The sequence below is a fragment of the Paenalicyclobacillus ferrooxydans genome, assembly GCF_001399675.1.
GTDB lineage: Bacteria > Bacillota > Bacilli > Alicyclobacillales > Alicyclobacillaceae > Alicyclobacillus_B > Alicyclobacillus_B ferrooxydans.
Genome location: NZ_LJCO01000085.1, coordinates 56082 through 110690, shown reverse-complemented (window position 1 = coordinate 110690; position 54609 = coordinate 56082). Strand labels below are relative to the sequence as shown.

64 protein-coding genes, 2 tRNA genes, 1 pseudogene and 2 riboswitches (1 of these 69 cut by a window edge) are annotated in these 54609 nt (G+C 50.9%); of the genes and pseudogenes, 9 read left to right on the top strand and 58 right to left on the bottom strand.

The window, feature by feature from the left end:
* Positions 1 to 111: 111 nt before the first annotated feature.
* From AN477_RS25735 to AN477_RS20105, 6 genes and pseudogenes are all read right to left on the bottom strand, one after another.
* A complete protein-coding gene (locus tag AN477_RS25735; protein WP_054970978.1) occupies positions 112 to 966 on the bottom strand; it encodes a C40 family peptidase in 855 nt (284 codons plus the stop codon).
* A 235-nt stretch (positions 967 to 1201) separates the two neighbouring features.
* Positions 1202 to 2650, bottom strand: a complete 1449-nt coding sequence (locus AN477_RS20120; RefSeq protein ID WP_054970977.1) for a SulP family inorganic anion transporter — start codon at positions 2648 to 2650, stop codon at positions 1202 to 1204.
* Between the two features lie 204 nt (positions 2651 to 2854).
* Positions 2855 to 3013, bottom strand: a pseudogene (locus tag AN477_RS23995) (NUDIX hydrolase); the annotation flags it as partial.
* A gap of 267 nt (positions 3014 to 3280) precedes the next feature.
* Positions 3281 to 4219: an ABC transporter substrate-binding protein gene (locus tag AN477_RS20115; protein ID WP_245631906.1), complete on the bottom strand. Its 939-nt coding sequence runs from the start codon at positions 4217 to 4219 to the stop codon at positions 3281 to 3283.
* Positions 4220 to 4325: 106 nt separating this feature from the next.
* Complete coding sequence (locus tag AN477_RS20110; RefSeq protein ID WP_054970976.1) at positions 4326 to 4961, bottom strand: ABC transporter permease; 636 nt, start codon at positions 4959 to 4961, stop codon at positions 4326 to 4328.
* Positions 4936 to 6090, bottom strand: coding sequence for an ABC transporter ATP-binding protein (locus AN477_RS20105; protein WP_054970975.1), 1155 nt, complete (start codon positions 6088 to 6090; stop codon positions 4936 to 4938). Before AN477_RS20105 ends, AN477_RS20110 begins: the two co-directional genes overlap by 26 nt.
* Positions 6091 to 6127: 37 nt before the next feature.
* Between AN477_RS20105 and AN477_RS20100 the strand changes: the two genes are divergently transcribed.
* On the top strand, positions 6128 to 6397 hold the full coding sequence (locus AN477_RS20100; protein WP_054970974.1) for a hypothetical protein: 270 nt from the start codon (positions 6128 to 6130) through the stop codon (positions 6395 to 6397).
* A gap of 13 nt (positions 6398 to 6410) precedes the next feature.
* Positions 6411 to 6598: riboswitch (cyclic di-AMP (ydaO/yuaA leader) on the bottom strand.
* A 170-nt stretch (positions 6599 to 6768) separates the two neighbouring features.
* On the opposite strand, the gene AN477_RS20095 is transcribed toward AN477_RS20100, so the two are convergent.
* On the bottom strand, positions 6769 to 7731 hold the full coding sequence (locus AN477_RS20095) for an NAD(P)H-dependent flavin oxidoreductase (protein WP_054970973.1): 963 nt from the start codon (positions 7729 to 7731) through the stop codon (positions 6769 to 6771).
* 303 nt (positions 7732 to 8034) lie between these two features.
* On the opposite strand from AN477_RS20095, the gene AN477_RS20090 reads away from it, so the two are divergent.
* Together AN477_RS20090 and AN477_RS20085 are read left to right on the top strand one after the other, a co-directional pair.
* Positions 8035 to 8250, top strand: coding sequence for a hypothetical protein (locus AN477_RS20090; protein WP_054970972.1), 216 nt, complete (start codon positions 8035 to 8037; stop codon positions 8248 to 8250).
* Positions 8251 to 8454: 204 nt separating this feature from the next.
* Positions 8455 to 8577: riboswitch (cyclic di-AMP (ydaO/yuaA leader) on the top strand.
* A 5-nt stretch (positions 8578 to 8582) separates the two neighbouring features.
* Positions 8583 to 9479, top strand: coding sequence for a LysM peptidoglycan-binding domain-containing protein (locus AN477_RS20085; protein ID WP_054970971.1), 897 nt, complete (start codon positions 8583 to 8585; stop codon positions 9477 to 9479).
* 50 nt (positions 9480 to 9529) lie between these two features.
* On the opposite strand, the gene ybaK is transcribed toward AN477_RS20085, so the two are convergent.
* Both ybaK and AN477_RS20075 read right to left on the bottom strand, forming a co-directional pair.
* Positions 9530 to 10006 (bottom strand): Cys-tRNA(Pro) deacylase, encoded by a 477-nt coding sequence (gene ybaK / locus AN477_RS20080; protein WP_054970970.1) that lies wholly within the window; start codon positions 10004 to 10006, stop codon positions 9530 to 9532.
* A gap of 184 nt (positions 10007 to 10190) precedes the next feature.
* Positions 10191 to 10913, bottom strand: coding sequence for a hypothetical protein (locus tag AN477_RS20075; protein ID WP_054970969.1), 723 nt, complete (start codon positions 10911 to 10913; stop codon positions 10191 to 10193).
* Between the two features lie 246 nt (positions 10914 to 11159).
* Between AN477_RS20075 and AN477_RS20070 the strand changes: the two genes are divergently transcribed.
* The 3 genes from AN477_RS20070 (at position 11160) to AN477_RS20060 (ending at position 13570) form a co-directional block, all read left to right on the top strand.
* Positions 11160 to 11414: a hypothetical protein gene (locus AN477_RS20070; RefSeq protein WP_157062086.1), complete on the top strand. Its 255-nt coding sequence runs from the start codon at positions 11160 to 11162 to the stop codon at positions 11412 to 11414.
* A gap of 256 nt (positions 11415 to 11670) precedes the next feature.
* Entirely contained in the window at positions 11671 to 12060 is a 390-nt protein-coding gene (locus AN477_RS20065) for an ATP-binding protein (protein ID WP_054970967.1), read from the top strand.
* Positions 12029 to 13570 carry an ATP-binding protein gene (locus AN477_RS20060; RefSeq protein ID WP_054970983.1) on the top strand — a complete coding sequence of 514 codons (1542 nt, stop codon included), beginning with the start codon at positions 12029 to 12031 and terminating at the stop codon, positions 13568 to 13570. Before AN477_RS20065 ends, AN477_RS20060 begins: the two co-directional genes overlap by 32 nt.
* A 133-nt stretch (positions 13571 to 13703) precedes the next feature.
* Here the strand turns inward: AN477_RS20060 and AN477_RS20055 are convergent, their stop codons facing one another.
* Both AN477_RS20055 and AN477_RS20050 read right to left on the bottom strand, forming a co-directional pair.
* Positions 13704 to 15236, bottom strand: coding sequence for a malate:quinone oxidoreductase (locus AN477_RS20055; RefSeq protein ID WP_281176392.1), 1533 nt, complete (start codon positions 15234 to 15236; stop codon positions 13704 to 13706).
* Between the two features lie 478 nt (positions 15237 to 15714).
* Complete coding sequence (locus AN477_RS20050; protein ID WP_054970965.1) at positions 15715 to 17460, bottom strand: Rieske (2Fe-2S) protein; 1746 nt, start codon at positions 17458 to 17460, stop codon at positions 15715 to 15717.
* A gap of 401 nt (positions 17461 to 17861) precedes the next feature.
* On the opposite strand from AN477_RS20050, the gene AN477_RS20045 reads away from it, so the two are divergent.
* Complete coding sequence (locus AN477_RS20045) at positions 17862 to 19196, top strand: citrate (Si)-synthase (RefSeq protein ID WP_054970964.1); 1335 nt, start codon at positions 17862 to 17864, stop codon at positions 19194 to 19196.
* A gap of 346 nt (positions 19197 to 19542) precedes the next feature.
* On the opposite strand, the gene AN477_RS20040 is transcribed toward AN477_RS20045, so the two are convergent.
* The 22 genes from AN477_RS20040 to AN477_RS19945 all read right to left on the bottom strand — a co-directional run bounded on the left by AN477_RS20040 (position 19543) and on the right by AN477_RS19945 (position 35912).
* Positions 19543 to 20112, bottom strand: a complete 570-nt coding sequence (locus AN477_RS20040; RefSeq protein WP_054970963.1) for a manganese catalase family protein — start codon at positions 20110 to 20112, stop codon at positions 19543 to 19545.
* A 101-nt stretch (positions 20113 to 20213) separates the two neighbouring features.
* Positions 20214 to 20480, bottom strand: a complete 267-nt coding sequence (locus AN477_RS20035; RefSeq protein ID WP_054970962.1) for a spore coat protein CotJB — start codon at positions 20478 to 20480, stop codon at positions 20214 to 20216.
* Complete coding sequence (locus AN477_RS20030; protein WP_054970961.1) at positions 20477 to 20695, bottom strand: spore coat associated protein CotJA; 219 nt, start codon at positions 20693 to 20695, stop codon at positions 20477 to 20479. Before AN477_RS20030 ends, AN477_RS20035 begins: the two co-directional genes overlap by 4 nt.
* 296 nt (positions 20696 to 20991) lie before the next feature.
* Positions 20992 to 21507, bottom strand: a complete 516-nt coding sequence (locus tag AN477_RS20025; RefSeq protein WP_054970960.1) for a divergent PAP2 family protein — start codon at positions 21505 to 21507, stop codon at positions 20992 to 20994.
* 21 nt (positions 21508 to 21528) lie between these two features.
* The gene (locus AN477_RS20020) at positions 21529 to 22749 is read right to left on the bottom strand and encodes an MFS transporter (protein WP_054970959.1); all 1221 of its coding nucleotides are present in this window, start codon (positions 22747 to 22749) and stop codon (positions 21529 to 21531) included.
* 55 nt (positions 22750 to 22804) lie between these two features.
* Positions 22805 to 23605, bottom strand: coding sequence for a TrmH family RNA methyltransferase (locus AN477_RS20015; protein WP_169787930.1), 801 nt, complete (start codon positions 23603 to 23605; stop codon positions 22805 to 22807).
* An 85-nt stretch (positions 23606 to 23690) separates the two neighbouring features.
* Positions 23691 to 24050, bottom strand: coding sequence for a 50S ribosomal protein L20 (rplT, locus tag AN477_RS20010; protein ID WP_054970958.1), 360 nt, complete (start codon positions 24048 to 24050; stop codon positions 23691 to 23693).
* 117 nt (positions 24051 to 24167) lie between these two features.
* Entirely contained in the window at positions 24168 to 24368 is a 201-nt protein-coding gene (gene rpmI / locus AN477_RS20005) for a 50S ribosomal protein L35 (RefSeq protein WP_054970957.1), read from the bottom strand.
* Positions 24369 to 24498: 130 nt separating this feature from the next.
* Positions 24499 to 25020: a translation initiation factor IF-3 gene (gene infC / locus AN477_RS20000; protein WP_083486508.1), complete on the bottom strand. Its 522-nt coding sequence runs from the start codon at positions 25018 to 25020 to the stop codon at positions 24499 to 24501.
* A gap of 6 nt (positions 25021 to 25026) precedes the next feature.
* The gene (locus AN477_RS24795) at positions 25027 to 25218 is read right to left on the bottom strand and encodes a hypothetical protein (RefSeq protein WP_157062084.1); all 192 of its coding nucleotides are present in this window, start codon (positions 25216 to 25218) and stop codon (positions 25027 to 25029) included.
* 142 nt (positions 25219 to 25360) lie between these two features.
* The gene (thrS, locus tag AN477_RS19995; RefSeq protein ID WP_054970955.1) at positions 25361 to 27304 is read right to left on the bottom strand and encodes a threonine--tRNA ligase; all 1944 of its coding nucleotides are present in this window, start codon (positions 27302 to 27304) and stop codon (positions 25361 to 25363) included.
* Between the two features lie 407 nt (positions 27305 to 27711).
* Positions 27712 to 28611 (bottom strand): sporulation protein YtxC, encoded by a 900-nt coding sequence (ytxC, locus tag AN477_RS19990; RefSeq protein WP_054970954.1) that lies wholly within the window; start codon positions 28609 to 28611, stop codon positions 27712 to 27714.
* A gap of 202 nt (positions 28612 to 28813) precedes the next feature.
* Positions 28814 to 28888 (bottom strand) — tRNA-Val (locus tag AN477_RS19985).
* 223 nt (positions 28889 to 29111) lie between these two features.
* Positions 29112 to 29549: an acyl-CoA thioesterase gene (locus AN477_RS19980; protein WP_054970953.1), complete on the bottom strand. Its 438-nt coding sequence runs from the start codon at positions 29547 to 29549 to the stop codon at positions 29112 to 29114.
* A gap of 3 nt (positions 29550 to 29552) precedes the next feature.
* Entirely contained in the window at positions 29553 to 29714 is a 162-nt protein-coding gene (locus AN477_RS23990) for a CcmD family protein (protein WP_083486506.1), read from the bottom strand.
* A gap of 5 nt (positions 29715 to 29719) precedes the next feature.
* A complete protein-coding gene (gene ccsA / locus AN477_RS19975) occupies positions 29720 to 30433 on the bottom strand; it encodes a cytochrome c biogenesis protein CcsA (RefSeq protein WP_054970952.1) in 714 nt (237 codons plus the stop codon).
* Positions 30434 to 30436: 3 nt separating this feature from the next.
* A complete protein-coding gene (locus AN477_RS19970; RefSeq protein WP_054970951.1) occupies positions 30437 to 31114 on the bottom strand; it encodes a heme exporter protein CcmB in 678 nt (225 codons plus the stop codon).
* Positions 31108 to 31731 carry a heme ABC exporter ATP-binding protein CcmA gene (ccmA, locus tag AN477_RS19965; protein WP_054970950.1) on the bottom strand — a complete coding sequence of 208 codons (624 nt, stop codon included), beginning with the start codon at positions 31729 to 31731 and terminating at the stop codon, positions 31108 to 31110. The genes AN477_RS19970 and ccmA overlap by 7 nt, the downstream gene beginning before the upstream one ends.
* A gap of 4 nt (positions 31732 to 31735) precedes the next feature.
* A complete protein-coding gene (locus AN477_RS19960) occupies positions 31736 to 32623 on the bottom strand; it encodes a hypothetical protein (RefSeq protein ID WP_054970949.1) in 888 nt (295 codons plus the stop codon).
* Positions 32620 to 34830: a cytochrome c-type biogenesis CcmF C-terminal domain-containing protein gene (locus tag AN477_RS19955; protein WP_054970948.1), complete on the bottom strand. Its 2211-nt coding sequence runs from the start codon at positions 34828 to 34830 to the stop codon at positions 32620 to 32622. The genes AN477_RS19960 and AN477_RS19955 overlap by 4 nt, the downstream gene beginning before the upstream one ends.
* A gap of 52 nt (positions 34831 to 34882) precedes the next feature.
* The gene (locus AN477_RS19950) at positions 34883 to 35299 is read right to left on the bottom strand and encodes a cytochrome c maturation protein CcmE (protein WP_054970947.1); all 417 of its coding nucleotides are present in this window, start codon (positions 35297 to 35299) and stop codon (positions 34883 to 34885) included.
* 106 nt (positions 35300 to 35405) lie between these two features.
* Complete coding sequence (locus tag AN477_RS19945) at positions 35406 to 35912, bottom strand: cytochrome c-type biogenesis protein (protein WP_054970946.1); 507 nt, start codon at positions 35910 to 35912, stop codon at positions 35406 to 35408.
* A gap of 264 nt (positions 35913 to 36176) precedes the next feature.
* Between AN477_RS19945 and AN477_RS19940 the strand changes: the two genes are divergently transcribed.
* Positions 36177 to 36265: transfer RNA gene (locus tag AN477_RS19940), tRNA-Leu, on the top strand.
* 95 nt (positions 36266 to 36360) lie between these two features.
* Here AN477_RS19940 and AN477_RS19935 read toward each other — a convergent pair.
* Together AN477_RS19935 and AN477_RS19930 are read right to left on the bottom strand one after the other, a co-directional pair.
* Positions 36361 to 36612, bottom strand: coding sequence for a hypothetical protein (locus AN477_RS19935; RefSeq protein ID WP_054970945.1), 252 nt, complete (start codon positions 36610 to 36612; stop codon positions 36361 to 36363).
* A gap of 2 nt (positions 36613 to 36614) precedes the next feature.
* Entirely contained in the window at positions 36615 to 37079 is a 465-nt protein-coding gene (locus AN477_RS19930) for a hypothetical protein (RefSeq protein ID WP_054970944.1), read from the bottom strand.
* 185 nt (positions 37080 to 37264) lie between these two features.
* On the opposite strand from AN477_RS19930, the gene AN477_RS19925 reads away from it, so the two are divergent.
* On the top strand, positions 37265 to 37477 hold the full coding sequence (locus AN477_RS19925; protein ID WP_054970943.1) for a helix-turn-helix transcriptional regulator: 213 nt from the start codon (positions 37265 to 37267) through the stop codon (positions 37475 to 37477).
* Between the two features lie 29 nt (positions 37478 to 37506).
* Here the strand turns inward: AN477_RS19925 and AN477_RS19920 are convergent, their stop codons facing one another.
* The 23 genes from AN477_RS19920 to AN477_RS19810 all read right to left on the bottom strand — a co-directional run.
* The gene (locus AN477_RS19920; protein WP_054970942.1) at positions 37507 to 38064 is read right to left on the bottom strand and encodes a hypothetical protein; all 558 of its coding nucleotides are present in this window, start codon (positions 38062 to 38064) and stop codon (positions 37507 to 37509) included.
* A gap of 23 nt (positions 38065 to 38087) precedes the next feature.
* Entirely contained in the window at positions 38088 to 39380 is a 1293-nt protein-coding gene (locus tag AN477_RS19915; protein WP_054970941.1) for a glycoside hydrolase domain-containing protein, read from the bottom strand.
* A gap of 5 nt (positions 39381 to 39385) precedes the next feature.
* Positions 39386 to 39643, bottom strand: a complete 258-nt coding sequence (locus tag AN477_RS19910; RefSeq protein ID WP_054970940.1) for a hypothetical protein — start codon at positions 39641 to 39643, stop codon at positions 39386 to 39388.
* Entirely contained in the window at positions 39640 to 40134 is a 495-nt protein-coding gene (locus tag AN477_RS19905; RefSeq protein WP_054970939.1) for a phospholipase D-like domain-containing protein, read from the bottom strand. The genes AN477_RS19910 and AN477_RS19905 overlap by 4 nt, the downstream gene beginning before the upstream one ends.
* A complete protein-coding gene (locus tag AN477_RS19900; RefSeq protein WP_054970938.1) occupies positions 40112 to 40552 on the bottom strand; it encodes a hypothetical protein in 441 nt (146 codons plus the stop codon). The genes AN477_RS19905 and AN477_RS19900 overlap by 23 nt, the downstream gene beginning before the upstream one ends.
* A gap of 4 nt (positions 40553 to 40556) precedes the next feature.
* Positions 40557 to 40853, bottom strand: a complete 297-nt coding sequence (locus tag AN477_RS19895; RefSeq protein WP_054970937.1) for a hypothetical protein — start codon at positions 40851 to 40853, stop codon at positions 40557 to 40559.
* Positions 40854 to 40865: 12 nt separating this feature from the next.
* Positions 40866 to 41348 (bottom strand): C40 family peptidase, encoded by a 483-nt coding sequence (locus tag AN477_RS19890; protein WP_054970936.1) that lies wholly within the window; start codon positions 41346 to 41348, stop codon positions 40866 to 40868.
* Positions 41349 to 41423: 75 nt separating this feature from the next.
* Complete coding sequence (locus AN477_RS19885; protein ID WP_054970935.1) at positions 41424 to 42281, bottom strand: fibronectin type III domain-containing protein; 858 nt, start codon at positions 42279 to 42281, stop codon at positions 41424 to 41426.
* On the bottom strand, positions 42282 to 43295 hold the full coding sequence (locus tag AN477_RS19880; protein WP_054970934.1) for a hypothetical protein: 1014 nt from the start codon (positions 43293 to 43295) through the stop codon (positions 42282 to 42284). It lies immediately after the preceding gene.
* A 15-nt stretch (positions 43296 to 43310) separates the two neighbouring features.
* Entirely contained in the window at positions 43311 to 43850 is a 540-nt protein-coding gene (locus AN477_RS19875) for a hypothetical protein (RefSeq protein WP_054970933.1), read from the bottom strand.
* Positions 43851 to 44128: 278 nt separating this feature from the next.
* On the bottom strand, positions 44129 to 45706 hold the full coding sequence (locus AN477_RS19870) for a hypothetical protein (protein WP_054970932.1): 1578 nt from the start codon (positions 45704 to 45706) through the stop codon (positions 44129 to 44131).
* A 4-nt stretch (positions 45707 to 45710) separates the two neighbouring features.
* Positions 45711 to 48314 (bottom strand): hypothetical protein, encoded by a 2604-nt coding sequence (locus tag AN477_RS19865; protein ID WP_054970931.1) that lies wholly within the window; start codon positions 48312 to 48314, stop codon positions 45711 to 45713.
* A 196-nt stretch (positions 48315 to 48510) separates the two neighbouring features.
* A complete protein-coding gene (locus AN477_RS19860; protein ID WP_054970930.1) occupies positions 48511 to 48909 on the bottom strand; it encodes a hypothetical protein in 399 nt (132 codons plus the stop codon).
* Positions 48910 to 48945: 36 nt separating this feature from the next.
* Positions 48946 to 49470: a hypothetical protein gene (locus AN477_RS19855; RefSeq protein WP_054970929.1), complete on the bottom strand. Its 525-nt coding sequence runs from the start codon at positions 49468 to 49470 to the stop codon at positions 48946 to 48948.
* A 12-nt stretch (positions 49471 to 49482) separates the two neighbouring features.
* Positions 49483 to 49950, bottom strand: coding sequence for a hypothetical protein (locus tag AN477_RS19850; protein ID WP_054970928.1), 468 nt, complete (start codon positions 49948 to 49950; stop codon positions 49483 to 49485).
* Positions 49951 to 49956: 6 nt separating this feature from the next.
* Entirely contained in the window at positions 49957 to 50454 is a 498-nt protein-coding gene (locus AN477_RS19845; RefSeq protein ID WP_054970927.1) for a phage virion morphogenesis protein, read from the bottom strand.
* The gene (locus AN477_RS19840; protein ID WP_054970926.1) at positions 50454 to 50903 is read right to left on the bottom strand and encodes a hypothetical protein; all 450 of its coding nucleotides are present in this window, start codon (positions 50901 to 50903) and stop codon (positions 50454 to 50456) included. The genes AN477_RS19845 and AN477_RS19840 overlap by 1 nt, the downstream gene beginning before the upstream one ends.
* Positions 50900 to 51091, bottom strand: a complete 192-nt coding sequence (locus AN477_RS19835) for a hypothetical protein (protein WP_054970925.1) — start codon at positions 51089 to 51091, stop codon at positions 50900 to 50902. The genes AN477_RS19840 and AN477_RS19835 overlap by 4 nt, the downstream gene beginning before the upstream one ends.
* A gap of 11 nt (positions 51092 to 51102) precedes the next feature.
* Positions 51103 to 51288, bottom strand: coding sequence for a DUF7210 family protein (locus AN477_RS19830; protein ID WP_054970924.1), 186 nt, complete (start codon positions 51286 to 51288; stop codon positions 51103 to 51105).
* A gap of 65 nt (positions 51289 to 51353) precedes the next feature.
* Positions 51354 to 52307, bottom strand: a complete 954-nt coding sequence (locus AN477_RS19825; RefSeq protein ID WP_054970923.1) for a hypothetical protein — start codon at positions 52305 to 52307, stop codon at positions 51354 to 51356.
* A 31-nt stretch (positions 52308 to 52338) separates the two neighbouring features.
* Positions 52339 to 52914, bottom strand: coding sequence for a DUF2190 family protein (locus tag AN477_RS19820; RefSeq protein ID WP_054970922.1), 576 nt, complete (start codon positions 52912 to 52914; stop codon positions 52339 to 52341).
* Complete coding sequence (locus AN477_RS19815; RefSeq protein WP_054970921.1) at positions 52915 to 54444, bottom strand: phage protease; 1530 nt, start codon at positions 54442 to 54444, stop codon at positions 52915 to 52917.
* A 64-nt stretch (positions 54445 to 54508) separates the two neighbouring features.
* Positions 54509 to 54609, bottom strand: the end of a protein-coding gene (locus tag AN477_RS19810) for a phage portal protein family protein (RefSeq protein ID WP_054970920.1). The gene runs 2239 nt beyond the window's last position; 101 of the gene's 2340 nt are visible here — the last part of the coding sequence; the start codon falls outside the window, past its right edge; the stop codon is at positions 54509 to 54511.

Sequence of the window (54609 nt, the reverse complement as noted above, 5' to 3'; positions counted from 1 at the left end):
CCCACATGCCCTCAAACGCCTAGAGTTTAGCCTAATTAACCGTTCCTTCTTAATCCTACTTGAACAGGACAATGAAATCCTGCGAATGAGCGAGCATTCGTGAGAAAAACCTTATTCCACGAGGGAGCTCCCAGGGCCGAGACTTAGGTAGCCCACCTTGCCGAGTCCTCCACCGCAGTTAATGAAACGGTTGTTTCCGACGTAAATCCCTACATGGCGACCTTTTTCAAAGATCACGAGGTCTCCAGGACTTCGGTTCGAAAAGGACACCGGATCGCCCACGCGTCGATACTGTCCACGGCTTGAAGTCGTAAAGTGGTAGCCCAGCGCGTGATGATAGACGTATTCTGTAAAGTTACTACAGTCAAAACCGTACTGTCCCCGGTCTTCATTGTGACCCCAAATGTACTTGGTCCCGATCTTGCTTCTGGCGACCGCAAGGACGGCATCCACCTTCGCCTGATGACTGGCACCAAGCCCAGCTCTGGCACGAATCGTATGGTCAATCCGAACCCCTCGCGGCGGCAGATGAATCCCTGCCATGGCTGGGAGCGCGTCGTCTTGTTCTTGTGACAGTGCAGGCGAAACAAGCTCGTCCGGCACATTCACAATATGCGATTCATGAGTCTTGTCGTTGATGAGGAGAACATGTGTAATCTTTTCGTCGGGATACGCCGAAGTTGCGAAGTTGACAATGCCATCCATGCTCGACGCATCAAGGATATCTTCGCCGTCTTGCTGTCCGTCAACAGGGACGGTGTGGATGACAACCTGGTTCTCGTCACGTTGATAATCTGTGAGGACAACTCTCGTCAGATTCGCGGATACCTTCTGGCGGGTGAGCGGCACCTCTGCTGCGGCTTGATTGTTCGTTTTTTGTGTTTGAGCTTGGCAACCGCTCATCGTGCAAAGCATCATCGAACAAAGTCCGACAATCGTGGCTTTTTTGAGAGTGCGAAACGGCATCATGTTACCACCTTCGTGACGTTTTCAATCAACAAAGGTGATGCTTTCCAATCTACCCGTCGTCTATCCCTCGAGGCGGCAACTTGATAAATCACCTTGATATGACCAACGAAATGGAGCGTATATTCGTCTCCGAATTCACGCTCCATTTGCAGGTGATTACCGATAGTGTCACCCAACGTAGATGCTGTTGCCCATGGTAATCACTCGTTGACTGATTCAATTCGTTATTTATTTACGCAGATTTCATTTTTCCCGATTTATGCATCAGCTGTGTACTTTCTTCATTGAGTCCAACTAAGCGGACTGACTTATCCAACTTATCATATCTATCCAGTACTCTTTGGATGCCTATAACGGAGGCGTGGTCCCAGAGGTGAGTATGACTAAAGTCGATGATAACTTCATACGGATCATTCTCGATGTCAAACAAGTCAACAAAATGGGTCACTGTTGCAAAAAACATCTGGCCTTTAATCGAATATGTCTTTACTCCGGACGAACTAGTAACTGTAGTTGCGTGAATCCGCGCCATTTTCCATCCGATAAAGACAGCATTGAAAACCACGCCGACGAAAACACCAATTGCAAGGTCGTTCGTGGCAACTACGGTAGTGACCGTAGCGACCATCACGAGTGATTCAAAAATCGGCACCCGCCACAGATCACGCAGCGACTTCCACTCGAATGTGTAATAGGAAACCATGAACATAACGCCAACCAAGGCAGCTACAGGGATTTGGCTTACAATCGGACGCAACGCAACAATGAGTGTGATAAGTAAAGCTCCAGAAACAAACGTTGAGAGACGCTTGCGGCCTCCATATTCGATATTGAGCGCAGACTGACCAATCATCGCACATCCCGCCATAGCCCCAAAGAATCCCGTGAAAATATTCGCAATACCTTGACCGCGAATTTCCTTGTCTTTATTACTCTTGGAGTGTGTCATATCATCAATTACCGTCGCCGTCATCAGTGTTTCCAGGCTGCCAACCAGAGCGATTGGCACAGCGTATGGCAAGACAATGGTTAGGGTGCGAAAGTCGAGTGGCACAGTCGGCACATGAAAGTAGGGCAAATGCGCTTGAAGGTGTCCAATGTCGCCTACTGTTTGTAATGGCAGCTTAAACAGCATACTCGCCGTCGTCATGACTACAATCGCGATCAAGGAAGCTGGCACTGCCTTCGTGATAAACGGCAATCCCCAGACCAAAAGCACCGTTACACCGCAAACGATATATGCTGTTGTTCCTTGACCCATGACATGGGGCAGCTGTGCCATAAAAATGAGAATCGCCAGCGCATTGACAAACCCGATGACGACACTGCGAGATACGAAGGTAATAAAGCGACTAATTCTTAAAGCGCTCATGGCCAGCTGTATCAATCCGGCTAAGATGCCAGTTGCAAACAAGTATTGATCGCCATGGTTTTTAACGAGCAGAACCATCAGTAACGCAGTTGAACCCGTAGCCCCTGAAATCATTCCGACGCGGCCGCCAAACATGGAGACGACAACGGCGATAATGAACGCTCCGTACAATCCAATCATAGGATTCACACCGGCAATCATGGAAAAGGCAATCGCTTCGGGTATCAGCGCGAAAGCAACGGCTGCACCAGCTAAGATGTCCTTTCGAACATTGCTGAACCACTCTTCTTTTAAGTTTTGAAAATACACTCAATACCTCCACACGTGAAATTTTGTGGACGCTCAAGTCTCATGAGCGTCACGACCACTCGCTCGTTTCGAGGGTCATAACCCGTTCAATAGCAGCATTTTGCAGTATAGAGTGCATCTTTCGATGCGTCAAGACCCGCAAATCGACGTAAACGCCATCATGGAAGATGTAAAGTTGCGCTTGGTCAAAGTTCAGTTGACACTCTTGATCTCTCGACACAAAGCGTCCATCAAATTTTCACCGACTTCAACCTGTCCGCCTGGAAACACCCATCCACCGTCTCGGGTTTTAACCAATAAAACATTGCCTTCACCGTCTTCTACGATTCCTCCTACGGCGACGATATGCGTTGGAAATACCATTCGAGCTCCCCCTCGTTACTCGGATTTCGTAATCGTATGCCAATGTACAGAACATTTCCTGTCCTCTCGTCATCATCTCTCAATCGTGTGAAACGTCAATACATCATTCGGCATACAGTGCGTGAGAGTTATGTTGTCTACAACGGCTGCAACCAAAAACACCAGGCTCCAGCAGATTATGCGCTGCTGGCCTGGTGTTCGTTTCAAACCCCGGTGTTCGTTTCAACGTCAAGCCTTCAAAGATTATTCAACAGTCCGGATGTCCGATTATGAAAGAAGTCCCTGTTGAGTCAGCCATTGTTTAGCAACTTGAGCTGGCGTCATTTTCTGCTGGTCCACCTCTTCGTTTAACTTCTGCATCTCAGCATCATCAATTTTACCAGCCAGTTTGTTCAAGATTCCCTTTAACTCTGGATGGGCTTTGAGAGTACTGTCCTGAATGATTGGCGCTGCGTAGTACGGTGGAAACAGGTGTTTGTTGTCCTTCAACACGACCAGATTGTACTCGGGAATCTGAGGATCCGTTGAAAATCCATCAATTACATCCACCTTGTTACTAATCAGTGCTTCGTACTTAAGTCCAATTTCCATCGGCTTAACCGCTTTAAAATGTGTCCCGTATAACTTATTCATCGCAGGCAGAGCATCGTTTCGAGTGACAAAGTCCTGCTCCGTTCCAAGCACCAAATTGCCAGACTGCTTCGCCAACTGTGAGATGTCTGTGATGCCAAGTTTATTGGCCTCAGACTTCTGCATCACCATCGCATAGGTGTCGTTGAACCCGATTGGTTTAAGCCAGGTAATGTGGTATTTGGACTGAAACTGTGCCTTAACTTCGTTGTAGGCCTTGTTAGGGTCCGTTGTCACCGGATCCTTCAGGATGTTGACCAATCCTGTGCCGGTATATTCGACGTAGACGTCTACATCCTTACTCTTCATAGCCTCCCAAGCCACGTTGCTGTCGAGGTTATCCTTCATCTTTACAGTCAGTTTTGGGTCATCATGTTGAATCAGCTGTTTCAGGATGTTCGACATAATCAGCTGTTCAGTAAAGTTCTTACCGCCGATCACGATGGTATTATTCGCTGAACCTGCAGACCCACAGCCCGCAACCCCTGCGGTGAGGGCCACAGCAGTGACTGCTGTAACACCAACCCGCGTTGCTCTCTTCGAAAACAGTTTTTTCGTAAATTGTCCAACATTCAACCTAGGTTTCCCCCTTTTATATCTTTAAAGCGTTATATCTATACAGCGTTATATCTTTACAGCGCACAACTGCGAAGCGGTACTGCTCTGCTTCAACTGTCAACACCTATCTCAGGCCGCGCGGTGTCAGGGATTTATCAATCCAACCTAACAACGCATCAAAAATGATCGCCAGTAAAGCCGCAGGAATCGCGCCAACGAGAATCAGTGGCGTGTCAATCATATCAACGCCCCGCATAATGAGATCTCCGAGGCCCCCCGCACCAATAAAGGTGGCCAGCGTAGCGACACCAATGGTCAAAACAGTCGCGGTTCGAATTCCCGCCATAATGACATTTCGTGCGAGTGGCAGCTCCACTTTGAGGAGAATCTGCGAACGTGTCATGCCCATGCCGCGCCCCGCCTCAATGAGGGATTGATCCACATCCATGATGCCTGTGTAGGTGTTCCGAACGACTGGCAAGAGTGCATACAAGGTAAGTGCAATCAAGGCCGGAAGTGATCCAATACCAAAGATCGGGATCATGAACCCGAGCAGTGCGAGACTCGGAATCGTCTGAATGACAGACACAATCGCGAGAATAATGGTTGCCGCTGTCTTGTTACGGGTAATGTAAACGCCAATCGGGATGGAAATCACACAGGCAACCACGACAGATACAAGGCTCAGGAAAATATGCTGCTCAAGTGCCGTGAGCAAGTTTCCCCAGTTGCTGTTAAATGCTTGCCACAGTGCTGCCATCGTCTGATTCCTCCCCTGTTAATGGCGTAATGACATTGAGAACGCTGGCACGCGTCACGACACCAATCAGCTTCTCTGACCGGTCGACGACTGGAAGAAAGCCCTTTGCATTGGTCTGCAAAATGGTGAGAACTTCTTCCACGTTGGAGTCGGGCATAACAGTTGGTGCATCCCGACGCATCGCCATTTCTGCCGTCGCTGATTCATTTTGATAGTGTTCATAGACTTCTTCTGCACCCACTACTCCCAGATAGCGGCCTTCCCTATCGGTGACAATCAGGCTGTTTACATGACGTCGCCGCATGTGTTGTACACATTCAGCAATGCCGCGTCCCGGCCTGACCGTGACCGCCTCCGTCATCACTTCCTCTACATGACGGAATGCGTTGAATTGCATAAAACGTTTCTCACCCACAAACTCTCGAACAAAATCGTCTTTCGGATGGCGAAGAATTTGCTCTGGGACATCGTGTTGCACAACGTGTCCGTTCTGCATCAGGACGATTTGGTCCGCAATTTTGAGGGCTTCATCCATATCATGTGTGACAAAAACAATCGTTTTCTTCAGTTGCTCCTGGAGTTTGATCAGTTCATCTTGTAATTGCTCTCTGCTGATGGGGTCAAGTGCGCTGAATGGCTCATCCATCAGAATGATATCCGGGTCTGCTGCGAGCGCTCGAGCTACGCCGATACGCTGTTGTTGACCACCACTCAGTTGTTTCGGGTAACGTTTACCGTACATCCTCGGGTCGAGATCCACCAATTCCATCAGCTCGTCTGCACGTTTCATGTACTGCTCCTTGTTCACCCGAAGCAGTTTCGGGACGAGCGAAATGTTTTCCTCGATCGTCATGTGTGGAAAGAGGCCGATTTGCTGGATCACGTATCCAATTTTGCGGCGAAGTTCTACCGGATCGACCGCTTTCGTGTCGTTTCCAGAAACAAATATCGAGCCGCTTGAAGGCTCTATTAGACGATTAATCATTTTCAGCGAGGTTGTCTTTCCACATCCGGAAGGACCAATCAAAGTCACGAGTTGTCCACGCTGAATGGACAGATTTAACTGCTTGACGACACGGGTATCCCCGTACACCTTGTCTACATTACGAAATTCAATTGCTGTAGTCATAAACACTCCTCTCACAAATCTCCAGGGGCGTTGCATAATGCCTTGCATCAGATGTGCGTTTGCGTTGAATGTCCAAGTGAAGCGACTCTATGAGCGGAAATCACCGAGGATCGCTGAGAATCGTCTCGTATTTGCTGTGCTGCGTGCTGGGACGCACAATCACGTACGCTCGACTGTCATTCCTGCTTCACGCAAGTCGTTCGGTCTCAACTCCCTTCAGTTTGAAAAGCGGCATTGTTCTTCAGTTTTGGTTGTGCTGCTGGATCAGCAGCATCCTGGCATAGCCAGAAACGGGGAAAACAGGTAAGAGGAAAACAGAGCAATCCTCCAGTATTCGCCTACGAGGTTAGCTGTCGGGTTCGTCGACACAGCTGAGGGACGTGCTCGTTTCTGAGCTCATCTCTTCAGTGTCGCCTATGGCAACCTGCTGGCGCAGGTCGACAATTCACCCCAATTCGTGGTTCCCCCGCTCTCACGCACAAGGCATGAAACTCGGCCCTTCCCTAGACACTCTTGGGTGATGTTGCGATACGAATATATCTACCATACCATGAAAACCAATTGATTGCCAAATTGGTGACATATTTGACAAAAAAACTGGGCCCGACGCCGACCGACACGAACGTGAGTGTCGCCGTTGGGCCCTGCTTCCTCAACATGAATGGAAACTACGCGTGCTCAAACACTTTGAAGACATCTCTCTCGTGCTTCCAGGTATTCACGATACAGCTTATCGACGAATGCTGCTGCGCTCGTGACCTCGTGGACAACGCCGATCCCCTGCCCACTACCCCAAATGTCCTTCCAGGCTTTCGCCTTGCCTGCTCCAGAAAAGTTCATCTTCGAAGGATCACTTTCCGGCAATGACGTGGGGTCTAAACCCGCAGCCTGTATGGACGGCGCAAGATAGTTTCCGTGGACACCCGTAAAGAGGTTGGTATAGACAATATCATCGGAAGTACCGTTGACAATGGCTTGCTTGTACTCGTCTGACGCACGAGCTTCGTGTGTCGCAATAAACGGAGATCCGATATACGCAAAGTCAGCCCCCATTGCCTGCGCTGCAAGCACTGCACCTCCGGTAGCTATCGACCCGGAAAGAGCAAGAGGCCCATCAAACCACTCGCGAATTTCTTGCACGAGCGCGAACGGGCTCTTCGCACCAGCATGACCTCCCGCGCCCGCTGCGACAGCAATTAAACCGTCTGCGCCTTTGGCGATCGCCTTGTGCGCAAACGTGTTATTAATAACGTCATGTAAGACGACGCCTCCATAGCTGTGCACAGCGACATTCACTTCTTCACGTGCTCCAAGCGATGTGATGACGATGGGAACTTTGTACTTTACACAGACTTCCATGTCCTGTTCCAAACGGTCATTCGACTTATGCACAATCTGGTTGATTGCAAACGGAGCAGCTGGATGCTCAGGATGGCTGGCATTATATGAGGCAAGCGACTCCGTAATTTCTGCCAACCACTCATCCAGCTGAGAAGCGGGCCTCGCATTCAATGCAGGCATAGACCCAACGATACCTGCCTTACATTGTGCAATCACCAACTTAGGGGTGCTAATAATGAACATCGGCGAACCAATAACCGGAATGCGTAATCCCTTCAGGACTGATGGAACTTTCGACATGATAGTACGTTCCTCCATTCGTCTGTGTGCAAGGACTTCCGTAGCTTCTCTACCTGCATTATAGCGCAGCTGCCATTTTTAAGGGGATAAACCTTTGCGCTGATTGGCTGGTTCCATATCTATCTCGACCGAGCAATTAACCGTTCCGCTTAATTGCTGTGTCGATAAAGAGAATGCCCTCATGTCGATAAACAACGAGTCTTAGGAACATTTGTACCCAGGCAGGAATTCACAGGATCTGGCGTGAAACGCTCTTAAGAAATCATTCAAACAAAATATTCAGATTACAAAGGGGCGTTCGTCATGAGGGATTTTCACTTGGAGTCTATTAAAGCCAAAGAAGAGATGGAAAATGCATATCTGCGATGGAGCATGGCCGACCCACTGTACGAACAAGAACGTTGGCTTGCATATCAAGCCGCAGTCGAGCGTTACAACGCGATCGTAACTGAGGCAAGTGGAAGACTCGGGGCACGAGAGGTCGTCCTGCCATGGTTGCAAAGCGATGTGTCTGCATAATCATTCTGGACTAAGAACGATGCAATCATAAGCTGTTCAGCAGGTTTCGCGAAAAGAAGTCAATTAACGCGCAAACTTCCTATACTTTTGAACCGCAAAGTGACAGATTCTGCATATCGCTCGATTTTATACTTTTTGCAAGCAGAGTACTAACTCATATAGGTGCCTGCGTACAATGTTTTGTGCTTGTCACGAACTTGGAAACAAAAAGTAACGCCGAATCGTAAGAACGGGGGACTTAAAGAATTAGGGGTGAAGGATTTATCCAGGGCTACCTTTTCGGCCCGAACCCGTCAGCTAACCTCGTAGGCGTGCGAAAGGGAGAGCAGTGCATGACGCGTAGTCGTAACTGGATTTTTTTACTGTGCCTTCTTATGATGAGCGCTTTTGTAACACTCGGTGGAATATCCTCAGTTGTGTATGCAAACGTCAAGAACGCTGCCATTGACACAAGTACCCCTTGGGTCGCTGATTATCGGGTGTCCGCGGTGAAGTCAGCAGGATCGGCTTCGACGAACGATCAGTTAAGCATCACCGCACTGCGGATCGAGGAGTCTTCTAGAACGCCCGCTACAACCACGTATTATCTGAAAGCACCAAACGGAATCTCCGCTAGTACCAAAGCTCATAGCCGCCCCATCGTGCAGAGAGTTCGCCCTGGTGATACATTATGGGCACTAGCCGCACAAAACGGCACTTCAGTTCAAGCCCTCATGCAGATGAATCACCTCAATACAGCAGTGATTCATCCTGGGCAGAAGCTCATCGTCTATAAGCCTGGTTGGAAGATAAAACATGTTGTAGTTCATGCAAGCCGCCGGGCCATATCACCGCACGTCAACCTGACATCCGTCAGTTCCAAAGGAATCCCCGTTCAACTCATTCCAGTGTACATGGCAGCAGGCCAGAAATATGGGATTCCATGGACTGTACTCGCCGCTATCCATCGAACAGAGACCGACTTTTCAACCGGTGCAGTTGTCAGTTGGGCAGGTGCTGAAGGCCCTATGCAATTCATGCCGTCAACTTTTCAGCGTTACGGAGTAACGGCCCCAGGGTGTCAGGGGGCACCGGATATAAACAATGTGTACGATGCTATCTACACTGCGGCTCATATGTTGGCACTCGACGGATACTCGAGCAATCCCGTCGGAGCCCTCTATCAATACAACCACTCTATGACTTACGTTGAATCTATCCAGTCCTTGGCACAAGCCTATCAAGTATGATTCGCATGTACTTCTCCAGCGCTTTGGCAAAAGGGGCAGCATACAGTCTTTCAGTCACGACCGATAGAGACCAGAACTGCGTCGCAAGCGCGGGCTAAATCCCTGCCATTTAGGAATATCTGCATGCCTCTTTTACCGGCACTGATACTGACAGGGTCTAGTCCAGCAACAGACGTGTCCAAATATATGGGATATTTTTTCTTTAGTCCCAAAGGGGATACTCCGCCTCGAATATATCCGGTTAAGGCCTGAATTTCTTTCACAGGAACCATTTCGACCTTTTTATTTCCGCTGGCGATGGCCAACGCTTTCAGATTGAGTTCCGTATCACCTGGAATACAGGCCATCAAAATACCTGACTTATCGCCGCGGAGAACCAGTGTCTTGAAGATTTGCGACGGGGAAATCCCAACTTTTTGGGCGACGGTTATTGCATCAAGTGCGTCTTCGTCCCAGTCGTATTCATGAAGTGTATAAGAAACTTTCAAGGTGTCTAAAATTCGACATGCCGTCGTTTTTGAAGCCACTGCAATCCGCTCGCTTTCTGTCTGCGCGTCCGCTCATTCCATATATTGAGGTCATACACAGGCGCATGGATTTAGGTCTTCACGAACATCCATGCGCCTGCTTGACCTATTATATTGAATTACTTGCCAAGAAGGGAGACGACCTACCCCACTCTGCTCTGTTATTTGGTGCTCGACAAGTTTATCAGGAGGCACTAGGGCTATTTTGCCCACCAACGGAAGGGTCGTTTTTACCAAGCACTTTCTCTGTGTACTTCTGAAACAATCCCATAGCCCATGCTTCATGCATTCCTCCGAAAGCACTCAGCAAAACGACCGCGGGCGAAGTCTCGCTCCCACCCAAACCGGTGAGGAGCAAACCAGCCATGAGAGCGACGAAGCTTCCCATCACACCACCTACCACCGGCTTTAGCACATACCACATGGTAAAACGTTCATCGAGGTCTAGGTGCAACCTGTGTATATAGAGCGCACCCAGTGCGCGAAGGGATGCACCCACAGCACCCGACACTGCCCCAACCATCGTAATATGCAGAATGGGACCTGCATGAAAATCAGCAAACAAATTTGACCGATACATGATAGCTACCGTCCATACAGCGATCCACATTACGTGATACAGTGCCTCCAGCCACAGCACCCATCCTTTGCTGTATCGAACAGCTCGCTTTGCAAGTGCTACAGCGTTTTGAATGTTCATGAGTTCAAGGTCCGGTATGACTTGCTCATCTCCTAATCCATTCACAGCCTTCCCAATCATACTGAGTAAATCATATGTCCGATATCCAGAATCTGTTATGTCCTGAAGATCCGCCAAAACGTCAGTGAGCTGTGCCTTTACAGCATCTGACAGTTTGGGCAACACCGAGGTGGTTTGTGCCGTTTTCATACTGCTGTTCTGCGACAAGAGAACCGCCCCTCCCTTTTACTTAATGCCTATGCTCACGTTATGCCAAACTGGTGAAGCGGCGTGAGTATATGTCTCCATCGAATGGTAACAACGCCCCCACCAAAAACACTTCACTGAGGCTTTTCATTTGGACTGAGGCTTTTCATTTTGGCGGTTGCCGAGGAGAGGCTTTCGGCCACACCACTGTACTTCCATGTGTGTATAATGAAGCATCGATACCTCGGTGAAGGGGCGAAGCAGAAGATGAATGACAAAGTACTCCAAGCTGCGATTCGAGGGGAAGAATCTGCTCGTCACGGACTTTTTACGTTCCTTCTTCTGCTTACACTCGTCAACCTCGACATCATGGCGAGAAAGACGAAAAAGGAACAAGAACGCGCGACGCAGACATGGGTAGCATGGGGGGTCATTTTTGTCCTGCTAGCCTTTTTCTTTATCACGCCTGAGCAAGAACTCATCCAGAGTATGCTGGGAAACCAGTCGCAGCAAGTTAGGTAAGTCGAGTAACGTCAGCGGCACGAATTCCTCTGTGAATTCGTGCCCCATTTGGTTTTATTAGCCGTGCCCCCTGTTCCAACGACACCATCCACTGCACATATCCATACAACGATTTATAGATTAAAACCCAGTGAAGGCAGGAACTTAACAAAAATCAAGATAATATCAAATAATCCGAAAACTGCCAACACTATTAAATAATATCTCTAGCAATGCTATAGTTGTCTTCGAGTGACTAAAGTGAGGAGCTCTCGATTTGATAGCGATAAACATTAATTCGGAGGCAAGTGTATTTGACGCCATCGTTCGGGTCAATCACCTGTTGCAAGACACCTCTTTTGATGTCACGGAAAGGCAGTCCATTTTTATCAGTGTGTCCGAAATCGTCCGAAACGTACTGAATCACGGTGGTGGAAGCGGTCGCCTGTATTGTACACTCGACCATCAAGGATTTCGTCTCACCTGCATCGACGAAGGACCAGGCATTGAAAACCTTTCCGAGATATTAGACGGGAACTACATATCAGGCAGTGGACTCGGAGCCGGTTTGGCGAGTGTCAAAAGATTGATGGACGAGCTCTACATTACGACATCATCGGAGGGGACTAGGATTGTTGCTGTCAAAAGAGATCGTAGACAACGATAGGCACAGGTCTGAACGACTCTTATCAATGGGCCAGATTGCCGCTGGGATCGCCCACGAGGTCAAAAATCCATTGACATCCGTCAAAGGTTTTTTACAACTGTTGCGAGAGAAGTACCAGGACGACTTCTTTACGATTGCTGAGTCCGAACTCGATAATGCCATCGCAATTATTACCGACTTTCTTAAAGTCACGAAACCGGAGATGGATGACGAATCGTACCAAGTCGTGAACGTTGCAGCAGAGCTCGAGGCCGTCCTCAATCTCTTCTTGGACAGGCAATACCGCATCTCCGTCATTAAGAACTTCCGTGATACGAAGCAGACCATCTATGCTAAGAAAAACCAAATTAAGCGCGCTCTCTTTAATATCCTCAAGAACGCTTTTGAGTCTATCTCAAGCGACACAGGGATTGTACGAGTGAGTCACTATGTCGAACACAGTCAACTCGTCATCATCATTGAAGATACCGGTGTAGGGATTCATGAAGACAAGATCTCAATGCTTGGAACACCTTTTTTTACAACCAAGGATGAAGGAACAGGGATGGGCCTCTCTCAAGTTTACTCCACCGTATATGGTCATGGAGGAACCGTTCATGTCCAGAGTACTCTTGGTGTAGGTACTCAGTTTTCAATTTATCTCCCGATTGAGTCTAAGGAGGAAAGACCCTTGACCGAAATTGACGTCATTTATTCTACTGGGCTGACTTTACAGGGCTTTGTGGAAGCCAACCAAGAGAGATTTCGAGATCACTTGCTGTCAAATCGCCCCGAAATCGCATCCACACTCCTCAAAATCAAAGAGGAATCAGGTGTCGATCTCGTCAACAATGCCCTCATACTCGTTGAGCTTACGCTTGGTAATCATCCTCACGAACTCGCCCTATTCGCCAACAAGGAAGGGAAACTGTGGGCGAAACATTCGCTCCAAGTCAGCTTCAAGCTGGAGTGGATTGAAACTATCAAGAGAGTGCTCTGGGACTACATTTACAACTACTACCGTGTCCAAGAGACAAATTTCAGCCTGACTGCCTTTTTTGAATTGGAACGCAGTATTAATTCCACGCTTGACTCATTTCTCACCCACTTTACAATTAGCTACAACCAGTTCAAGGATGAACTGTTGCAATCGCAGCGAGAACTTGTTGAGAATTTGAGCGTTCCCATCATTCCCCTCACAAAAACCGTATCGATTGTTCCGCTTATCGGGACGATTGATACGTTTCGAGCAGTCACCGTCCAGGAAAAAGTGTTACGACAAATTGAACTCGACAGAATAGAGACCATGATTATCGATTTATCTGGTGTAACATACCTCGACACCGCGGTGCTCAATCACCTGTTCCACCTGTTTGACGGTATTGAAATGATGGGCTGCAAAGCGATTGTCACAGGAATTCGTGCTGAGATTGCAAGTGTCCTGGTAAAGACAGGACTCTCAATGGGCCACAACGTAATCAAGAAGGGGAACTTGCAACAGGCACTCGAAATCCTCGATTTACAGCACTGAAATTTGGTCAATCATTGGTTCAATACCAACAAAACTTGGTTCAATACCAACAAAAGTCAACCAAACCGTGGCAAGCCGAGCCGGTTTGGTTGACTTTTTTGTCAGTATGCTGGTCTTTGTATCTTGGAATTTGTCATCTCGCCGTTAGCGGCAGCGGTACGGCACCCACTTGGTCAAGACCAAGTGTTGCCGTGGTTTGTTCCTGAATTTCTTCGTAAAGCTTCGGGTTATCCACTAGTGAAATTCCATAAGAAGGGATCATCCCTTTGATTTTGGGTTCCCACTCGTTCATACGCTGTGGGAAGCAGCGCTCCAATACCTCGAGCATGACGTGTACAGCCGTTGACGCACCTGGCGAAGCCCCGAGCAGCGCAGCGATGGATCCATCGGCAGCGGTAACTACCTCTGTCCCGAACTGCAATGTTCCTTTAACGCCATCCTCAGTATCTTTGATGACCTGGACGCGTTGACCTGCCGTCACGACATCCCAATCTTCGCTTCTCGCGTTTGGAATAAACTCACGTAATTCGTCCAGCCGCTCGTCGTCAGATAAAACGAGTTGTTGGATGAGGTATTTTGTCAGCGACATTTCTTTCGCACCTGCTGCCAACATCGTCAAAAGATTGTTCGGCTTTACAGATGCAATCAAATCCAGATTGGAACCGGTTTTTAAAAATTTCGGTGAGAAACCGGCGAATGGACCAAATAACAAAGTTTTTTCGTTATTAATATATCGCGTATCAAGGTGTGGAACCGACATCGGGGGGGCGCCAACTTTTGCCTTTCCGTATACCTTCGCATGGTGCTTGGCAACGACCTCCGAATTGTTACAGACCATGAATAGTCCACTGACTGGGAAGCCCCCGATGTGCTTAGACTCGGGAATACCCGTTTTTTGTAACAAAGGCAAACTGCCCCCTCCGCCCCCGATAAAGACGAAAGGTGCCGTATGGGACTGAACTTGGCCGGTGTGAAGATCACGTACTCTGACTTCCCATAAACCGTCGCTTGTACGCAGAATGTCTTCCACGCTATGCCTATAGTTTATCTCCACCCCGCGGCTCTTGAGGTAATCAAACAACATGCGTGTTAAAGCTCCGAAATTAACATCTGTACCTGAATCGATCTTGGTCGCTGCGATGGGTTCGTCAAATGTTCGACCTTCCATCACAAGGGGCAGCCATTCCGTTAGTTTTTCAGGATCGTCCGAAAACTCCATCCCGCGAAACATGGGATGGTTTGACAACGTGTTAAAACGCTTTTTCAAAAATTCTACGTTGTCTTCTCCTTGAACCAGACTCATATGTGGGATGGTTCGAATAAAATTTTGTGGATTCTGAATCAGGTCACGGCTCACTAGGAACGACCAGAACTGTCTCGAGAGCTGAAACTGTTCATTAATTTTTATGGCTTTATCGATATCTATGGTTCCGTCGGGTTTTTCCGGGGTATAGTTCAACTCACAGAGCGCCGAATGACCCGTACCCGCATTATTCCACTCGTTCGAACTTTCTTCCCCTGCATTGGCTAATTTCTCAAAGACTCGGATTCTCAACTCGGGTGCTAACTCCTGCAGAAATACTCCCAGTGTCGCACTCATAACGCCCGCACCAATTAAGATAACGTCTGTTCTTCTCTGTGTGTTACTCATCATAACCGTCCTTATTCCCGTTATTTGGCAAAACAGAGCAGGCGCTCCCGCTTAGATGCTGCTAAAGCAAGGCGCCACCGAGGAACACATTTTTGTCTGTCTTCATTATAACCGTACAATGCGCCTATTAAAGCTGGTAAAAAAAAGTGCAAAATATGACGTTCCTGTAACACCTAACAAAAAACAAGTCCATGGCTCAACTTTTTGTGTACCGTAATCCCCCGACGGAATTCCACACCACCGACAGACACAGCATCTACTCACTGCGCAGCGTTCCTGAATAAATGACTCTCTGTCAGTTTATCACACTGGAATGCAGGTCGTGCAAGCATCCTTAGGATTTCACACATTTGTGCCTCGGTTCAATGGTATTCCACAACGATTCCGTCTGTTTCAGCGTTCCTAACGGCTGGCATTTGTGGATAGCATTACTTCATGACGATTGGGCTATTCATCTTTATGTCCAAAGGCCAAACGCAGGATTCTTCGAACCTCAATCGGCCTCATACAGCTTCTCGTTGCGTGAAAGGCGCCAGGCAATCCGAACAATCTGCGGCAGTTCTCGTGCTGTCGGGGCATGAGCAGCCAAGTAACGCGCCAAAGCGATGAGCAATGTCTCTTTCGCGTACGATGCAACCGAACTTGCCGAAGCATCCCACGCATCGAACTCCTGGACTGCGGCCTCGTACATCTGGAACGAATGGAATTCCGCATCCTCACGCAACAGTGCGTGTCCGAGCGTATTCAATAGTTCTCTCCGATCTCCGCCCGTCTCTAGGTATTCTGATACCCACGCGGCGGCCTCGTTAACCTGTTGCCGTTGGTCCAAAAGAGTCAGGAACTCAGCAGTTTGGCGGGTGCCAGCATCCCTGACACTCTTCGCGTTCGGACGCTTAGCCGCTGGCACATTGAGAAACCTGTCGAGGTAAATCCGGGTTACGGTATGATACAGTGCACGAATCACCAACGGATGTGCTCTTTTTTGTAAACGTACCTGCACTGCGTGGGCATGCGTGAAGGTATGCAACACAGCAATCCAATCGCCAAAATCATTTTGTGTATGGAACCGTACAATTCGCTCCGCTGCCGCGAGTACAACCAACTGGGCAAGCCGTACGGGATCGGCACCATCGAGCAGTGCACTGGTCAACTGCTCGACACTCAGATTTGGGTTGTCGGACAGTAACAGCTCCACAAATTCTGCTTCATCGAAACCGTCTGGCAGTGAACCGTCCGTTGCCAATGGATGGCTGTCAAGAACCGAGAAAGCTCGTTGCATGGGCTCGATTAAGTCGATTGGAGCACGCCAATTTTGTAACTCTTCACTTCGCGTCGGGTTCCCTAGAAGCGGGACAAGGGAGGTGAGAATTTGTGCGGATATCTCACCCTTCATAGCATCTGTCATCTCAAAAGCCTTGTTATGAAAATCAAATGTGTGCCCACCATCCAAGTAAACATGATCGGTAGCTGCCAAAAGCATCATGTCCGCGAGGGTCCGAGAATCAGCCCCTCGTTCACAAGCGGCGAGCAACACACGCTCAGCTCCGTCTGTATCGCGCACTTCAATGCACTCCCGATACCACGCAGCCAGCCGTTTGGTGGAAAACTCCGATGGTGGCAGAGGGTCGAGCGCATACTTGGGGGCACGCCCTGCACAATCCCTAGCAACATGCGTCAGTCCATGGACTAACGCCAAGATTTGCCCGTACGTATCAAGCTTCGGTAACACATTCACCATGGCACTGAGGATTGTGAGTCCTGACCCCCATCCGGCTGACCGTTGCCTTGTTCCAAAGTCAATTCCAACAGCAGCAATTTCCGTCGGTGGTACTTTCGCCTCCATCAGTGCAACCACTGACTTGGCAATGATGAGAGACAGGTTCTGCTGCAATCCTTCTCTCAGGCGATGCTTGTGCCGCTCGATACCTTTTCTCACCTTCGGCTCGTCGAAAACGTAGACCTGTCCATCCTCGACCTTGACATCGTGAGCCGGTACGTCATCCGCCCACGGATCGAGCGTTCCGCCACTGCAAACGTCAAAACGCGCATGATGCCAATGGCATGTTAAGATGCCGTCACAGACAGAACCCATGTGAAGTGGAAAGCCCATGTGTGGGCAACGATTTTCTACAGCATAAAACTGTCCCTCATGTGCAAATACGACGATAGCGCCCGTTATCACTTTTGCTCCCGATTGTTCCAACTCCGATGCTGTTCCGGCCAAAATCCAGTTTGCCATGTCGATCTCCCCTCCTTGCTCAACCCCCAACTTTTGAAAATACGCCAAACGTTCTGTCACAATTATCATACCGGAAGCGTTGGACGTTTTGCACCCGCTGATGCGAATGCGCAGACAACCGTCGAAGGTAAAGTCTCAACACACCTACACACTCGCCATGCCCTTCTTCGGTCAAGTTTCCGGAAATATTCACATAGACACAGTTGTATCCGCTTCCAGCTCGCTTGATTTGGCATAAAATAGTTACTGGTGCAATGTGAATTTGTAGGAAGGGAGGAAGGGAGGATAAGAGGGAACACGCGGGTCCGGTAGGATTTGCAAGCAGTTTGTTCTTGCACTGCTGCAGGCGTACACCCTACAATCGAGAGAGACATAAATATTATAGAGAGCGAGGACTTCATATGTTATTAAAAGATCAGCTAGCTGAAAAAATTTCACAGCAGAGGACTCGCACGACCAAGCTTCTCAAGGAGTTTGGAGATGTCAAGATTGATGAAGTAACTATCTCTCAGGTCGTCGGCGGCATGCGGGGCATTAAGTCGATGGTAACCGACATTTCGTACCTTGACCCAGAGGAAGGAATCCGGTTCCGTGGGTATACCATCCCCGAGGTCATGGAGAAATTGCCGAAGGTGCCCGGCGGAGAAATGCCCTATGTAGAAGGTCAGTTTTATCTACTACTCACAGGTGAAATTCCGACTCTCGAGGAAGTACAAGAATTAGCTGAAGAACTGAAATCGAGAAGGGCACTCCCTGAATATGTAAAAGACATCCTTAGAGCAATGCCAAGAGATGCACATCCCATGACCATGTTTACAGCAGGCATTGTTGCAATGCAGAGAGAATCAAAATTCGCCAAGTATTACAATGAAGGTCATTTCAATAAAAACACCGCATGGGAGCCTATGCTTGAAGATGCCCTCGATTTAATTGCAAAACTGCCTGTGCTCGGGGCATACATTTATCGAATGAAATACCGTGGTGACACATTTATCCCGTCAACCCCGGACCTCGACCTCGGCGGCGACTTTGCCAACATGATGGGCATTGCAAAACCGTATGACGATGTGGCAAGGATGTACTTCATCCTTCACGCCGACCACGAAAGTGGTAACGTCTCGGCTCATACTGCACACCTCGTCGGTTCGGCTCTGTCGGATGTGTACTACGCATACTCTGCCGCGATGGCTGGTCTGGCTGGCCCGCTGCACGGTCTGGCTAATCAAGAGGTACTGAAGTGGATTCAAGAACTCATGAAGACTCAAAGCGGCGGCCAAGTGCCAACTCAAGACGAGTTGAAGAAATTCGTTGAGGCTACACTGTCAAGCGGCCAAGTCGTTCCTGGCTACGGACACGCCGTCTTGAGAAAAACGGATCCACGCTACATGGCACAACGAGAATTTGCTTTAGCGCATCTCAAAGACGATCCAATCTTCAAGGTTGTCTCCATGCTGTTTGAAGTGGTGCCGCCGATTCTGTCCTCTCTCGGCAAAGTCAAAAATCCGTGGCCAAACGTCGATGCACAGTCTGGCGTCATACAGTGGCATTATGGCGTCGTGGAATATGATTTTTATACGGTGCTGTTTGGCATTGGAAGATCACTTGGGGTACTGGCAAACCTTGTGTGGGATCGGGCACTTGGCTACTCGATTGAACGGCCTAAATCTGTTACGACAGATATGCTTGAAGAATGGGCTGGAATCCCAAAGCCGAATCATGCTGAGTTGGTTCGGTAATTACTAAGCTTCAGTAATTCCTAAGCAATGTTCGAACAAACGGGAAAAAGGACCAGGCAACAAAGGGTCTAAACACAGTCGAACTTGCGTTGGGGTGAGTCACCCAGGCAACATACAACAGACCACAAGGGCCGCTACCCAGCTTCTAGAACAGCGGCCCTCTTACCTGTGTTTGCATAGATTTACGTGATGATGTCTCCTAGATGTTAGGTGATTCCTTACTAGTCGCTATCCCAAGACGACATCCCACTCAGTGATGTACTGAGTGGTTGACGGCCAAAAGATGTGGCGTGTGTTTGACGTACGTAAAACCCACGGCAAATAGTCGTGGGTTTTTGCTCCCTGATTAAAATGCCTTTTTCTCCGTTTGATACTCTTTGAGCATTTCCACAGCTTCTCGGAAACGCAGTGCATGGACAATTTCACGCTCACGAAGGAATTTTAGACTGTCCTGAATGTCTACATCATCGGTCAGGTTAATGATATGCTCGTAAGTCGCCCTTGCCTTCTCCTCTGCAGCGATGTCCTCGTAAAGGTCTGCAATCGGATCGCCCTTTGCTTGAATGTAGGTTGCTGTCCAGGGATTACCCGCCGCGTTATGGTAAAACAGAGCAGACCCGTGGTCGACGTAATGCTCCGCAAGTCCGGCCTGTTTCAACTGCTCTGGCGTCGCATCCTTTGTAAGCTTGTAAACCATCGTTGCAATCATTTCAAGATGTGCAAACTCCTCTGTGCCAATGTCGGTCAAGAGTCCAATGACTTTGTCCGGTATGGTGTAACGCTGATTCAAATATCGCAGGGCTGCAGCAAGTTCACCGTCTGCCCCACCGTATTGCTCAATGAGGAACTTCGCCAGCCTCGGGTCACACTTACTCACTCGAACAGGATACTGGAGCTTTTTCTCATAGATCCACACCAAACAACCCCCCCATCATCCTCACCCGCTAGGAAATCGAAACCATGAACGCGCACTGTTCAAAGTCACAGCTATCCCAAGCGTATTCGTAAGTTGGTACCTTACACTTGCCATGGCCACGGTCCGACTGACCATGTCCAACGATGCCCAATCGGACTGTTCCCGTATTCTTTCAACGGACCGAAGTTGGCTTCAAACTGTTGTGACAGCACCTGCTTACGACGCTGAAACTGGTTGAATTGCGCAATCGCTTGTTGGTCGTCCGGGTGTGTGTCTAAGTAAAGTGACAGCTCTAGGCAGACGAAGTCCATCGCTTGCAGTTCATGGAGGTAACGATAGTATTCTTTTGGTACCTGTGGTGTCGTCATGACCTCGCCCCTCCCTGTGGCATTGCCTCGTAGGGACTGTATAAATCTGGCCAGAGCGTACCTCGCTTGAGTGCTTCCTGGGGGGCAAACTGCTTCATGCCCTTTGCCTGAAATACAATGAATTGATTCGGCGGCACAATGTAGGACTTGGGCTTTGGCGGGCAAGGGTCAAACGGACTGTGGTAGGTGTCAAAGGGGCGCCATTGTGAATCCATCTTTCATCTCCTCCAGTCTGGTTCCGGAGTCCGAGAAAATCCCTCATCGAGTGAATAATATGCGGGGGATACTTGGGTCATAACCTGAAGGGCCGGCTGAGAGTCTTGGGTGCAATAAAAACAGCGTGCCAAATCAGCTTTGATTTGGCACGCTGTTTCACTACTTTTCTGGAATTCTAATCCATTACGGATTCGTGACTCGTGAACAGCAACCGTCTTCCTTGAGCACCGCCTTCGTTGAGCACCGTCTTCCATTCAGCACTGTCGCCAGCACATGCTGTTGTGTGCAGGCTGCTTCAATGCAGCAACAACGCGACTGCAGCTCCGACGACGACACCACCCAAGACTTCAGTCGGTTTATGCCCCAATTGTTCGTTAAGAACCGGCCAATCCACTAACCACCACGGTGCTTTCACGACAGACAATGGCTTCATACCTTCGACAATCTTTTGCTGCATCTGAATCACTGGCTCGGTTTGCTCCCTGGCCTGCAAGTCGTGCAGGAGACGGTTTAAAACGGCTGCTTGGCGTCCTGTTTGCCAGCGCACTCCCGCAGCGTCGTACATGACGATGATAGCGACGAATATGGCCACAGCCAAGCGCGGATCCGACCCGCCGTACCGAAGCGCGAGTTCAAACACGAGCGCCATCACAAGCGCAGTATGCGAACTAGGCATACCACCCGACTGGCGCATACGTTGCCAATCTATCCGTCGAAGCTGAATCATAACGAGAATCGGCTTTAACACCTGAGCAACCACCATAGCTACTAGTGGGCTTATCCAGATGTACTCATCTGGGTCAAACTTCATCCACACAGAACTCCACCCCGCTTACCCTTGTCCACCTGCACTCTGCTGTTCATTGGCCGTATCAAATCCACGTTCAATCGGGGCTAATCCGTAAAATGTCATCATGACAAGCAATACAACACCTGCGAAGAAAAATGGCGTACTTGGCAGAAATCTATCCCACAACCAGGAGCCGACCAATGGACCCGTGGCCATCCCAAGGCCTTCAATCGTCATGAATACACCCCACATGACTGCCCTGCGTTTTGCACTGATACTCTTCGCTAAAACGGAATTCCATGACGGGAGTATGAAAGAGTAACTGGCGCCTACGCCAATCATACCAACAAATAACATCCATAGGACATGTACGTGTGCGACAAAAGTCAGTAACACTGCACACGCTCCAAAGCCGACCATCAGAAACAGTTTATACCCGAATCGGTCGACCAGGCGCCCTACAGGCAACTGGAATAACACCGTGGCTGCGCCGGCACTGACAAGAAGTGCACTGTACAGTTTGCCGCTCAGTCCCAGGTCATATTGCGTGTAGAGCACAAAAACTGGCATCAAGATGCCCATGATAAAGGTTTGCACAAAAATCCCCGGCAGGAGCAGGCGAACAGAATAGACCTGCGAGACGATATTACGGAAACCGAGTCGCTTGCGATGATGGTCTTCTGGTCGATAGCGTTGAAGCGACAAGGCTGCCAATCCAATGCCAACCAGCCAGATCAGCAACAGTGTTGCAAAACCACTTTGCACATGTCGTCCGAGCGTGAAACTCATGGTGACTGTTCCACTCCCGACACCAAGCAACCATGCCATCATCACTCCGCTCATGGCGGTTGCGTTGGCGGAAGCAGGCAGTCCGCCTGTGATTCTGGATACCACGGCAGGCCAAATGGCCGCCATACCCAATCCAAGCAGTGCACTCCCAAGGATAATGGACCAATCAAATCGGAATCGAGCAATCAGCAGCAGTCCGATAAATCCCACCGACAATGCCGTCACCGCAACTTTTCGCTGACCAAACCGATCCGTTAACCATCCGGACGGTCCGCGCATGCTTGTATCGAGTGTGTAGTGGGCTGCCATGGCGTACCCTACCACACTCGCCGAAAATTGAAGCACACCCCGAATGTAAATCGGCAGGATAAAAAACAACAGTGAGCCGCGAACAAACTCGGCCAATCCTAAGGTAAGCAGTGCAGCCAACTTCGGTTTCGTAAATATTTCCCGCATTTCAGTTTGTTGGCTCACACAGCCCCTCCTCGAAGGTCTCGCAGCGATTGCAGACACCAGGTCTACTACCGCCCTAATGTCGCTGTCGATACGATTCGTATAATACAATGCTGCCTGCAACTGCAGCATTTAAACTCTCAGCACTTGCTGTCATCGGGATGAATACCCGTTTTGAAGCAAGGGTGCGAACAGCGGCAGACACACCGGCAGCCTCACTGCCAATGACAATGAGCGCCGGTTTCGAAAAATCCACTTCGTGACAAGCAATTTCGCCATCCGCCTCCGTAATGATGATGTCGCCATCTGGGTGGGCCTCCGTCCAAGTTCGGATGTAGGATGCGGCGTTCATGCGATGAATCGATAGACGGAAAGTCCCCCCCATGGAAGCACGGACAACCTTCGGAGAAAACGGATCGGCCGTTTCTTCAGAGCAGCACACCTCTGAAACCGCGAACGCGTCAGACGTTCTGAGGAGGGTGCCTACGTTTCCCGGGTCTTGAACCCCATCAAGAACAAGCGTATATGCTGGAAATGCCGGTGAAAGGTCCGATTGGCGCACAACCGCAATGATGCCCTGAGAAGTCACGGTATCTGATACGCTGAGAAATGCCTGCGGGGATAATTCGTAAACTTCAGCCCCTTTGGCAACAGCCAAACTTCGCAGTGATTGATAATCGTCACGTGCCGCCACATCAACCAGCACACTCTCGACAACCCTCGAAGATTGAAGTGCCTCTTCAGCAAGCCGTGCACCTTCGGCGAGGTATGACCCATGGGAAGAACGACCCTTCTTCGTCTTGAGCCCTGCCCACAATTGAACCTTTGAATTTTTTTGCGACTCGATGTACATACCCTTCACCTGCCGAACCAGCACTCGTGCGGCTCTTGGCCGCATGGATATACTTAACTTATGTAATAATGTCCCGGCCGAACCGACCGGGACATTCACTGCTATGTCCTTACGCTTGAAGCTTTTCCTTCGCCACGTTGGCCAACTGTGAAAATGCCTGGCTGTCAGCCACTGCGAGATCGGCGAGCATTTTACGATTGACTTCAACACCAGCCAGCTTCAGACCGTACATCAGACGGGAATAGGACAGTCCGTTGATGCGTGCAGCTGCATTGATACGCTGAATCCAGAGACGACGGAAGTTGCGCTTGGTTGCGCGACGATCTCTGTATGCATACATCAGAGACTTCATAACCTGCTGTTTTGCTGTCCGGAACAAACGATGCTTCGAACCGCGATATCCACGGGCGAGCTTCAAAATTTTCTTATGACGACGGCGGGTAACCATGCCGCTTTTTACTCGTGCCATTCTTGGTACTCCTCTCTAGCCATCGTGATGTGAGCCCTGGTAATGCTGTGGTAATGCTGTCAGACCGGATAAACCGACGCCTTCCTCGATTAGCAGGCTTGTCTGACATAAAATTAATTACTTCATGTAGGCAATCATTTGCTTGATACGCTTTACGTCGCTGGCAGACACCAATGTTGTACCGCGCAGGTTCAACTTCTGCTTTGGTGCCTTCTTTACTGCCTTGTGATATGCAAATGCATGAGCGCGCTTCAGCTTTCCAGAAGCTGTCTTTTTCACACGCTTGGAAAGGCCGCTGTGAGTCTTCATCTTACCCATTCGTGCTGTCCTCCATTTCAGTGCTTCAACGTCAAGGTGAAAAGCGACACACTAAGGTATCCCCGACATACGTCTGCTTTCTGACGCCGGGGCTACCCGTGTCAACTCAAAAAACCAAGTCTCGGCGGAATTAGGATGACGCCTGTTTTGGTGCGAGAATCATAATCATGTGACGGCCTTCCAACCGGGGCATCCGTTCCACAATCACGCCTTCACCGGCTGCTTGTGCCATCTTGGTGAGCAACTGCTGGCCAATTGTCGGGTGCGTGATTTCACGGCCGCGAAAACGAACCGTAACCTTCACCTTGTCCCCTTCAGACAGGAACTTCATCACATTCTTCAACTTGACCTGAAAGTCATGATCCTCGATATTCGGCGTCATGCGAACTTCCTTCAGTTCGATGATCTTCTGGTTCTTCTTTGCTTCCTTTTCCTTCTTGCTTTGTTCGTACTTGAACTTCCCGTAGTCCATCACGCGACAAACGGGTGGCTTGGAGTTCGGAGCAACATTCACCAGGTCGAGGTTCTTCTCTTCCGCAATCCGACGGGCGTCTCGGAGATTCATAATCCCAAGTTGCGCTCCATCCTCGTCAATGACGCGCACTTCACGCGCCCGGATTCCGTCGTTGACTTGAAAAGACTCTTTGCTAATATCCTGTCACCTCCATTGGATCAATCCTGTTCCCGCATCCATCAAAAAAGCGCGGACTGTTGTCCGCGCTTCTATCACGTCTTTAACCGCAGGCACATCGACTTGCAAAGCTTGCAAGCTGTGCCATTTTGACGGCAAGATAGACCAACCTGTCAGCACTACACCGAGCAGGTGAGAAGCGGGACGCTTCTTCTTCACTCATATTGACATCTAAACTCTTTGTTCATTTTACACGGTTCGATTCAATACGTCAACGCAAACGTTTTTTATCCAGCCCGATGGGCCTGGAGGCTGTAGCTCAACGCCGCGAACGAGCGACGAGGAGCCCACATGTCCATCATCAGCTTTCCACGAGCGGCAGCTTGCTAACCACTGTCTCCCGCAGCAGTCCTTCGAAGGCTTCGTTTGACATCTGACCGAGATCGCCCTGGCCGTATTTACGTACGCTTACGGCACCTGCGCTTCGTTCCTTTTCACCCACAACGAGTGTGAACGGGATTTTTTGCACCTGCGCTTCGCGGATCTTATAGCCAATCTTTTCCGGACGCACATCCGCTTCCGCACGGAATCCAGCCTCGAGCAACCGCTCAGCGACCTCATTTGCGTACGGTGCAAATTCGTCGGCTACACTGGCCACGCGAACCTGAATCGGGGCCAACCAGGTTGGAAATGCGCCTTTATATTCTTCAATCAAGAACGCCACAAAGCGCTCCATCGTACTCACAACGCCGCGGTGGATGACGACCGGCCGGTGAGGCTTACCATCTTCCCCAATATACTCTAGGTCAAAGCGATTCGGTAAGTGGAAGTCGAGTTGGACAGTTGACAGGGTCTCGTCCTTACCGAGCGCTGTGCGAACCTGTACGTCGAGTTTCGGTCCGTAAAATGCGGCCTCTCCGGGTGCAATAACGTAGTCGAGCCCCATCTGCTTCATCGCGTCTTGGAGCATCGCTTGCGCCTTTTCCCACATCTCGTCGTTATCCACGTACTTCGCTTTGTCCTCTGGGTCACGGAAGGACAAGCGATGGTAGTAATCCTTGATGCCAAAGTCCTTGTACACACGCTCAATCAGCCGGACAACCTTCGAGAACTCCTCCTGAATCTGATCCGGCCGAATAAACAGGTGTGCGTCGTTCAGTGTCATTGCCCGCACCCTCTGCAGTCCCGCCAAGGCACCTGACATTTCATAGCGGTGCATCATTCCAAGTTCCGCAATCCGAAGCGGAAGGTCCCGGTAACTGCGCATTTCCGACTTATAGACCATCATGTGATGAGGACAGTTCATTGGGCGCAGAACAAGTTCTTCGTTGTCCATCTGCATCGGCGGAAACATGTCCTCATGGTAGTGCTGCCAATGGCCTGAGGTTTTGTACAGCTCCACGTTGGCGAGGACCGGCGTGTAGACGTGGTTGTAACCCATGCGTTCCTCGAGATCGACAATGTATCGCTCCACAATCCGGCGCACGGTCGCGCCCTTTGGCAACCAAAGCGGCAGGCCTTGGCCAACTTCTTTGGAGAGCATGAAAAGGCCAAGTTCTTTCCCGAGTCGACGATGATCCCGTTGCTTCGCCTCTTCAAGCAGACGCAGGTGTTCATCGAGTTCGGCCTTCTTGGCAAAAGCGACCGCATAAATGCGGGTCAACTGTTCCCTGTCGGAGTCACCGCGCCAGTAGGCACCTGCAAGCGACATCAGCTTGTACACCTTGAGTCTCCCTGTCGATGGCACATGCGGACCTCTGCAGAGGTCGACAAACTCACCTTGTTTGTAAATGGTAAGGATCTCCGATTCAGGGAGGTCCTGAATGATTTCCACCTTAAACCGGTCTTCGCGGTCGGAGAACATCTTCAAGGCATCATTCCGTGAAATCTCCTCGCGAATCACGGGATAATCGGCCTCGATAATTTTCGCCATCTCAGCTTCAATCAACGGCAGGTCCTCAGGGGTGAAAACGTGATCGGCAAAGTCGTAATAAAAACCATCCTCGATGACAGGCCCGATGGCAAACTTGGTCCCGGGGAAAATCCGTGACACAGCCTGCGCCATGATGTGGGCTGCGGTATGGCGCATGGTATCGACGCCATCTTTGTCCTTCAAGGTTAAAATTTCAAGTTCTACCCCATCCTCGACTTCGCGCGACAAGTCGACAACCTTGCGGTTAACTTTTGCAGCAACAGCCTCTTTCGCAAGACGTGAGCTGATGTCGCGTGCGATGTCCGCATACGTTGCTCCGGCACTTACCTTCCGTTCTGATCCGTCCTTCAGACGCACTACGATGTCCGACATGGTCTTCTCTCCTTTTCTCTGCAATAAAAAACGTCCTCGCCCCGTGATTGGGACGAGAACGTAGTTCCCGTGGTTCCACCCAGATTCAGCAGTGCAGTGGATGACCGAGGTAAAGAACCCACTGATCGTGTCTGCAATGCCCTCTGATGCGTATAACGTGCGCCCCGGTTGTCGTTTTTGCCTCACGGCAGCCCCGATAACTGCTTGGAAAGTGGTGTCCACAAGTTTCCGACGGTGAACGTTTCCAGCCAGCGGCGCTCACTCTCTGTACACGGATATTCTTTGGCGCGTCTTTCCGCATTGCAAATCATGTCGTAGAATTTGTGTTTCACTATAGCTACCGGAGACCAAAAAGTCAAGCAGCAGACGGTTTGATATACCCCAGTGAACACGCCCGGTGTTGCTCGTCAAACGTCGTAGTCGTCTGGCATCGCCAACAGGTGACCATCGACAGCCGAAGGACATGTGTCTCCATGTTCAAGAAGGGTACAGGCAGCACAGTGGTTGCACCGCGTGGCTCGCTCCAGAAACACTCGCTCCACAGTCTCTGAAAAGCTGGGCCACGGTGCAGCATGAGTAATATCGTGAATCACAATCTTGCACGGGGATCGCGTAATCAGGACGCTCATGGCGAGGTCTTCAACATTGACTTCGCCATCGTCAGAAACCTGATACGCGGCCTGAGATACGTCTTCGTCAGAAATCAATGCACCCGTTTCATCGCACAACCACATGCGTTCGTCTGTACAAAAGACATGAACAACCTGGCGTGTCGAGGGTTGGGATTCAAGCATATAACGCAATAGCGACACAAACTCCTCGTACTCTCGATCAGCCAGAAACTGGCTGACAAATTCTTCGGTGCCTGTATCCGTTGCAGAGAGCACATCTCGAGCACGAAACCGCATGAAGCCAACAAGATCAAGATGCGTGACGGCAGTCTTGTGGAGCATTTGCTCCAGTGCTACGGCCAAGTCCTGCTCCCAGACATCCATCGTTCGATCTCCAATGGTTGCCTTTCTGAGCGCATGAAGCGTCAACAGCGAAACATACTCTCGTTCATCGTCGTTCAGATACGAATGACGTTCACTAAGACGTTCATTGATGTAGGCGTACACCCACTCGTTGAACAGGAAACTTGCAATGGACTCGGCGACCTTGGCGCAATACGCCTCATCGCAGTCCAACACTTGCAAGAGAACCATTGTGTCTGCCGTGTTTTGTTGCTCTAGTAGTAGGCCCGCCTCTGTCAGCTTCCGCGCTATGTCGGCAGCGGCGAGCTCGGATTCCAGTTTGATGATGCGCACGGTCATCCATCCTTCCGGTCCTTCGCGTCATACTGACAGTATGGGACTGAGGTGGAAGCGGATATACCTGAAAAAGCACAAGAGCACAGGCGTCCAAATTGAAGCTATTCTGATGACTACATCAGCCTTCCATCGGACTTGCTGTCTCTATACGATAACGAAACCGCCGACGCAAAATTACATTGCGTCGGCGGTTTGCCATTGGTGCGGCTGACAGGAATCGAACCTGTGGCCCCCACCGTGTCAAGGTGGTGCTCTCCCTCTGAGCTACAGCCGCTCATTTGGGACAGAGCATATCTTAGCACGCATCGCCGTTAGAAGTCAACGTCAACATCATGGGCACCTGTTTTACGAAACCCGCACCAAAGCTCCTTCACTGGTCTCCGCCTCTCCCTGCTACCGTATGTATGGCTGCGTGCTACGTTGTAGGCACGAGACACTGGCAAAAGCGGAATTTGACAGGGGGAGGTGTCCAGAATGTACGAATGTCCCGGAACCCTTTAAGCAGGATTCTCAGACATCGGCAGTGTTAGCAACAGCTCCCAGAGTCGCGGTGCTTTTCGACCGAGATTCACAGCCCGATTGGTCTGCATGTCAACAAAGGCATGTTCCGTCCGACCAGTTGCACAAAGTTCAGCCTCTGCGTTGAAAACGTCATACGTGAGTGCCAAGCGTGTTCGAGACCGTTCCACCAATTGAGCGGCAATCGTCACCTCGTCTTCAGCACGCAGTGTTTTCGTGTATCGGCATGTCGCTTCAAGGACGACAAGGACAACACCACTGTCGTGGAACTCCTCCATATAAGATACGCCATTGGCCTTTAAAAAGCGCATTCGGGCAACCGAAAACCAGTCAATATATGCAGGGTGGTAGACAATTCCTGCCGGATCACACTCGCCCCATCTCACCTCAAGGGTTGTGCGTACTACAGCTTCCATCCTTTACTCCCTCCCTGTTTGGTGACGCAAGTCTGACAGGCTCTTTTCGACCTGTTGTAACTCTTGCTGCAATTTGTGCTGTCGGCGCATCAGAGACACAATATACAAGGCTGTGCCCAGCCATACCACGGCTGTGACACCCCACAAGTAACCCAGTTGCTGCATGACCCTCAAGACTCCCCTCGGACACTATCGTCAAACGCTTTTGCACGAAGTTCCTGCAGCCCTTGGCGGATGAGGAACATACGCTGTTTTTGAGTCTCTTGCCTGGTTCGCAACACCAACAACAAGAGATAAATGACAAAAAACACCGCGAAGGCGAACATCAACGTGAAGATCATGGTTCCCGGCATGTTGAACCCGGTCTCGTCAATCACCTGTGGATGAATGGAGCGCCACCATTCCACCGCAAAATGGATGACTGGAACGTCGGCAAACGCCACAATTCCAAATATCCCGGAAATCCTGGCTCGGCGCTCGAGTCCTTCGATAGTCCCCCGCAGCAGCAGGTAACCTACGTACAGGAACCAGAGGATCAAAGTTGTCGTTAAGCGCGGGTCCCACGTCCACCACGTGTTCCAAATCGGCTTTGCCCAAAGAGACCCTGTAATCAGGGTAAAGCTGGTAAATACGACGCCAATTTCGGCCGACGCCACCGCAATCCGGTCAAACAGCAGATTGCGTCTGATGAGGTAAATGACAGCGAATAAAGCCGTAACAAAAAAGGCAAGAAAGGCAATCCAAGCACTGCCGACATGGAAATACATGATGCGCACCAGATTCCCCATCGTCTTCTCGGGTGGTGACCAAATGAGTGCAAAGTACTGACAAAGGAACCCGAGAACGGCGACCGCAATCACTCCGAACCAAGATGACTTGCCCAAGGCCTACACCTCCATCATCGTTTCATAGAGCAAAAATGGCATTACAGCGAACAAAACAAGGTAACCGACCAACACTTCTACCCAAATGTGCGCGCCGGACACCGTCGGAACCATGCTGATGACCGTCAGACGAATCAAGGCAATAAACAACGGGATGGTTGTTGGGAACAAGAGCAACGGTACGAGAATGTCCCGCAATGAACTTGACCCAGCCAATTGTGCCAGAAAAGAGCCAATCCCCGTTAGTCCAAGCGTACCACCCATCACGACAAGCGCAAAGTGAAGCGGATTCTGCGGTACGGGTGCGTTCAAAATGACTAGAAAAGCAATCAGCATGCCGACCTCAGAAACCAGAACAATAATAAATGTGGAGAACCATTTGGCGTAGAAGATGAGGCTCCTATCTATCGGAGCCAGCAGACTTCCCAAAGAACCGCCAAGTTCCTGCTCCTTTACGTCTGCCCTGGTCATACCGATAGATGTCGCAAAGAACACGACCATCCAAAACAATCCGGCACTCCAGTCTGCAGTCAGGTTACTTGCGCCATTGAGCGCAATCCCGACCACTAGGAAGAGGAGTACTCCGAGCGCCAGCGTCGAGGCCACGAGACGCCCGCCGCGCAACTCGGTTCGGAGCTCTTTCCACACCAATGTCCAGAACATGCTCCACGCCATCAACATGCGGTGACCCTGCCAAAGCGAAGGGTGTACCGCCTGGCGGCAATGCGAACCTCGTCTTCTCGATGCGTAACCAGAAACACACTTGCGCCATCGTTGATTCGCTGTTCGAAGAGTCTGGTCAGAATAGCCCGACCTCGTTCGTCAAGTCCGTCAAATGGCTCATCAAGGAGCAATACATCCGGCTTATGAATAAAACAGCGGGCGAGAGCCAGGCGCTGTTTCATCCCCTTTGAGAAACTGCGCACTCTCTGTGCGGCCGTATCGCCAAGGCCGACTTGTTCGAGCCATGACTGAACAAGCTGTCGGTGCTGCGGCAGTCCGTATAGCCGAGCATAAAACGCGAGATTTTCGCTGGCAGATAAATCCCCATACAACATCGGTTGTTGCAACAGTACCCCAAAATGTCTGCGGTGAGTCGTCCGAATCGGGCCGCCATCCCAGAGGACTCTGCCGCGTGTGGGCCGAACCAGCCCAGCCATCATCTGCAACAAAGTCGTCTTCCCACTGCCGTTCGGTGCTGTGAGCGCGTATACTTGGCCTGGTTCAAGACTCAGGTGAATGTCTTCAAGTATCGGTTTCAGATTGTACTCCTTCGCTACGCCTTCGAGGATTAACACCTGATCACCTCTTCACCGATTCCATCTGTCTCATCTGTGCCAATCGTCGCTTGATCGATGAAGTCCTGCGTTCGTAGTCAGACTTTTCCAGACGTCCTTCCATGAAGGCCCGCTCCGCTTCTTCCCAGCTGCGCATCAAGGCCTCTTGCGGTCCATTTTTCACCGCAGTTGCCCCTTTTCCAACAGTCGATCTGATTCCAAGCAGCGCAATAACCAGAATTGCGGCAGCCATCGCCAGGTTTCCAATTGCTTGCCAGGTGGTCGCTGCACTCTGACTGTCCATGCCAATCACGGGTAAGCCTTGGACAGCTTGGTTGCTCGTCACATTTGGCAACATCGAGAGGCTGGCGGTCCAGTCTGAGTTCGCGTCCATCGCACCGTGACTAAAGACACGAAAATCTGTTCCGGCAATCGACGTCGTCTGCGTATCCGGCATGAGCCCTGGAGCAGACAAGGCTACATTGCCGATTGGAACGAAGATGTTCATCAAGTACACAGGATACTCGGTGTGCAAGGTCAGTTGGACAGATGTTTGTCCCGAAAACGGCAAGGAATACGCTGCTACAACCGTTGACGTCCCTGGTTTCGCCGCGTTTTTGATTGTCAGCAATTGGCCTTGCTCCTGTACGTCATTCTTACTCACACCCTGCACGGTCGGGCTTTCTGCCCCCCGCGGCAAGACGAACTGAATGTCTTGGGGAGACGCTGTGCCGTTTTCTACCGTGACCTGCAACACCACTTGAAGCGCATTGTTCGTGGTCGGCAACAAAAAAACCTGTTCTTTCGGAACCACAAGGTTTGCACCCGTTGCTGCCAGAGCCTGTCCCGGAAGCAGAAAAACGACAACGCTGAAGAGTCCCGTCAAAAAACGAAGAACGGATCGCCGTATCAAGAGGATGCACCCCCCGTCGCCTTTGTCCCGGGCAGCTTGCGGGTCTCCTCGGCGAGTTCCCGTTCCATGCGTTCAAGCATGGTGCGGCGCGTTTCCTCCGCTTCAGTAATTTTCTGCTGCAACTCGGCTTTCTGCCTCTTGTAATCTGCCTCGTCAACCTTACCCATGCGGTGATCGTACTCAAGGTCCGCAAGGTCCTCGTATAAGTTGTCGACGAAGACGCCAACTTCAGCACGCCGCTTAGCGGGCTTTCTTTCCGGCCACAAACTCACGAGCGTCCCGAGAATGAACAGATACGCACCGTACCAGATAAACTGCACCATCGGATTGACGTGCAGGTCAAAGATGGCCTTGTTGCCAGGCGCAGTTCCCAGCATCACTACGTAAAGATCGCGCATCGGACGCGAGAAGAGGGCTACGTTAGTCGTCGGAGAATCGCCATTCTCGTAGAAAGTGGCCGAGGGACGCAATACGCCGATGGTGTGTCCCCCGCGGGAAACAATAAGATTGGCGTACATGGTCCGAGTTTCACCGCCAGCCCCTTGAGACACGCCCATGCCAACAAATTTTGCCTGGTACGATCCGATAGTGGCAGTATCCCCGACCGACATGATCTGTTGGTTCTGAATATGGTACGAGCCCGAACCGACAATCCCCAGCGCGATCACCGCGAGAGCCAAGTGGACAATGTATCCTCCAAAACGGCGGCGGTTTCTATCGAGCAGACGCAGAAAACACACCAGCCATCCTTCTTCAGTCAAGACCATCCTTGCACGGATCGACTCCACATATTCAAATACAACGGTAAGGACAGCAAAGAAGGCTGCAATCAACCCCGTTGTCGCCAAGGTGGTCGGTGCTGTATACATCTTACTCAACCACAAGGTCGCCCCAAGTCCCAACACAACTGCAATAACGAGCGGCAGCCAGATAGACTTGAGTACCTTAGCAAGTGAAGACCGGCGCCATGCCACAAACGGACCAATAGCCATCAGTAGAATGATACAGACGGCGAGCGGCAGGTTGACGGCATTGTAAAACGGTGCAGAAACCATCATCTGATGACCCGTGACAGCTTCGGACACAATCGGAAACACCGTGCCCCACAAAATAGCGAAGGTCGCCCCAAGGAACAGCACGTTGTTTAGCATAAAGGCGGACTCTTTGGAGACCACAGCCTCAAACTGACGTTCTGCACGGAGTGCAGGCCAACGCAGGATAATGAGCGTCACTGTGAAGACAAAAATAATGGCCATGAAGGTCAGGTAGTACTGGCCGAGCGTCCCGTTTGCAAACGCGTGAATGCTCCACAATACGCCGCTGCGAACCAGGTATGTCCCAAGCAGCGAAAGAAAGTAGGTTAACGTGACGAGGACGACGTTCCATGCTTTCAGCATGCCTTTGCGCTCCTGAACAATCGACGAGTGAAGGAATGCTGTAGCAGTCAACCAGGGCAGCAAGGCAGCATTTTCAACCGGATCCCATGCCCAATATCCGCCCCACCCCAGTTCCTCGTATGACCAGTGCGCACCGTAGATAATACCAATGCCGAGAAACAGCCACGATACAAGTGTCCAGCGGCGTGTGACGCGCAGCCACGTGGCATCGGTTTTGTTCAGGACAAGTCCGGCCACCGCATAAGCAAAGGGAATCGTGAAGCCAATATAGCCCAAATACACGTTGACCGGGTGTACCGTCATACCCGGGTTTTGCAACAGCGGATTGAGACCGTTGCCCATGGCCGCCGGGTGTGGTAACCGATCAAACGGATTTGCGCCGACATTCATGACGATCACGTAAAAAAGTGTCACAAGGGTCACAATCAGAGAAACGACCGGCAACATACGGTCGCTGTCCTCGTGCCTCGAGAACGAAACCACCATGCCATAGAGCGTTAAGACCAGCGACCAGAACAAAAGTGATCCTGCATCTCCACCCCAGAAAGCCGCGATACGGTACACCAAGGGGAGCCCGCGACTGGTGTAGTCAACTACGTAGGAAAAATTCAGATTCGTCGTAATTAATAAGTACAGTAAACCGACAGATGACAAAGCGACGCAGGCAAACTGCACCGCCATCGAGACCCGGCTAAGGCGACGCCAAACGGAACGGCCCGTCCAAATCGCACCAATATGAACGATGACACTGAGCGCCGTAACGGCGAACAGTGCCCGTAGTAACAACTCTCCAAGAATACCGATCAGCAATCATAGACCTCCTGGCAATGCATATTGCGTCCGTCCGACGATGTGTACGGTGTTACCTCGCTGAATTTCCAGTCTGATTTGCCGCTTCGTACTTGGACGGGCATTTAATAAGCAACTTGGAGGCAAGGAAACTCCCATCCGACTGCATTTGTCCTGTTACAATCACCGGCCAGTTATCTGTGAAATCGTCCGGCTTGGCTCCGTGATACACAACCGGCAAAGTCTTGCCGCCGCTCTTGTCTTGCACATCAAACTTCAGCATACTGGTTTCTGGGTTCCACTGAACGGACGATCCGATGATTTCTCCGCTGATCGTTGTGGGGTCGTGCTGTGCGGCAGGCGACTCTTGAAAGAACTCATTTACTGTCACATAGTACGTACTCGCATGAGTAACTGCAGTGCGTACTAACATCCCTATTACACCGACCACGACAACAAGCGCTATCACCATTTTGGTGCGAGTGGTCATTACAGTCACGCCTTTCCAACAGAACTCTACCCTACGCCTGTGGCTGTCTTAGCGCACAAGTTTCCACAGCATCTAGATTGACAGCAACAAGACAATACGATAAAAACTACAGGTAATCTTTTAATCTCGACCTGACACGTGGAGCTTCAGAAAACTCCTGTTGGCTTTCCGTGTGATCACGCTCACTTCTCGCACCTGCCGAACGGCGAATAAACCTAAAAATCCCCCACATGACCAACACTGCCACAACAAGGGGCGCAAACCAAGTCAGCAGGCCGAAGCCTCTGAAACGCGGCACGGCTAAGACGCTGTCCCCATATTTTGTGACCATTGCATCCAAGATTTGATTTTTCGACATTCCCCGTTCAACGTCAACAGCCACCTGTTGACGGATCTCGAATGCCAATCCGAGACTGGAGTTGGCCACTGTCGATGGGTCCCCAGGTGCACGAAGATCCTCACAAATGACATCGACTTTCTCTGCAGGTGCTAAATGGTTATATTCGGCCTCGCCTACGGCCCGGATCCCAAAACCAATAAGAAGCAAAATGATAACTACGATAACAGCAATCCAGACGGGACCCTTGGCAGAAGCCTTTGATGGTTTTGACATACCATGCCTCCTTGGATGTTGCGCGTAACTCAAGGAAAACCAAGGTGAGGTATGACGTACGATGGAGGCTTCCTCACCCAATAAGTTCGTGTCACAACATCTGCCTCCAATATACTATGACCACACAGCCCGTTCAAACGTTTCGTTAGAAACCTTACTTAAATATGGAACTCGTTTTAACAAATACGCCACTTGTCTTGACTTGAGAGGCATTTCAGCGGTATATTAACCGCACGGCAATCTGCTGATTGGGAGTTTTATCATGCCGGGGTGGCGGAATCGGCAGACGCAGCAGACTTAAAATCTGCCGGGGATAACTCCCCGTACCGGTTCAAGTCCGGTCCTCGGCACCAATAACGACAAGGGATTTCGGGATTTTTCCGAGGTCCCTTTTCTTCTTATCAGACGCGTTTTTCTATTCATCTTCTAATCAAACTTTTTCGGACGCTCATCCGAGGAACTTTTGACGCTCTCGACGACGCTGCCGAAACATCTCAGCAGCTACCTTTGCCGATTCTCCAAAATACTGCTGCACATACTCCTCGAGGATGTGCACTGCAAGTCGCTCGGCCAAGTCTCTGCGCTCGTGGCTCTCCAATTCGTCACCCTGTTCCATGTAGTAAACCTCATCGACCAAGTCCTCAATTTTCTTCCATGTTACGCGTGGCACACCAATCACTGCTTCGTTCCACCAACTCACACTCATCCCATCCTATCTAATTGGTATGGGCTCGGAGGCCGAAAGTTCGGAGCAACCATCATGGTGAGACGGGGATAATCATGTGCGTATCGGAGCAGTGCAGCAGCTGCATGTGCCACTGGCCGACCAAAGGCGAATCCAAGCGCGTCCAACGATGCCCAATCATCTTCGAGGAACCTCATTGTTAACCGTTCCATCACGGCTCCTACCGGGTTGACTACCCTCTCCAAGTTTTCATGTTGCCGGTGGCCAATCCATGCATGGGTTCCATGTGCATAGTCACGCCACATGTAGGGTGCTAGTCGATTCAACGTAGGGAAATCGTTGAGCGTAGCAAGGACGAGCTTCGTTCCCGTTTCCCCATCGGACTGTCGCAGGTGTTTCGCCACCTCGTGGACATGCCCCCTGATATACTGTGGTACATACGGTGATACTTTCCGTTTCTTGTCTGCCCTGTTCCTCATCATGTGAACCATCACTCCTTATGGAAGGAATAAGTCCGCCACCGAGTGGCAGAGGGGCAACTTTTAAGCACGAGGGAGGTGCCCCTCTGCCCCAGTGCCACTGAGTTCCACTCCGGACGATAAAGAGTATGGGCAGATGACCAAAGTTATATCTTGTCCTATAAACTTTTTTGTATGGAGAGCGATACATGGAGTCGAAACTGAAGGACATTCTCAAGAGTCGAGGCATCAAGCAGAAATGGCTCGAAGAACAAACTGGGATATCTCACGCAGCCATGAGTTCGTTGTGTAACCACAAGAGCGAACCTACATTAAAAAGCGCTCGGGCGATATCGAAAGCACTTGGGGTGCCAATTGAAGAAATTTGGCCCGACGACGAAGAAAAAGCCCGCGGCCACTAACGCCTTGGGCTTTTCATATCCGTTTAGGATTAAGCAACCGGCTGTGCGTCTGCTGGCTTTGTATCGGTAGCGGACCAAGCCTGTACCGCCGCGTCATGCTGCTGAACCACGGGCACGACCGTCTTCTCGATGTTTTCAAACTCAGCCTGCGCAGCTTTCAACGCCTGAACAATTTCAGCGTCAGTCTTGTCGACTCCGACCTTCTTGAGTTCGCTCCGTACAAATTCGATGATGTCTGTCCGCTGTGTTGCGCTCAACTTGTCTACTGTGACATTGAGCGCCGAGTTGAACACGCCAACTGCCTTCGCCGCTGCGAGCGCCAGGTGTGTATCCATCAGATGCTGCTCGATATGGTGCGCTTGCAGTTCACCCTTGGCAGCAAGACCTGCAAACATGGGCATCTTGGCAACGTTGACAAAGAATGATCCGACACCGTCGGCAGCCCTCACAACGGCCTTCGGTAGCTCCTTAACAAGTTGCGGATCAGCCTTCTTGATAGCTGTCCATCGTTTTTCTCCCCACACCCCAACGGCCAATACCACACCAACACCAGTCGATACAGTAGTCCAGTCCAATTGATTCCACATCCTTATTCACACTCCTCAAAAGGTTAGTTGCGCTTCAAGAAATACGCCTTGTTCGTCGAGTAGCTCAGCAGCAGGTCAAGACCGTTGTCGTTCAGGAAAGTGCTCCCGAGCAAGTTAAACACCGACCCCACAACATAGATCGGCGTATTCGGAAACGTCTTTGTTCCGACTCCGAGCGTACCTGTGCTGCTGTATCCGGCTTGCCCTGAGCCGCCCACACCTCCGAGATATGCGGGACCATCGTTCGGCAGGTTTGCATCCTGTCCGACTTGTTCCGTTACTTCGAGCCTCAGAGCCCCAGTGTCGAGCACGACATCGACTGCTACACCGTTGAGTTTCGCAGGGAAGTAGAACTTTCCATCAGATGGATTGACCGTTCCCTCAATGACGTCAACGACCTCCTGACCGTTGATGATCGATGGAACAGAAGAAGATGAAGACGCTGGTACATCTATCGGAATCACAAAGTTCCAACCGTCTGCTATCTTCTTGGGAATCACACCGACACCGAGAGCAGTCCACGGCAGGAACGGTTCCAGAGCTGCGTTTGTTTCTGCTGTGTACGTGACCCCATGCGCGATGTACTTGTCCCCTACTTGCTCGACTGGGATCCCGTTCTTGATGAACACGGTGAGCGGAACATAAGTTACGTAGTCATTGCCGACTTGGACCTGTATGCCGTCTTCTTGCGGTTGTCCGTTGATCTGAATCTTGAGTGCGGTCAACGCATTCCCTCCTTTGTTTGGCGGTGTCCAGAGAATTGACGGTTCGTAGACATCATCGATATCCACGGAGATCCCGTGGCGTGCCACGCTCACGCTGTTCTGATAAGCCGCGACACCCGTAACCTGTGCGCCATTTGCCCAGGCTGACGGCTCGATGAGGTAGTCCACTTCATCCCGCAGTGCTTGGAGAATGCTCGCTTTGGCGTACAGTCCGACTCTGTATTTTCCGGTTGTCGCATGTTTCACACCCGCAAGGTAAGCACAAATAGACGGAATATCACCGGTTTGCGCATCGTAGTCCACCGTATAGCAGATGCCGGTACCGTGCGGAACACCAAGCGCCTCAGCGTGTCGAATGGCTACATTTGCGTCCGCCTGACCTTGAGATAGGCTGAAGTACTTCGCATATGTCGGATCGTCCTCGAAGAAGAATCCAATGAAATAGCCTGCGTCTCGTAAGATTTGCAGACGCGCAGGTGTCAGACATTTGCTCCACGGACCGAGATATCCGAATACAGCTTCAATACCGTCGTTGCGGAAGGCTGCAGCTATGGACTTGTCTATGACGGAGGCGGTATCGATGGCCTTCATGGATGCTACTCCCTCTCCGGCCAATGCCAGGTACCTACACGCTTCATATCCTCATCCTGATGGACTGAGGTCGCCCAATAGAGGCCACTTGCGTACTGGGTTCCGTCATTCGTTCCGTCCGTGATTACTTGGAGTTGCACCATATCCTCGTTCGGGTTGCCTTCGTCCGACCAATTCCGGACGACAATAGCCGGCCTATGTTGCTCGTATCCGTAGCGGTCCATGAGCACGTAATGCACAATTCTTCCTACGCTTGCCTTCATTTGGACACCTCCTGGTATTTCTGCTCATGCGATGATACCCAGTCCCATATTTCCTGCCACTTCGAGAGAAACAGCTGCGCGCGAACATCAGAGTCGACCACATCAAAGTAGTTGGACTCGAGGCTAGCGGACTCGCTGAAGTTCCAGGACCCCGAGAGCACGGAGACACCATCCCGCACAGCAAACTTGTGGTGCATGATGTGGTGTTTCTCACTCGTGCCCTGGAGGAGTTGAACACCCGCGGCACGCAGTTGCTCTACTTCTGGACGCTCATACTTTCCACGGGCTTGGGTATGATCGATAACGAGTGCCACATCCACACCGCTCCGATGAAGATTGACCAACTCATCAATCAGAGGGGGCAGGTGCAGTCCATAGATGGCGATTCGCAACTGACTCCGTGCTTGTCTGATGAAGTCTAAAAAGACCCGTTGTGTGTCGTCATCTGGGCTGAAATACGTAGCCACTTTAAGACCGACTTCTGCTGACACAATGCTCACCTCCCTCGATCCGCTCGAGTATTCGATTCAACTTCTCATCACGTTCTTTATAGGACGCCCTTTGCTCACGGTGCATTTGCTTTAACTCTTGGAATTCGGCTCGAATCTCAAGCAGAATTCGGAAGAGGAACCGTAGGATGATGAGCATCGAGAGGCCTGTCGCAATGCCTAACACCGGGAGCGCCACCAACTGGTACGTATTCGACAAGAACAACATTTGATTCAGAACGGGCTTTAGAAAGATGTAGCTGACCAGGCTGAACAGGAGCAGGAAGAAAAACATCCAAATGGTGTTCGCAACCCTATCGGCTTTCACACCCATCCATTCACTGAATCCGCGAGGATGAAACTTGACCATCTCTTGGAACTCTGCTTCTTCTTCCGGATTGAAATGAAGACCTTTACTCATTTGCTCACCCCTTCCATGACCTCAAGGCCTCGGCGGCAAGCCCCATCAAAAATGACAACGCAGCCAGACCTCCCCCGACCTTCCACCGCCATTCCTTGAGCTTCGTGACGTCTCGTCGTACGATGCTGAGTTCTTCTTTTGTGGCGAACTTTTCTGAGCGGTCATCCTGTTCTTTCATGTATTGCGTTAAGGTGGTCTGCAGCTGTTCGATACCGCGATTGGTAGAACGTTGGGAATCCTTGATCCACTCGATGTCATTGACTGCAACTGCCAACCTCGCTTCTTGGTTTTCTTGTCCCACTTGCCCACGCTCCTAACTCTTCTCAATCGTCACCCTGGCATCGTGGGCTAAGGATTCTGGAGTCTCATCGTTTACGGATATACCTGCACGCCAGAGGGCCCAACCCACGTATTTACTGCAATACCTTCGCCGGTGTTCGCGGTACTTTTGGTCGTACCCTGTGAGTGCCTTGACTGCGAGCCAGAAGATGCCGAGCCAGTCATATGGCAAGTTGTTCTCCTTTTGGAGAGCTGCAAGAAACTGTTGGCGCTGCTCATATGTCATCGTGATGTGCCCAATGTCGTAGTCGCCGGTATAGTCGCCGATGTTGGCAGGGCCTGACTTGCGTAAGCCCTGCGCCTCCATTACTGTGTTACCCCCGACGTACACGGCGACATGGACGTAGTTCGTATCGAACGACCGCTTGTCCAACAGCGTTTCACCGAGTTTTATCGCATCATCGACCGGACTCCTCAGATATCCTCGAACGAATACCAGGTCTCCCGGATTTAACATGGTCTCACCCCCAAACAAAAATGGACCCGCGTCTCCACGAGTCCATCGTCTGATATGTGATTGGGTACAGCGACGCTAATTAGGGGTCACAGCAACCGCTGTGCTCTGTGCTGATTCATTCCCATCTGTATCCACTGCGCTGATGGCGAAACTGTAACTCGTCCCGCTCGTCAATCCTGTTCCCGTATAAGTCGTGCTTGTGGCAAGCGCCGTATTAACCTTCGTACCGTCTTGGTAAATGTTATAGCCGCCTCCGTCAATCATTGTTACGTCCGTGTTTGCAGTCCAGGTCAGTGTGACTTCCCCGGTACCTGCTGTGCCGGTCAAACCTTGTGGAACCGACGGCGGCTTAGGATTCGGCCAACCAATCGTTTCGAGCTGGGCCTCTGTTGTACACGCCTTGATTTGTGCCTCTTTCGTCCATGATGTCGCTTCGATGGTCTTGTTCATAAACTTCTGCCCATCCGCGGCAAACTGTTTATACTGCGCTTGCGTGAGTGTGACCATGTCGCCGTTCATGTCCTTAATGGTGTAACTATCCTCACCAAGTCCCGCTGCAATCATGGTGAGCACGCTTGTCCACTTTTGCATCGGTGTCATACCTGTAGCATCTACCCCTGCGATGGCATAGTACCGTTGTGTACTATCAGCAGAAGAGGGGAACCCTGCCGCCACCTTGGCGGAGACGGCAGATTCGAGCCATGCGAACTTGGCGGATTGCGATTGTTGGAACTGCTCTTGTGTCGTGGGTGGCATATACGTCCATGTCTGCGATGTCGAGTCGTAGGTATAATGTGCTGCGTCGTTGAACGCCTTGAGCGCATCCGCGTCAGCATCCTCGAATGTGTTCGTCGCCCAAGTTGGGGTTGCTGTCAATGTTGCTTTCAAACGCTCTCCGATTTTTCTGTTTGCATCGATAGCCATGTAGATCATCTATAGCACCATCCCTTCCACGCCAATATTGAAAGTAGATGCTCCGCTTACACCCAAACCAATTACGATAGTCAATGTGCCGCCAGATAAGTCGATGCTCGAAATCGTGGCCTCTGGATCTCCGTAAGACGTACCGCCGTTGCTCGTCCAACTTGAACCATTTCCAACAACCACCTGATTCGGATAGTTGCCCAAACCAGTAATGGCCAACGCATATGCCGAGGCACCCGCATTCAGGCCACTGATCGTAATCGTTACGCTCTCGCTAGTGGACGTGGTGTATGTGTTTGAGTAGCTGATGTGCCCCGGGCCAGTGCCATTGATACTCCCTGCCGCTGTTATGTTGTTGGCTACGGTCATGTCACCAGTATCCGTCATTGCAAGTGTAGATGCGCTGTTGGCTTTGTTGGCGAAATACCAACCACCGCCTGACTGTGGCAACAACCATCCAGTTATGTTTCCCGATGAATCTGTCAAACCTATCGCATTCGGAAAAATGTTTGACTTGAATGACACCGAATTCTGAACGGTTTGTTGATTTGGTGCTCCACTGTCTGTACGGAGAAATGAATTAGATCCACCTACGACGATCCAGTTATACCCGTCCGACAAAAGGATCAAAGTCTGCTGATCGGCTACAGGCATCGTAGTCGAAGCAGATACTCCCACTCCATAAAATGAACCTTTCAGCGTTGATAGCGTAAGTTGCGTTCCATTACTCCATATCGTTATCGATTTGCCGCCGTTGACGGTTGGGTCAGGCAATGTAAGTGTGGTGGCAGAAGCACCATTGTACTCGACGAATCCACCTAGATATTGATCAGAGACCGCACCATTTTGAGTAATTATTGCGTTTCCACCAAAACCACCTTCAAACGATTGTAGTGCAGAGTATACCTGCGGCTCTGTTGTGATATCTGCAATCGCCTCGTCGTACTGCGTCTCGAGGTGGTTCATATTGCTAGCAGACAAAGGTGTTGTATCGTCATCCCAAGTCGTCTTGTTGTATGGCATCCATGCCCCTCCTCTCTACCTCGTGAACCCGAGAGCCCACTGAGCGGTCAGGCTCTCCAAGTTGTTCTTGGTAAATTGTTGATACGTTACATAGCTATAGATGGTCCCGCTGTTCGCCACGTCCGTCGCGCCGTTCCCGAACAACGCAGCGCTCCCGAGTAGGACGTTTGCCTGGTCAGTGTCAAAGTAGCCGGTAACGGTCAGTTGGTTGTTTGCTATCGAACTCGATGAGATTGCAATTCGTATTTGTTCATCAGGTAACTCCGTCTCGACTCCGGTTGGTGCTGTGTTCGACTGTCCGAGAGCAACGTATTGGAGTCCGGTCGCGCCAGCTGTGTTTCCAAGCAACGCGAGAATTAAGCCGAATCCATTGTCCTCTACAAGGTTATGGTCATCGTATCGGATACGAGGCTTGAAGCCGTCCCGTTCGGCGCGCTGGATAGCTTCGTTCAGGTTGCCCCCAACATACCAAGAACGCTTGATATACTCATTCGCCCACTCGTCCCACGTCTTCAGACGGACATGACCATAGGCTTGCGGAAATTCACGAAACACGAAAATGCCCCCTTATGCACTCAGCATAGTCAGGGGCACTTTAGGCAGCGACGCTACAAAATTTCATTCGGGCCGCAGATAGTAGTAGTGCCACATACATGATAGGTGTGTGTAGAAATCGTAAAGGTGTCAGTGGCAGTAGGTGTCTCTGTAAAAAGCTTGAACATCGACACAATGCTATTGGTGTTATAAGCAGCTCCTTCAAGTGCAGACACACGAGAAGCTAAAGCGGCAATCACATCGGTTTGCCTGGGCGGTATCAGTCGCATATCATCACCTCACGCCTGCTGACCGTAACCAGTTACAGTTACGATGTAGTCTTCACTCGACATCTGATGATGAACTTGTGTTACCCGCATCCATTGATCGTTGAGGCCGTGGTCTGGTAGGTTGAACTGTACGTTTTGGCCACTCGCAAAGGTCGGCTCCCAACTATCGCAAGCGGCGTACACGATGGGCCACGCATGTTGTTGTAGCTGACCTTGCACCATAGCCACCGCCGTCGCGGTATTCGTCTGGGATGAATCGGTCATGGCTCCCTCAAAGACCCCGAACTGGGCAATAGACGCGTCCACCTGCTGTTGAATGATAAGTGGAATCCAATACGTGTATGTGACAGTCAGCACGTCTCCGGATGCCAGTGGCGTAGCTCCCTGAGCCTGGGTGATATAGTTCTGGCCGGTCGAAATGTAAAAGTCCATGCCGGTGTCGATACCGTCTTGCCCCACAGTTTTGGCGACGCCGTTAACGCTGACGGTGGGTGTCTGTGGCGTTAGCTGGCTTGCATTCGCGTAACTCACATACTTGGCAATTGGATAGGTCAATTGCCAGGTCGTGGTTTGACCGTCACCCAAGCGTGACTCTGTCCGAGCAGATGATTCGTACGAACCACCGTAGAACGTGATTTTGTTCTGCATCTGCGTACCGTCAACGGTAACCTTGACACTTCCCTCAAGCACGTTGGCATTCGCGCCTGTGTTGGTGAGGACAATCGGATTCGGATTCTCGGCTGCACTGAACCAGTGGAAGTCCTTGTTCTCGTCCACATACCAGTCCCATCCTGCCATGTTTGCAAGCTGACCAAAGGCATCAAACGCAGCCTTCGACTGAAACGAGATGTAGTCAACCGTTCCGGCGCCAGTCTCCACATGATTCGTTGTGATGTCCGGAAAGTAAATCGAGAGAATGTCCTTAATGATGTAGTCGTACGTCTGGTTCAAATAAGCACCTGTGACGAGCACGTTCATAGTTTTGCTGGTGTAGTCCTGCCCGCTCAGGGCAATCGCTTTGAAATTGGGACCAGACTGTCCAGTGTCGTACTGTGTGACGAGCCCTGTAAGGCGTTTGGGCATCGCTTTGTACGTGACTGTCGCGCTGCCGCTGTTCACCTTTATCCAGCGGTAGGGAGGCGATTGAATTGTACCGTCAGGGTTAACCGGCGCGAATGGCCCCCACATCTTCCCGTCCACGCTGGTACTCGTCTGCAATGACGTGTCCGACAGACTAAGCCACGCTTTCACCGGAACGCTGATGCCTGCGGTTGTGACAGTTGCTGTTTCAGTGATGTCGCTTTGTGATTCCCTGGTATCCGTCCAGACTTGAACCTCGTCGCCAATGCCAAACTGCGTAAGCAGTCCAGTGTTCTCGTGGTCCCACAAGTTGAGTGAGAATGTGGATGCCTGGTCTGTCGTAGAATCTTGGATGTCAATAGCGACAGCGCCCCCACTTGGAGGACTGCCGCTGCTGCCCAACCCTCCACCACCAGAGGCTGTCATGTCACTCACGTAGAAACTCACATCTTGCGCAGTACCTCCGACTGGCGTAATGAGGACGTACCATATAGGCTTGAATGCCATGGTATCACCTCATCTTTCGCAGAAGCTGGGTATTGAGCTGCTGATTGACCTGCTGGACGGCCCTCGGTGTGAGTCCACCAACCGTCACGCTCCCCTGATGTGTGACAGTCAGAGTTGAATGTGACGCCGAAGCTGTCGATCCGGAACCGGTTACCATTGCAGAGACGCTTGGTGATACCGCCAGAGTCTGCGACGAATGAACACCGAAGAGGGAGGAGATAGAATTCGCTACGGATGACACTGCATTTGTGACCCAGTGAATGCCTGACATGATGCCGTTCGCCACCATATGGACTACGTTCTCGCCCCACGTAAGTGCCTCTTGTCCTAGCTTTGCGAAGTAGTTGCTGATGTTGTTCCCGATTTGGTCCATGTTGTTGAGAATGTTGGACGCAAAGGTTTTCACACCGCCGACTACACTGTCCCAGAGCTTCGTGAACCAAGCAGTTATCTGCCCCCAGCGCTGATAGATAGTAAGCGGAATCCCAATAAACGGAGCCAGTGCGATGAGAATGTCTGGTCCCCATTTCTTGAAGAATGCCGAAATTTTTAGCCATAACCCGTCAAGCCACTTGAGAACTCCGCCCCATATATGTTCGATGTCTTGTCCGAGCTTTGAGAAAAAACCTGATACATCATGCCATAGCGTCTTCGCCTCGGAGGATATCTGTTTCCAGTGCCCAATGATAAGGAGTGCTCCCGCGATGATGGCTGCGATGAGAAGTCCCCAAGGACCACCCAAGAGCGTAAAGGCTTTGCCAAGGAATCCCGCGCCCGAACCGACGAGCTTCATAGCACCCTCGAGGCCAGGGAACACCTTTACCAACTTAGCAACGAACCCAGTAGTAGAGGTGAGAGTTTTCCCCAACTTAGTAAATCCTCCCCCAACGCCAGATACCCATCCTAACACGCTCTTGAATGCAACCATCTGAATAACGCCGACGACTATCTGACCAATCAGCGGATTTACCTTTAGCAACGTGTTGGCGAGGCTTGCGAGTCCAGTCACCATCGTAAGCAGGTTTTGCCCAGCTGGCGCCATGGCCTCAAAAAGCTTGACGACAATGGAACCGAGATTCCCAATAAGACTGAGAACCTGAGGACCTGTCTGTTTCACATAGTCCAGAAACTGTTGAAATCCTTTCGTTTTGACCACATTCGCCGCCCAATTCGCAAAACTCGCCGTCATCTTTGTCCATCCAGCATCCATGCTTCGCGCAAGTGGATTAAATGCCATGAGCAACGATGCAAAGCCTGTGGCAATATTACCTAGGCCGGTCCCGAACGCGAGGATAGACGCCTTCGCGTTGCTCCCAAGATAGCTGAAGAACGATTTCCACACAGGTGAACCGAGTGCCTTATTCGCTCCAGACAGAAGCTCGTTCAAGCCACTCGCAAACCCGTGGATCGCAGGAGCAAGGTCCTTGAGCACATTCTGTAGGAGCTGCAAAACGCTCGTGAACGACTGCAGGACCTGCGGCTGAAAACTCTGGTCGAATCCCTTCATGAACGTTCCGAACTGCTGGACTTGCCCGAGCGCTTGCATTTGACCGCCGTCCAAATTCGCCGTCGATTGATGGACAGCCTGAAGGGCTTGCAATTTCTGCGCATTCGTAGCTGCGGGGTTTCTCAGCGTAGCCTGGTACTGCGCCTGAGCAGTCTTAAGAGATGCCTCAGCAGTAAATACCGGCATCAGTGTGCTGCCAGCAACCGCAGCGTATCCAGCCCCTCCTGCCATGCCAGGAGCAGCCGCTGACAAAAGTCCCAACATACCGCCCCCTGCATCTGCGGCAAGCGGGGAGGCTACAGGAAACAACGACCCGAGAAGGGTCCCTAGACTGAATTTTCCTTTAGTTCCCACCGAAGTAGCATTAATACCGTCAATTCGTCGCTTGACACCATCTAATTTCAAGTCCAACTCATCGAGCTTGAGGATTGCATCTTCATCCCGAAGGTCCACCGTCAAAACAGTTTTGTGAATCCTATCAAGTTCAAGTTGAAGCTCTTTCACTTTAAGAACCACATCGGCGTCTTCAAAATCCACCTGCATCAAAACTCGTCGAAGTTCCTGTTCTTTCAGCAGAAGAGCATCAAATTTCGGCTTAGCCTCGGTGTCATCAAGCCTAGCTGTGATGGTCACTGTTTGGTCGTGAATCGTGTCCAAACGCAGGATCAGGTCGTCAATCTTAGCGATAGCCTCAGTATCTTCAAGACCAACCAACATGTGTTCCAATTCGTTCTTCAAGTCTTCCGACTCTAGCCGAATGGTGTCGAGCTTGTCTTTAGCATCCCGATCATTGACGTTCAGGTTTAGAATCTTGTCCTGCAGTTCCTGTAGGTGGGCGTTAAATGTGTAAAGCTTGTCCTCCGCTTCTTGGTCACGCACGAAAATCTGAAGACTTTTGTGCCTCAGTTCGTCCATATCTTTCTTGAGCTGGTCAATGTGGTCCTTTGCACTTTGCGTACTGACCTTCAACGAGACGTCCTTGTCACGAACGCCAGCTAGCTTCTGGTCTAGTTCATCGACCTTTGCTTTATCCTGGTCAATATCGTCGCGCAGACTTTGACCGTCCCCGGCAATCTTCACAATTAAGTCCCAGACATTCATCAATCTCACCCCATTCCTAAGCCGAAAGCTGCCGGATTGTCATCGTATGTTGCTACATCACCTGACGAGGGCCGTCCCTCGTCGCTCCCGCGTGCCAGTCGTTGAGACCTGGCCTCCAGGAGTTCTACGATGACGGCCCACGGCCTCGATAGCGTCTCTTCGGGGTTCCACCTGTATGTTTCAAGGCAAAACTCAATCAGTTCGTCTTCTGTGATGTACTCGCCTGACTCATCAACGGCACCAGGCGAGAAAAGACGTTTTTTAGTTGGTCCACCCGATTGATAGTGAGTGCAATCTGCAACACATCCCAGAACTCTGGGAACGTCACGCCATTTTGCTCGTCCGTAAAAATTTCCGCAGGCAAGTTGTCAATGAACAGGCTTAGGAGTTTATGCGGGAACTGAAGCAGCTTGTCCACAATGCCGCTAACCGCTTCCTCGTCAGTAGCATTCAGATTGTCAGCTTCTTTCATGGCTTCCGAAACTACGCCAGCAAGTTGCCGGATGCGTGCCATAGGGACTACTTTCACCACGAAATCACGTCCAGCAAGTGTGACGGGAACCTTATCTTTCAACTGCGCATCAGCGATGCCCATGCTGTCACTCCTCAGAAATCAATAGTCACGCTAGGCTTATTGGTCGACGATGGTACCGTACTCAGAACCTGCAGTCTGCGTGAGGTCAGGCAGAATGTCGAAGGTTACCTGATATGCCTGTTCCTTGTCCTTCTCGAACGAGAGCTTTGCAGTGGCAACCGAGACTGCCTTATGCAAGGTGACCGTTCTCGAAGAGTACGTCCCAGACGGGCATGGACCTACGAACACAAGCGCGTGTTCGATCGCGGACGAGATAACTCCGACATCCAATGTCTCGGTTCCGGGCGTAGTAGATACCACAGGAGCTGTCGCAATTCCCCATGCAATTTGTAAATTTGCTAGTGTCGCTTCGCTCATTGTGGTCGTAACGGTGATGACGTCCTTTGATGGTACTTTCCGAACGCTGCCGACAATTTGGTCAATCTCGAGGTCGACCATGGTTGTCTTCCGTTCCATGGTCACACCGCCGGATGTACCTCCAATCGGATTGCCGTCCACCGTGAAACTCGTACACGGTCCAGCGATGATATTGCCGCGAGTGATGGTCATATTCGTGGTCACGTTGTTACCCCCTTAATCAGTAATCAGGTGTACTTGGCATTCGACAGCCACAGCCTGAAATAACCCTGGTTGCCCTTTCATGGTCTGGCTGTAACGCTGAGTGATATTCGCGATGTTCTTGACCAGTCCACCGAGCGTATTGTTCTGCCTCAAAGTATCGTCGATGGCAGCTCCGTAGCGACGAAGGATCCGAGACAGCGTCTGAACGTCGGTGTGTGCGTAGTAGGCTTCGATGGTGATGATGTATTGTTGATCACGCCATCCGTACTCGTCCTTGCGGGTACTTGTCTGGTCACCGGTAACAAGTACTGCAGGCAGCTGCGGGACTGCCTGATAGTCTCCAAAGAGCCATTGGCGTGGTGGTACAGGGTTTAGCTGCGTTGTCTTACGCTGGTCGACCGCTTGAAGGTTCGTAGGGAGACTAGCCTCCAAGATGGACGACATTGCATTGATTACGTCCTCAACATCCGGTTGTGCCAATCTTCCTCACCCCTCATAAGCGAATTCTTCGCGTAACCACGTTGCTAGCCTCTGATTCCACCGTGTCTGGAGCTCACCTGTTATCTGTACAGGGGGACGTTTCGGAGGATGGTCTGCAACTTTGACTGAGCCGAATTGATGTAGGGTCGCCAAAGTGTACCCATTCTTGGTCTTCAGGTCACTCCCGAGCGTCAGTTCCTGCGGGTACACCTCATAGATGACACCTTCACCATATGGTTCCGTTAGGGATGCCTTCAACGCACCCGTGCGAACTAGAATCGGCATTCCAGGGTAGTGTCGTTCTTTCCACGCCTTGTATTTCGACGAGAGCGGCCGCCATCCGGGACCTTCTGACGCAAATGTTTGTTCGTTCTGCTGCCAAAAGTCCTCCGCCATCGGTTCCCAAACGTCTCGAAAGTCGTCAGGGACATGATACATGTGTTCAAAATAACTGGAGAGCGCACGTTCGCCGGGTATATCAAATGTAATGTGAAGCGTCCCCATCAGAACTTCATCCCCATCGAGAACGCAGGCGGCGTTTGCCTGGTAGCCACACTCAGGTTGTCTGATACCTGGCTGTATTCCGGCTCTGGAGTTTCACCCGTTTGTTGAGCGTCCCACAAAATCACATCACCTTGCACAAGCTGCGTTAGCTGTTGCTCAGCGAGCGTACGCCAGTTTGCACCTTGCGGACTGTTGCTTCCCGTCTGGCCCAGATAGATACGATCGGCTATCTCAGCTGCAACAAATCGTTTTTCTATCTGCTGCATGGTCACCAGAGCATTCGTGCCCGTGATAGGAACCTGATAGTAGCGTCCTAGCCGGTCGTCGATGTAACGGTCATACATGGGGATGATCTCGTTCGTGACCTGCGTATCGGACGGGTTGCTATTCGCGTCAATGGTGAACTGGACGAGCATGTCTTGGACGTCGCTCAGTGTGCAGTAGCTCACTTGCCATCCCCACCTGACGCTGGAGTCGTCTTTGAAGCCTTAGTGGACGTATCTTCGACGGCAACCACAGCGCCCTGACGAAGCGCAGACCTGGCATCTTCATCGTTTAACTCGACAATGTCTCCTACCTCGTGGATGGTCTTACGATTATCTGTGGTAAGACGCTTCACACACTTATACCTGCTCATGCACGCTCACCTCACTCATTAGTCGGGTTAGTTTGGACGGCGTTTGCCGATACACCCTTTCCATTCGTGACAGCACCAGCCTTGATGAGTTGTTCAGCTTGTGCTGCAGTCAATTGCACTTTGTCTCCAGCCTTGTAGCGTTCTCCATCGTGTTTCAGACTTGTCACAACGGTATAGGCTTTGGTTGCTTCAGCCATTTATACCCCTCCATCTGAATAGAGGCCGCACACTGGCGGCCTCAGTATTCTGAGCAGTCAACGCATTATGCAATGACTGTTTGCAGCAAGTAACCGGTAGCCGAAGCAGTGAGCGCAAGGTCATAGATGTCGTTGTACTCGACCCAGTCCCCATGACGGCTCTCTTCGCGCCATTTCCGCACGTATTTTTCTGTACGGAAGGTTTTTCCGTAGCTTAGCGACTTCAGCTTTGGAGCCTTCTCAACGTATGCAATGACGACATCGGTGCCCCAAACATCGCTGAGCGAATCCTGCTGACCAGGGTTAGCCGTGTTGTACGCAGCGCCGGCCACAACGACATCCATACCGAACAGCTTATTCGGCAGGAGACCTTCGCCTAATCCGCCGTTCAACTGCTGGAGCATCGCCTGACCGTTCGGTCCAAAGTTATACTTGACGAGTTCCAAAATGGTCGGGTGGTATGCCAGTGTGATTGCAACGCTGTACGGTAGCACAATGGTGTTCGGGTACACACGCGATGCATTGAACACAGCTTGTTGCATCGTTTTGAAGTCGTCCAACGGAGTCGAATTTGCGTAGTCACTCCACTGGCTTGTACCGGAGAGCGCAGACGTATTGCCGTTGGCATAATTCGCCGTGTTTCTGGCAATCTCTGCAGCCGCGTACTCCTTGCGTAGCATCACGCCATCTGTTACGAGCTCTAACGTATCTACATCGAGCGTCAGCGGCTTATCCGCATTCGCACGGTCCCGGTCAGTGACGATGTCTCTCAAGCTGTGCTCTTCGGCGAAATACGATGCCTCAGAGAAGGTCCAGTCAACCTGCGTAGACTCGGCTCCATTTGCACGAAGGGTCTCGTACAGGTTGAAGTGTTCCATGCCGTAGACGATGTACTTGTCGGCCTCGAATTTGACCATGGTCGACGGGAACAACCGTTCATTGACGAAGTTCGGGTTGTTGTACCGCTGGCTGTAGTTCGTTAAATTGCGTTCAATATGCAGCGTTCCAAAGCGTGGCACTATCGATCACCTCTACTTTCGAATAGTTTTATCAGCCTACGTACGCGTCGAAGTTGATGGACGCAGCGGAGGCTGACAAATAGATGTTTGTTGCATCCGCCGCTTGACTCTCGTACACAACGCCGTTTCCTTTGGGAGTAAAGAGCACCGTCGTTGGAACGTACCCAAGGCCATGTGCATACGCGTTCTGCGTGCCGCTTGCGGCATTCGTGGTACCAGACACCTTTTTAAGGCTGTTAGTCCCTGGTGTCGGAGAAATGTAGACCAGGCAATAGTCCCCAGCAGCTGTCGTGGTGCTCAGCGCAATACCGATGATGTTGCTTCCGCCGGCTTGAATCTGGCCCTGAGCGTTCGCAATCGAAACAAACTGCCCTGAACTAATGGCACCAGCAGCCTGGCACCACCCAGTGCCGAGTTGGACCACCGGGACGCTCTCACCCGCTGCTGCACTGTCCAGGGTGATACCGACAAATTCACCAGCATTCGCGCCCGCTGGGTTCGTCGCATGATAATCAGTCACACTCTGTACGATCGCCTGGAACTGGTTGACTGCAGCGTCGGCGGTGAAAGTATCGATCATGACCTGAATTGCACCTTTAATCGGCAATTATTTCACCTCCAGTTCGTCGGAAGCGCGGAGGAACGCATCTTTCCATTCCATGTGCTCTTCGCGCTCATATCTTTCAGCCAGCTTGTAGATCTCGTCCTCTTTGTTGCTCTCCTTGACGTGCGCACGAATGGACGCAGACGTTCCTGCCTCACTGAAAGACACCACCGGAGCGAGGCTGTCAACAAACTCAGAGAACTTCTGTACCTGCTCATCAGTCATTCCCATCATGAGGTCTATGACTTTATCCTGTTGAGCCGGCAAGAGTTTTCCGGTTTGTTTGCTCTCGTCGAACATCCACCCACGGGCCTGTTCTGCGAACTTGTGGCGGCGTTCAGACTCTTCAAGTGCCTTAATCTTGTTTTGAGCCGCTTCCCATTCCGCCATGGTGATTCCTTCCGTCATCCTCAACACACCTCCACCTGGTTCGTTGTACTTTCCACTGTCAGTATCATCTGGCTTGTGCGGCGTAGCGACGCCGTCTTCCTCGTCAGGTGAGCCCTCCGGGTCATACGTACTGTCATTCATTTTGTGCGTAAACGGCGTCTCAATCTTGCCGTCTTTGAGGGAGTAACCGAATCCAGCCGCTTTGGCGATACGTTCACCAATTGACTTCCATTGGCTGTCGGTGTAGCCACCCTTCGACTGCATACCGCTTTCGTTGTAGAAATCGACAGCTGCATGAACGTGCTTCTTGTCAATTGGATACTTGTAGTTATCAGGATCAGCGTACAGCGCTTTATTCTTGGGCTTTCCCTTCGGCGGGGTGTCATGCGAATTCGTGATTCCATCCCCGGACATCTTGAGATGAGGATGAGCCGCCATGAATTCTGCGTGAGCACGATTTGCTACGTGGTGTGTGATGCCTTTCGCAATCAGTTGCTGTTTTTGGTCTGGAGTACACACAGACCACGGAGTGATGCCTTGACGAACGTCTTCCATCCAGTCGGGATTGAGCTTAGGATTAGCCGTCTTATCATTGTCGCCGTCGTGGTCAGGGTCGTATGGCTCGCCGTCTGCAAACTTGAGTTGGAACATGTCGACGTCCTCAGTCTCAGACAGAGCCACACGCTCCATATCTTTCAGGAACGGCCGATTAGTCAGTGCGCCACCAAACAACACGTCCTTGTGCACCTTTCCGGTAGCCGGATCAGTCCACGCAAACGAGAATTCCGGCGAGAAGTAGTTGTATTTGCCGGACTTCACTATCTGTGCACCTTCGTCGGTCCATGCCATCCTTGCATACAACTTGTTCCCGCGAACCTCGAGTTCTTCCCATTCGGCAACCGCTCCGTCGTCCGGTTTGTGCGCGATGTCAGTGAACAGCTTTACGCCGCGCACGCCTTTGTCGAAGTTCTCTTTGAACTTGTGCAAGTCAGCAGGCGTAATGCGTACCTTACTCGGTTTGAATGTGCCATCGGGTTGTTTCTGTGGACGATCCCATTCACCGGTCGTCATGATTTGCACCCAGCTAGACTTTTTATCCTCGCTCCACTGATGAACAGCGAGGTCTACCATACCGTTTGCCACTCTGGACACCTCCTCAGTCATCGACAGAATAAAAGAGCGCCGCTATAGTAGCGACGCTGCGTACTTAGGAGACGAACCCGCCATAGTGCTTTACGAGCGTTGGATCCGGAGTGGTCCAATTGAATTTGACATGTGTCTGGTCGGACCCGATGTAAATCAAGAAGC

Coding starts and splice junctions, on each gene's coding strand:
- AN477_RS25735 (WP_054970978.1), bottom strand. CDS start 966: ATGCCGTTTCGCACTCTCAAAAAAGCCACGATTGTCGGACTTTGTTCG.
- AN477_RS20110 (WP_054970976.1), bottom strand. CDS start 4,961: ATGGCAGCACTGTGGCAAGCATTTAACAGCAACTGGGGAAACTTGCTC.
- AN477_RS20105 (WP_054970975.1), bottom strand. CDS start 6,090: ATGACTACAGCAATTGAATTTCGTAATGTAGACAAGGTGTACGGGGAT.
- AN477_RS20100 (WP_054970974.1), top strand. CDS start 6,128: ATGCCTTGCATCAGATGTGCGTTTGCGTTGAATGTCCAAGTGAAGCGA.
- AN477_RS20095 (WP_054970973.1), bottom strand. CDS start 7,731: ATGTCGAAAGTTCCATCAGTCCTGAAGGGATTACGCATTCCGGTTATT.
- AN477_RS20090 (WP_054970972.1), top strand. CDS start 8,035: ATGAGGGATTTTCACTTGGAGTCTATTAAAGCCAAAGAAGAGATGGAA.
- AN477_RS20085 (WP_054970971.1), top strand. CDS start 8,583: ATGACGCGTAGTCGTAACTGGATTTTTTTACTGTGCCTTCTTATGATG.
- AN477_RS20070 (WP_157062086.1), top strand. CDS start 11,160: ATGAATGACAAAGTACTCCAAGCTGCGATTCGAGGGGAAGAATCTGCT.
- AN477_RS20050 (WP_054970965.1), bottom strand. CDS start 17,460: ATGGCAAACTGGATTTTGGCCGGAACAGCATCGGAGTTGGAACAATCG.
- AN477_RS20045 (WP_054970964.1), top strand. CDS start 17,862: ATGTTATTAAAAGATCAGCTAGCTGAAAAAATTTCACAGCAGAGGACT.
- AN477_RS20035 (WP_054970962.1), bottom strand. CDS start 20,480: ATGACGACACCACAGGTACCAAAAGAATACTATCGTTACCTCCATGAA.
- AN477_RS20030 (WP_054970961.1), bottom strand. CDS start 20,695: ATGGATTCACAATGGCGCCCCTTTGACACCTACCACAGTCCGTTTGAC.
- AN477_RS20025 (WP_054970960.1), bottom strand. CDS start 21,507: ATGAAGTTTGACCCAGATGAGTACATCTGGATAAGCCCACTAGTAGCT.
- rplT (WP_054970958.1), bottom strand. CDS start 24,050: ATGGCACGAGTAAAAAGCGGCATGGTTACCCGCCGTCGTCATAAGAAA.
- rpmI (WP_054970957.1), bottom strand. CDS start 24,368: ATGGGTAAGATGAAGACTCACAGCGGCCTTTCCAAGCGTGTGAAAAAG.
- thrS (WP_054970955.1), bottom strand. CDS start 27,304: ATGTCGGACATCGTAGTGCGTCTGAAGGACGGATCAGAACGGAAGGTA.
- AN477_RS19980 (WP_054970953.1), bottom strand. CDS start 29,549: ATGGAAGCTGTAGTACGCACAACCCTTGAGGTGAGATGGGGCGAGTGT.
- AN477_RS23990 (WP_083486506.1), bottom strand. CDS start 29,714: ATGCAGCAACTGGGTTACTTGTGGGGTGTCACAGCCGTGGTATGGCTG.
- AN477_RS19970 (WP_054970951.1), bottom strand. CDS start 31,114: ATGTTGATGGCGTGGAGCATGTTCTGGACATTGGTGTGGAAAGAGCTC.
- AN477_RS19950 (WP_054970947.1), bottom strand. CDS start 35,299: ATGACCACTCGCACCAAAATGGTGATAGCGCTTGTTGTCGTGGTCGGT.
- AN477_RS19945 (WP_054970946.1), bottom strand. CDS start 35,912: ATGTCAAAACCATCAAAGGCTTCTGCCAAGGGTCCCGTCTGGATTGCT.
- AN477_RS19930 (WP_054970944.1), bottom strand. CDS start 37,079: ATGATGAGGAACAGGGCAGACAAGAAACGGAAAGTATCACCGTATGTA.
- AN477_RS19925 (WP_054970943.1), top strand. CDS start 37,265: ATGGAGTCGAAACTGAAGGACATTCTCAAGAGTCGAGGCATCAAGCAG.
- AN477_RS19920 (WP_054970942.1), bottom strand. CDS start 38,064: ATGTGGAATCAATTGGACTGGACTACTGTATCGACTGGTGTTGGTGTG.
- AN477_RS19915 (WP_054970941.1), bottom strand. CDS start 39,380: ATGAAGGCCATCGATACCGCCTCCGTCATAGACAAGTCCATAGCTGCA.
- AN477_RS19910 (WP_054970940.1), bottom strand. CDS start 39,643: ATGAAGGCAAGCGTAGGAAGAATTGTGCATTACGTGCTCATGGACCGC.
- AN477_RS19900 (WP_054970938.1), bottom strand. CDS start 40,552: ATGAGTAAAGGTCTTCATTTCAATCCGGAAGAAGAAGCAGAGTTCCAA.
- AN477_RS19890 (WP_054970936.1), bottom strand. CDS start 41,348: ATGTTAAATCCGGGAGACCTGGTATTCGTTCGAGGATATCTGAGGAGT.
- AN477_RS19885 (WP_054970935.1), bottom strand. CDS start 42,281: ATGATCTACATGGCTATCGATGCAAACAGAAAAATCGGAGAGCGTTTG.
- AN477_RS19880 (WP_054970934.1), bottom strand. CDS start 43,295: ATGCCATACAACAAGACGACTTGGGATGACGATACAACACCTTTGTCT.
- AN477_RS19870 (WP_054970932.1), bottom strand. CDS start 45,706: ATGGCATTCAAGCCTATATGGTACGTCCTCATTACGCCAGTCGGAGGT.
- AN477_RS19865 (WP_054970931.1), bottom strand. CDS start 48,314: ATGAATGTCTGGGACTTAATTGTGAAGATTGCCGGGGACGGTCAAAGT.
- AN477_RS19860 (WP_054970930.1), bottom strand. CDS start 48,909: ATGGGCATCGCTGATGCGCAGTTGAAAGATAAGGTTCCCGTCACACTT.
- AN477_RS19845 (WP_054970927.1), bottom strand. CDS start 50,454: ATGGGGACGCTTCACATTACATTTGATATACCCGGCGAACGTGCGCTC.
- AN477_RS19835 (WP_054970925.1), bottom strand. CDS start 51,091: ATGAGCAGGTATAAGTGTGTGAAGCGTCTTACCACAGATAATCGTAAG.
- AN477_RS19830 (WP_054970924.1), bottom strand. CDS start 51,288: ATGGCTGAAGCAACCAAAGCCTATACCGTTGTGACAAGTCTGAAACAC.